Origin of the sequence: Rhodoferax sp. (assembly GCF_018063565.1) — a bacterium.
Classification (GTDB): Bacteria; Pseudomonadota; Gammaproteobacteria; order Burkholderiales; family Burkholderiaceae_C; genus Rhodoferax.
The window spans coordinates 1-42058 of record NZ_JAGPBB010000029.1; the positions used below are offsets into that span (position 1 = coordinate 1).

Annotated in this window: 42 protein-coding genes and 4 tRNA genes; 24 read left to right on the plus strand and 22 right to left on the minus strand. The window is 57.5% G+C overall.

The features are described 5' to 3' along the window. Nucleotides 1–42 precede the first annotated feature (42 nt). Nucleotides 43–118 (minus strand) — tRNA-Asn (locus KBF66_RS08725). Nucleotides 119–268: 150 nt separating this feature from the next. Between KBF66_RS08725 and KBF66_RS08730 the strand changes: the two genes are divergently transcribed. Continuing rightward, nucleotides 269–343 (plus strand) — tRNA-Val (locus KBF66_RS08730). A gap of 105 nt (nt 344–448) precedes the next feature. Here KBF66_RS08730 and KBF66_RS08735 read toward each other — a convergent pair. The 7 genes from KBF66_RS08735 to KBF66_RS08765 all read right to left on the minus strand — a co-directional run bounded on the left by KBF66_RS08735 (nt 449) and on the right by KBF66_RS08765 (nt 6993). Beyond that, a complete protein-coding gene (locus KBF66_RS08735) occupies nt 449–1330 on the minus strand; it encodes a lambda-exonuclease family protein (RefSeq protein ID WP_296655189.1) in 882 nt (293 codons plus the stop codon). Nucleotides 1331–1412: 82 nt separating this feature from the next. Then, nucleotides 1413–2072, minus strand: a complete 660-nt coding sequence (locus tag KBF66_RS08740) for a DUF1071 domain-containing protein (RefSeq protein WP_296655192.1) — start codon at nt 2070–2072, stop codon at nt 1413–1415. Nucleotides 2073–2216: 144 nt separating this feature from the next. Then, the gene (gene radC, locus KBF66_RS08745) at nt 2217–2663 is read right to left on the minus strand and encodes a DNA repair protein RadC (RefSeq protein ID WP_296655195.1); all 447 of its coding nucleotides are present in this window, start codon (nt 2661–2663) and stop codon (nt 2217–2219) included. Continuing rightward, nucleotides 2660–3349, minus strand: a complete 690-nt coding sequence (locus KBF66_RS08750) for a zincin-like metallopeptidase domain-containing protein (protein ID WP_296655199.1) — start codon at nt 3347–3349, stop codon at nt 2660–2662. Before KBF66_RS08750 ends, radC begins: the two co-directional genes overlap by 4 nt. 8 nt (nt 3350–3357) lie before the next feature. Further along, complete coding sequence (locus KBF66_RS19615) at nt 3358–4224, minus strand: hypothetical protein (RefSeq protein WP_365732534.1); 867 nt, start codon at nt 4222–4224, stop codon at nt 3358–3360. Beyond that, nucleotides 4214–5755, minus strand: a complete 1542-nt coding sequence (locus KBF66_RS08760; RefSeq protein ID WP_296655202.1) for an SAM-dependent methyltransferase — start codon at nt 5753–5755, stop codon at nt 4214–4216. Before KBF66_RS08760 ends, KBF66_RS19615 begins: the two co-directional genes overlap by 11 nt. Next, nucleotides 5752–6993, minus strand: a complete 1242-nt coding sequence (locus KBF66_RS08765) for a site-specific integrase (RefSeq protein ID WP_296655205.1) — start codon at nt 6991–6993, stop codon at nt 5752–5754. The genes KBF66_RS08760 and KBF66_RS08765 overlap by 4 nt, the downstream gene beginning before the upstream one ends. 194 nt (nt 6994–7187) lie before the next feature. Between KBF66_RS08765 and KBF66_RS08770 the strand changes: the two genes are divergently transcribed. Further along, nucleotides 7188–7262 (plus strand) — tRNA-Val (locus KBF66_RS08770). A 138-nt stretch (nt 7263–7400) separates the two neighbouring features. Here the strand turns inward: KBF66_RS08770 and KBF66_RS08775 are convergent. From KBF66_RS08775 to KBF66_RS08795, 5 genes are all read right to left on the minus strand, one after another. Next, a complete protein-coding gene (locus KBF66_RS08775; protein ID WP_296655208.1) occupies nt 7401–9335 on the minus strand; it encodes a SurA N-terminal domain-containing protein in 1935 nt (644 codons plus the stop codon). Between the two features lie 59 nt (nt 9336–9394). Beyond that, nucleotides 9395–9470 (minus strand) — tRNA-Val (locus tag KBF66_RS08780). Between the two features lie 16 nt (nt 9471–9486). Next, on the minus strand, nt 9487–9759 hold the full coding sequence (locus tag KBF66_RS08785) for an HU family DNA-binding protein (RefSeq protein ID WP_296655210.1): 273 nt from the start codon (nt 9757–9759) through the stop codon (nt 9487–9489). 203 nt (nt 9760–9962) lie between these two features. Beyond that, nucleotides 9963–10529 (minus strand): CDP-diacylglycerol--glycerol-3-phosphate 3-phosphatidyltransferase, encoded by a 567-nt coding sequence (gene pgsA, locus KBF66_RS08790; protein ID WP_296655213.1) that lies wholly within the window; start codon nt 10527–10529, stop codon nt 9963–9965. Between the two features lie 39 nt (nt 10530–10568). Further along, a complete protein-coding gene (locus KBF66_RS08795) occupies nt 10569–12671 on the minus strand; it encodes an excinuclease ABC subunit UvrC (RefSeq protein ID WP_296655216.1) in 2103 nt (700 codons plus the stop codon). Nucleotides 12672–12697: 26 nt separating this feature from the next. Here KBF66_RS08795 and earP point away from each other — a divergent pair, with 26 nt between their 5' ends. The 3 genes from earP to KBF66_RS08810 all read left to right on the plus strand — a co-directional run bounded on the left by earP (nt 12698) and on the right by KBF66_RS08810 (nt 15449). After that, the gene (gene earP, locus KBF66_RS08800; protein WP_296655219.1) at nt 12698–13849 is read left to right on the plus strand and encodes an elongation factor P maturation arginine rhamnosyltransferase EarP; all 1152 of its coding nucleotides are present in this window, start codon (nt 12698–12700) and stop codon (nt 13847–13849) included. 92 nt (nt 13850–13941) lie between these two features. Next, a complete protein-coding gene (efp, locus tag KBF66_RS08805; RefSeq protein ID WP_296655221.1) occupies nt 13942–14496 on the plus strand; it encodes an elongation factor P in 555 nt (184 codons plus the stop codon). A gap of 77 nt (nt 14497–14573) precedes the next feature. After that, on the plus strand, nt 14574–15449 hold the full coding sequence (locus tag KBF66_RS08810; protein WP_296655224.1) for a TIGR00730 family Rossman fold protein: 876 nt from the start codon (nt 14574–14576) through the stop codon (nt 15447–15449). Here the strand turns inward: KBF66_RS08810 and KBF66_RS08815 are convergent. The 4 genes from KBF66_RS08815 to KBF66_RS08830 form a co-directional block, all read right to left on the minus strand. Then, nucleotides 15437–16636, minus strand: a complete 1200-nt coding sequence (locus tag KBF66_RS08815) for an MFS transporter (RefSeq protein WP_296655227.1) — start codon at nt 16634–16636, stop codon at nt 15437–15439. The two genes, KBF66_RS08810 and KBF66_RS08815, sit on opposite strands and share 13 nt — an antisense overlap. Nucleotides 16637–16936: 300 nt before the next feature. Further along, nucleotides 16937–17911 (minus strand): D-glycerate dehydrogenase, encoded by a 975-nt coding sequence (locus KBF66_RS08820; RefSeq protein WP_296655229.1) that lies wholly within the window; start codon nt 17909–17911, stop codon nt 16937–16939. Nucleotides 17912–18010: 99 nt separating this feature from the next. Further along, nucleotides 18011–18214, minus strand: coding sequence for a hypothetical protein (locus KBF66_RS08825; RefSeq protein WP_296655232.1), 204 nt, complete (start codon nt 18212–18214; stop codon nt 18011–18013). A 163-nt stretch (nt 18215–18377) separates the two neighbouring features. Next, nucleotides 18378–19514 (minus strand): cupin domain-containing protein, encoded by a 1137-nt coding sequence (locus tag KBF66_RS08830; protein WP_296655234.1) that lies wholly within the window; start codon nt 19512–19514, stop codon nt 18378–18380. 83 nt (nt 19515–19597) lie between these two features. Between KBF66_RS08830 and KBF66_RS08835 the strand changes: the two genes are divergently transcribed. After that, nucleotides 19598–20116, plus strand: a complete 519-nt coding sequence (locus KBF66_RS08835; protein WP_296655236.1) for an FKBP-type peptidyl-prolyl cis-trans isomerase — start codon at nt 19598–19600, stop codon at nt 20114–20116. A gap of 56 nt (nt 20117–20172) precedes the next feature. On the opposite strand, the gene KBF66_RS08840 is transcribed toward KBF66_RS08835, so the two are convergent. Continuing rightward, the gene (locus KBF66_RS08840) at nt 20173–21165 is read right to left on the minus strand and encodes a cytochrome-c peroxidase (RefSeq protein WP_296655239.1); all 993 of its coding nucleotides are present in this window, start codon (nt 21163–21165) and stop codon (nt 20173–20175) included. A 178-nt stretch (nt 21166–21343) separates the two neighbouring features. Between KBF66_RS08840 and KBF66_RS08845 the strand changes: the two genes are divergently transcribed. The 16 genes from KBF66_RS08845 to KBF66_RS08920 all read left to right on the plus strand — a co-directional run bounded on the left by KBF66_RS08845 (nt 21344) and on the right by KBF66_RS08920 (nt 36455). Further along, nucleotides 21344–22249: a hydrogen peroxide-inducible genes activator gene (locus tag KBF66_RS08845; protein ID WP_296655241.1), complete on the plus strand. Its 906-nt coding sequence runs from the start codon at nt 21344–21346 to the stop codon at nt 22247–22249. 244 nt (nt 22250–22493) lie between these two features. After that, nucleotides 22494–22991 (plus strand): Na+/H+ antiporter subunit E, encoded by a 498-nt coding sequence (locus KBF66_RS08850; RefSeq protein WP_296655242.1) that lies wholly within the window; start codon nt 22494–22496, stop codon nt 22989–22991. Then, nucleotides 22984–23244, plus strand: a complete 261-nt coding sequence (locus tag KBF66_RS08855) for a monovalent cation/H+ antiporter complex subunit F (protein ID WP_296655243.1) — start codon at nt 22984–22986, stop codon at nt 23242–23244. Before KBF66_RS08850 ends, KBF66_RS08855 begins: the two co-directional genes overlap by 8 nt. Beyond that, nucleotides 23244–23582 carry a monovalent cation/H(+) antiporter subunit G gene (mnhG, locus tag KBF66_RS08860; protein WP_296655246.1) on the plus strand — a complete coding sequence of 113 codons (339 nt, stop codon included), beginning with the start codon at nt 23244–23246 and terminating at the stop codon, nt 23580–23582. Before KBF66_RS08855 ends, mnhG begins: the two co-directional genes overlap by 1 nt. After that, nucleotides 23579–23848, plus strand: a complete 270-nt coding sequence (locus tag KBF66_RS08865; RefSeq protein ID WP_296655249.1) for a hydrogenase subunit MbhD domain-containing protein — start codon at nt 23579–23581, stop codon at nt 23846–23848. Before mnhG ends, KBF66_RS08865 begins: the two co-directional genes overlap by 4 nt. Next, a complete protein-coding gene (gene mbhE / locus KBF66_RS08870; protein ID WP_296655252.1) occupies nt 23841–24539 on the plus strand; it encodes a hydrogen gas-evolving membrane-bound hydrogenase subunit E in 699 nt (232 codons plus the stop codon). Before KBF66_RS08865 ends, mbhE begins: the two co-directional genes overlap by 8 nt. After that, on the plus strand, nt 24539–24895 hold the full coding sequence (locus KBF66_RS08875) for a cation:proton antiporter subunit C (protein ID WP_296655254.1): 357 nt from the start codon (nt 24539–24541) through the stop codon (nt 24893–24895). Before mbhE ends, KBF66_RS08875 begins: the two co-directional genes overlap by 1 nt. Further along, nucleotides 24889–28017 (plus strand): proton-conducting transporter membrane subunit, encoded by a 3129-nt coding sequence (locus KBF66_RS08880; RefSeq protein ID WP_296655256.1) that lies wholly within the window; start codon nt 24889–24891, stop codon nt 28015–28017. The genes KBF66_RS08875 and KBF66_RS08880 overlap by 7 nt, the downstream gene beginning before the upstream one ends. Before the next feature lie 2 nt (nt 28018–28019). After that, a complete protein-coding gene (locus KBF66_RS08885; protein ID WP_296655258.1) occupies nt 28020–28928 on the plus strand; it encodes a complex I subunit 1 family protein in 909 nt (302 codons plus the stop codon). A gap of 1 nt (nt 28929) precedes the next feature. After that, nucleotides 28930–29571 carry an NADH-quinone oxidoreductase subunit B gene (locus KBF66_RS08890; RefSeq protein WP_296655260.1) on the plus strand — a complete coding sequence of 214 codons (642 nt, stop codon included), beginning with the start codon at nt 28930–28932 and terminating at the stop codon, nt 29569–29571. A gap of 9 nt (nt 29572–29580) precedes the next feature. Next, a complete protein-coding gene (locus KBF66_RS08895; protein WP_296655263.1) occupies nt 29581–30111 on the plus strand; it encodes an NADH-quinone oxidoreductase subunit C in 531 nt (176 codons plus the stop codon). A gap of 1 nt (nt 30112) precedes the next feature. Further along, nucleotides 30113–31291 (plus strand): hypothetical protein, encoded by a 1179-nt coding sequence (locus KBF66_RS08900; RefSeq protein WP_296655266.1) that lies wholly within the window; start codon nt 30113–30115, stop codon nt 31289–31291. A gap of 2 nt (nt 31292–31293) precedes the next feature. After that, a complete protein-coding gene (locus KBF66_RS08905) occupies nt 31294–33096 on the plus strand; it encodes an FAD-dependent oxidoreductase (protein WP_296655268.1) in 1803 nt (600 codons plus the stop codon). Further along, nucleotides 33093–33596: a ferritin family protein gene (locus tag KBF66_RS08910; protein ID WP_296655270.1), complete on the plus strand. Its 504-nt coding sequence runs from the start codon at nt 33093–33095 to the stop codon at nt 33594–33596. The genes KBF66_RS08905 and KBF66_RS08910 overlap by 4 nt, the downstream gene beginning before the upstream one ends. A 110-nt stretch (nt 33597–33706) precedes the next feature. After that, nucleotides 33707–35056: a glutamine synthetase family protein gene (locus tag KBF66_RS08915; RefSeq protein WP_296655272.1), complete on the plus strand. Its 1350-nt coding sequence runs from the start codon at nt 33707–33709 to the stop codon at nt 35054–35056. Nucleotides 35057–35102: 46 nt separating this feature from the next. Next, the gene (locus tag KBF66_RS08920; protein WP_296655274.1) at nt 35103–36455 is read left to right on the plus strand and encodes an aspartate aminotransferase family protein; all 1353 of its coding nucleotides are present in this window, start codon (nt 35103–35105) and stop codon (nt 36453–36455) included. A gap of 59 nt (nt 36456–36514) precedes the next feature. On the opposite strand, the gene KBF66_RS08925 is transcribed toward KBF66_RS08920, so the two are convergent. Together KBF66_RS08925 and KBF66_RS08930 are read right to left on the minus strand one after the other, a co-directional pair. Beyond that, on the minus strand, nt 36515–37435 hold the full coding sequence (locus KBF66_RS08925) for a pseudouridine-5'-phosphate glycosidase (RefSeq protein ID WP_296655277.1): 921 nt from the start codon (nt 37433–37435) through the stop codon (nt 36515–36517). Next, nucleotides 37432–38538 carry a PfkB family carbohydrate kinase gene (locus KBF66_RS08930; protein ID WP_296655279.1) on the minus strand — a complete coding sequence of 369 codons (1107 nt, stop codon included), beginning with the start codon at nt 38536–38538 and terminating at the stop codon, nt 37432–37434. Before KBF66_RS08930 ends, KBF66_RS08925 begins: the two co-directional genes overlap by 4 nt. 246 nt (nt 38539–38784) lie before the next feature. Between KBF66_RS08930 and KBF66_RS08935 the strand changes: the two genes are divergently transcribed. After that, nucleotides 38785–39357, plus strand: coding sequence for an isochorismatase family protein (locus KBF66_RS08935; RefSeq protein ID WP_296655281.1), 573 nt, complete (start codon nt 38785–38787; stop codon nt 39355–39357). Further along, nucleotides 39357–40403, plus strand: coding sequence for a helix-turn-helix domain-containing protein (locus KBF66_RS08940; RefSeq protein WP_296655284.1), 1047 nt, complete (start codon nt 39357–39359; stop codon nt 40401–40403). Before KBF66_RS08935 ends, KBF66_RS08940 begins: the two co-directional genes overlap by 1 nt. A 65-nt stretch (nt 40404–40468) precedes the next feature. Here KBF66_RS08940 and KBF66_RS08945 read toward each other — a convergent pair whose 3' ends face one another. Together KBF66_RS08945 and KBF66_RS08950 are read right to left on the minus strand one after the other, a co-directional pair. Beyond that, complete coding sequence (locus KBF66_RS08945) at nt 40469–41119, minus strand: N-acetylmuramoyl-L-alanine amidase (protein ID WP_296655287.1); 651 nt, start codon at nt 41117–41119, stop codon at nt 40469–40471. A 70-nt stretch (nt 41120–41189) separates the two neighbouring features. After that, nucleotides 41190–42058: amidohydrolase family protein (locus tag KBF66_RS08950; RefSeq protein WP_296655289.1), on the minus strand; the 869-nt coding region annotated here is incomplete at its 5' end.

Consider the following 42058-nt stretch of genomic DNA (forward strand, 5'->3'; position numbering starts at 1 on the left):
CCCCGACGATTTCTCGTAAGGGCTTGTTTTACTTGAGTTTTTTGGCTCCTCGACCTGGGCTCGAACCAGGGACCTACGGATTAACAGTCCGGCGCTCTACCGACTGAGCTATCGAGGAACAGCCTCAAATTATAAGATAGTTTTCCTATCAACAGCACTTGCGTCCAAGAAATTCAAGCCCTTCAGCGAATCAACTTTACGAATAGTGGCTCAAGAAAACCATGCCATAATACGCGAGTTAATTTGGGTCCGGTTGGGTTCGAATTTCGGGCGGTTAGCTCAGGGGTAGAGCACAGCATTCACACTGCTGGGGTCGGAGGTTCGAAGCCTCCACCGCCCACCACAAAGAATACCGTTCAAAATCAAGGACTTATGGTTAAACCTAAGTCCTTTTTTTATTACCGAATTTAGTCGCGGTTTAGTTCATGGACACACTATAAGCACAGTCCTACGAAGTCGTCACCCTCACCTCCTCCCGCAATCTCCCCCGATATTTCTCAAGGTTGACCCCCTTGAGCTCAGGCACCCGCTTGTAGTCCACGTTCCCAGCCTTCCAGAACCGTGTCACCGACACCCCAGCGCCTTGCTCCTTGGGGTGCTTAGCCAGCGCCACCAGCGCATCACGCGCTGTGGCAACCGCCTGATCTGCCAGATCAGCCGCACGCTTGGCATTGGCGAACGCCTCTGCAGCAGTTACCCAGTCAGCGTCTTCGCGGACGGCCGTGTCCGCCTCGGTCAACGGTGGCGGTGTGTCAGTATCCAGATAGACCTGAAACTGATCCCAGCCGTCTTGGATGCGTTGCGCCGCATGATCAATGGGCTCAATGGGCCTTAGCAGCCCTTGAACGCCATCAAACACGTACAGATGCGCCAGCCTAGCGCCCGACACCATCAGCTGGTGCTGAACCTGAGCGGCGTAATGGTCCGGAACGTGACCGGCCTTCACCTGTTTCCATAGTTCTGACTCCTGACCTTTGTACGGACACTTGATCTCCACGATCAGATCGCCCTCAAGCGTCATTCCATCCAGACTGGCTGAGTAACGGCCTCGCTGCAGAACCAGCGGTTGCATGATGTTGCCAGTCTCTGCTTCATACGCGGCTCGGGCAGTCGCCTCCATTTCGGTGCCATGCTGCATCGCAGCGGTTACCTTCGTCTCAGCCCGACCGATTTTCAGCAGCCACAGCTGATAGGGCGTCATCCAGGGGCTGACTCCCAGCACCGCAGCCGTTTCGCTGGCATTGCGCATACCGAGCCGATAGTCAAGCCACTCCCGACTACCTTGGGCAAGTTCGATGATGGTGGGTTGGGTTTGAATTGATTTGTTCATGATAATTTTCCTTTGGGTTTTTGTCGGTTTTTGTCAGTGGATGGCCCCCGTTCGTTTGACGAAAGGTGGGCCGGTGGATGGTTCAAGCCGCCTTGCGGTGCTTCTCAAGACTGCGGATGACGCGGTCAAAGTTGGCGGTGGTGATGTCGCTCAGGGTGTTGATGCAGAAGTACGACAGCACGCGCTCCAGCGAGATGCCGACCTCGACGGCCAGCTTGTGGATATATGTCTGCTGTTCCCTGCTGATGTACTCAGGTGCGGGTCGACGCGAAACCGGCGTCCGATCCGGTCGCAGGCGGCTCGGCGCAGGCCAGTCGTCGGCAGGAGGTGGCGGATCGTTGGCAGCGTCAGCCATCGGTTGCGGCAGGTCTTCACCAGCGTAGATGTACAAGCCAAGACCATGCAAAGCGATGGCCTTGACCAGACAGCGCTGGATACTGGTGTTGATATCAAACGCCGTCGGCTCGGGGATTGGACGGTTACGGCCGTCGAGCACCGGATGTATCTGGCTCAGGGTGACGCCCTGAACGGTGACCGCGACCTCAACAAACACCCCGGCCTCACACAGCAAGTAGGGCTTGCCGTCGAAGCGGCAGACATGCCAGGTGGCCGTTGGATCGGCCAGCCGAAGCTGTGCCACAGCGTACGGCCAGCTCAGGTACGAAAAACCTCCTTTCTTCTCGATGTGCTCAGACACGTTGATAGCGTTCAGGCGCGCGAAATAGTTGTCTTGATCAGACATGAAATCTCCAAGGGTTAGAAACGACAACGCCCAGGCAAGCAAGCTCGACCGGGCGTCAGGGGAAACGGACGTGTGAGAAATAACCGGTACCGCGCACGTCCACGAACGCGGGTACGGCACCGACAGAACCGACAAAAATCGGGGCTACAGCAACCCGGTCTCAGCGAAGCTCAGAACCTGACTGCGGGTCACGACCAGGTGATCCAGCACCCGCACGTCGACCAGCGCCAGCGCCTGTTTGAGCGTGCTGGTCAACAGCTCGTCGGCTCTGGACGGGGTCGCCGACCCAGACGGATGGTTGTGGGTGAGGATCACGGCACTTGCCTGACAGGCCAGCGCCTCGATCACCACCTCACGGGGATACACCGAGGTCTGCGTCAAGGTGCCGCGAAACATCTCCTGGTAGGCGATCACTCGGTTTTGCACGTCAAGGAACAGGACAGCAAACACCTCGTGCGGGCGATCAGCCAGGCGCAGGCGAACAAAGTCGCGTGCCGCCTCAGGCGAAGCCAGGGCATCAGCCTCTCGCACTTGGCAGGCCAGGATCGACAGCGCCTGCTCCACCACTGGGTCACGGCAATAGGCATTCATGCTGCCTCCAGCATCTGGGCAGCGGCAGGCTCCAGCGCCAGCGGTGCCAACAGGAAGTCAGCAGCCTTCTGCGCTTGAGACGCTGCAGTGAAGATCAGCCGCTTGTCGTTACGAAGGGCTTGCAGCCAGGATTCGATGTAGCTGGCGTGCTGTAGTTCGCCCGCCAGACCGCAGTAGTCGGTCAGGAAGGCAGAGCCCATCTCCGCCACCAGTTCCTCGAAGGCATATGCTTCAATATGCTGTCTTCCTAGCAGGGGGCGATCACACCGGCTGGGGTGTCCTGACCAGTGGGTCAGCTCATGCAGCGCGACCCGGCTGAAATCGGCAGAATTGCTGAAATCCCCCCGGCTGGGCAGCTGGATAAGGTCGCTAGACGGGTTATAGAAGGCCCTGGAGCCTCCGTATCGGATGGTGGCACCTGAGGTGGCCAGAATAGCCTCTGCGGCCTCACAAGCCTGCCATTCATAGACCGGTTTTTGGGCCGGAATCAGGGCTTCGGGCAGGCCATCAATCTGGGCTGCGTTAAATACTGTGAAACTGCGAATCAGCGGGATGACCCGGCGGTCAGACTCCGGCTGATCAGCGGAATCTGCACCAAATTCGTGCATTTTGAAGAAGACGACTTCGGTGCCCGACTCGCCCCGGCGGACCTGGGCACCCAGAGCTCTGGCTTGGGTGTAGGTCATCCAGCGGTTCAGCGGGTATCCACCACTGAAAACCAAGGAATCTCACCGCCCCAGAAATCAGGGTTCGATGTTTTCGGCGTGCCGCCGCCAATGATTTGGATCGTTTCACGAAACGACTGTACCCGCCACCCCCTCGGAACCAAACCCAGCTCCGACTCCTCCAGCCAATCAGGAAACAACGCCGCCGTGACCGCGTCCATGCCTTCGGGGATGCGGCCTTCCATCTTGGCGCGCACGGGGTCGAAATCGACAAACCACGACTTGAACAGCGCCTGGGCGATGGCTTCCAGCGTGGCGTTGGATTCGCGCAGCAGGGTGATGCGACTTGTCAACGCTTCTGAAACGCTAGAAACCCATTTGATCTCCGCAGCCGTTGGCAGTGGTATGGGCAGACTTCGTATGTCTTTCAGATTCAGAGTCTTCTGAACCGTTGTGTTCAAGACTGCATCAATCAGGTGTCGGCCCGCTGTGCTTTCAAGCACCGCCTTCAGGTACGTGCGAAGACTGGTGTCTTTCAGCCTGATGACAGCAATTGCCCGAGCTGGATTCCATCCTTTCATTTCAGGTGTAACCACGACGCATTCACCAGGATTGCCCACAAGTGTGATGAGCAACTCATCCCCGTTCAATTTCGTGCGTCTATGTTCTTCATCGGTCGCCGCCGATATGCAATAACTTGGTCTTGTCGCTGCACCGTCCTTGATATCGCCGACCTTTAGCAACGGCGTGCCCCCTGGCGTGTCTGGGCCCGGATACATGACACCAACAGCAATGCTCTTACTATCCCGAAAAAGTGATTCAAATGGCTCAATTGCCCATTCGGCAGGCAACTGACCGCCAGCGCTTTCCCAGAGTTTCCGAAGCTCAAAACTCATACCCCAGCCCCCCCAGCTTCTGCCGGATTAACTGGTCAAGCTCCGCGCCCTTTGCCATCTGCTCACCCAACTTCTCAGTAAGCTGTTGCATCTTGGTGGCGAAGTCTTCGTCGTTGTCTTCAACCTCTTCCGCACCAACATAGCGGCCAGGGGTCAAGACGTGGCCGTGCTGCGCGATCTCGGCCAGCTTGACGCTGCGGCAGAAGCCTGCGATGTCCTGGTACGCACCAGCGCCAGCTTCACCGCGCCAAGCCGATACGGTGTCAGCGATTCGGCTGATGACTTCATCGGTGAACTCGCATTGCACCCGGCTGATCATGCTGCCAAGCTTGCGCGCATCGACAAAAAGCACTTCGCCCTTGCGGACAGCCTTTTGCTTGGTCAGGAACCACAGGCAGGCCGGAATCTGCGTGTTGAAGAACAACTGGCCCGGCAGCGCGATCATCACCTCGACCACATCGGCTTCAACCATCGCAGCGCGAATCTCGCCTTCGCTGTTCTGGCTGGAACTCATGGAACCGTTCGCCAGCACGATACCGGCACGGCCCGTGGGCTTGAGGTGGAACAGCATATGCTGCAACCACGCATAGTTGGCGTTGCCAGCCGGTGGGTCGCCATAAACCCAGCGCGGGTCGCCGGTCAGGCTGCCGTGCCACCAGTCGCTGATATTGAACGGCGGGTTCGCCAGAATGAAGTCGGCGCGCAGGTCAGGATGCTGGTTGCGGGTGAATGTGTCGGCTGGTTCACGACCGAGGTTGGGTTCGATGCCCCGAATAGCGAGATTCATCGCCGCCAAGCGCCATGTGGTCGGGTTGGCCTCTTGCCCGTAGATCGACACGTCACCGATCTTGCCGCCATGCGCTTCAATGAACCGCTCGGACTGAACAAACATTCCGCCTGAACCGCAGCAGGGGTCATAAACCTTGCCGGTATGGGGATTGAGGACGGCCACCAGGGTCTTGACAATGCTGGCCGGGGTGTAGAACTGCCCGCCACGTTTGCCCTCGGCGCTGGCGAACATCCCAAGGAAAGACTCCAGGCGACGCAACAAACGCACAAGATCAAGCACAATCGGATCAATCGGTAGTGGACCTGACGCAGGTGCCAAGCGCCGACGCAACTGGTGTGCCGTCAGACCGCTCAAAGTCTCCTGCAACTCAGGGGATGTGAGGACTGCATCAAGGTCAAACAGAACTCTATGCCGCCCTGTCTTGGCAATGGCATCCGCAAACAAGATTTGACCAGCTGCCTTGTGTGTTTGAATCGTCTGCCAAGTCTTCCTAAGAACTTCAACTTTGGCACGAAAGTCGAGCAGCGCATCGATACTTGGCTGAACTGTCCGCATTAAACCCATCACGGTGGCGTAGTCGCCCCAGACTTCTTGAATCTTGTTCAGTTTCCAATTCAGTCCGTCCAAGGCAGTGGGGTCCACGACCTTGTAGTGCAAGGCTCTGATCGAAAGGTCAATTGCAGACCGGTGATCAATTGGCGCGGATGGATCGTCGTCGCTGACCAATAGATTGGTGATCATGATGATGCCCTTACCAGCTTCTCCACCGCTGTTGCCTTGTGCTCTGGCGCCAGGTGGGCATAGCGCAGTGTCATCTTTAGGTCAGCGTGCCCCAGCAACTCGCGCACAGTATTTAGGTCAACGCCCGCCATAACCAGTCGGCTGGCGAAGTCGTGACGCATATCGTGCCATCGGAATGACTCTATGCCAGCTTGCTTGAGCAGTTTCGCCCAGGCGGTCTTCACGTCGACGATTTTCTTACCTGTTGCGCCGGGAAACACCAGCACGTTGTTTTCAGGCGACTGCTGACGCCATTGCTTCAACGCGGTGAGCGCATCGGTGTTGAGCGGAATGTGGCGAGTCTTACCGCTTTTGGCATTGATGCCCTTGATGGAAAGCTGCTGTGCTGGCAGGTTGACATCCGTCCAGCTCAGAGACAACAACTCGCCTTGGCGCAGGCCGGTATTCAGGGAGACGATGACGGCGGGCTGCAGATGGTCGTAGAAAGCTTGGCCATCGAGGCTGGGCAGTTCGGGGTAGTCACGCGCGCGGCGCCAGCCGTTGGCGTTGGCGCGTTCGGCGCGCTTGGTGATTTCGCGCTGGTCCAACGCAGCGAACAGCGCTTGGCGCTCGGCATCACTCAAATAGCGCACGATGCCGTCAGTATCCACTTTCGTGGGTTTGACCTTGGACAACGGGTGCTGCTCCAGAAAGCCCCACTCCACCGCTTTGGAAAGAGCTGCCTTGAGGGCAGCCAGGTCGCGGTTGACCGTGGTTGACTTAGCTGGCCTGACAGGATGGTTCAAGCGCTGCTGTCGCCATTTTTCGATGGTCAGGGCGTTCAGTTCAGACAGGGGCCTGTCGAGTTGAAGATCAAAGTTTTTGCGAATCCGGGCGAGATTGGTGACGGCAGCCTTGCGGTGGGTGGTGACCCACGGTGCAAAATCATCCGTGATGAACTTGCCCAGCGTCTTGGCAACCTTGACCGGTTGGCGATCATCAAGTGGGTTGGTGCCCAAATTGATGCCGGCCAGCATGGACTTGGCAGCATCGCGAGCCTGTGCCGGGGTGAATTCAGTCGTTCGGCCTATCACCATGCGCGTTTGCTTGCCGCGCAGGCGGTAACGCACGTAATACGACATTACCCCGGAGGGCTGGACGCGTAAGCCGAAGCCTTTCAGGTCGGTGTCGTTGACTTCAAACGGTGCTGAAGTGGGCTTGATCGTGCCAAGCAACGTGTTGTTGATTTTCCCGTTCACGAAAGTGTGACCTTTGCATTAATGGAATCGTTAACTGCAATGTGTGAATTCATGGACACACTATAAGCACAAACTGAATCCACCGCAATGAACTCTAGTGAACGGTGTTGCTATTTCAAATCGGAAATTAGACTGTTGTTTTTATTAGATATTTTTCTAATTTTTGTTCATTCTGGTTCATTCTCATTCATTTCGGGCGGTTAGCTCAGGGGTAGAGCACAGCATTCACACTGCTGGGGTCGGAGGTTCGAAGCCTCCACCGCCCACCAACTTGGCTTCAAATGTAAGCGTTGCATATGGCAGCGCTTTTTTTTTCGCCAATGGCACTTTACGCTGTCAGCATGGAGTTGGCAAACGACCAAAATGTGCGTTCGTTCAACCACCGCCCGTTCAGTCGCTGCGCAAAGTTACTCTTTTTTGTTGGCTGGTGCGGACGTGGTGCTGGCCGGCACTGGAACGAGTACTTGCGCATCCATGCGCTCCTTCAATGCTCCGTAATAGGCTTGTGCTTCGGCGGCTGTCCACCATTGCGCGTATTGCTCACGGTCTTGTCGCGCTGACGCTTGTGCTGCCTCTTGCCGCGGCACCAGTTTGTTGATACGCACAACCGTGTAGCCTTTTCCACCTTGATCCACGCCAATCCAGGCAGGTAGGACGGTCGCGTTTGCGCGCAAAACGGCCGAGACGATCTGCTGCGATACACCTTGCGGTTGATCGCGCGACACCATCAGCGCCGGTGCCAACGCAGCCTTGGACGGGTCCGCCTTGAATTGCGCCAACTTTTCGGTGCCGTCTTTCTTGGCCATCTCGGCGGACTTCACGGCCACGACCCGGTCACGCACCAACGGGAGAATCTCGGTTAACGGCAAAGTTCGCGCCGGGCTGTGTTTGAGAACACGGCCAGCGGCCAGTTGACTCACACCAATCTCAATCGCTTCGGTATTTCGCTTTTTCTCAATACTGTCTGGGGAGAACACACCGCTCAAGAACTTCTCACTCGCCAGCACACCCGTCGAGCCAGGAGCAGGTTGACGCTGCAATTGGTTTGCCTGTTTGACCGTCAGTTGCAACTTTTCTGCGACTGGCTTGAGACTGTCAGACTGTTCATAAACCGTGTTGGTAAACAGTTCAGCCACCTCAGCGTACTTGCGCTGCGCCTGCTGGGTTTTCAGATCGTTTTCAATGCTGGCGCGCAACTCGTCGAAACTGCGCTGCTTGGGTGACTTGACGTCAGTCAATTTGATGATGTGAAAGCCAAAGTCTGATGCAACGACGTCACTGATATCACCCTTTTTCATGGAAAAAACCGCGTCCTCAAAGGGTTTCACCATCGCGCCGCGTTGAAAAAACTCCAAATCACCGCCTTTGCCTGCTGACCCAGTATCCTGGGACTCCAGCTTCGCAAGGTCGGCAAAGCTGTCAGGCGCTGCCCGCACCTTCTTCAGCAACTCTTCGGCTTTGGCTTTAGCACGATCACGATCCGCTGGTGGCGCGTCCTTGGGAGCATTGATCAGAATATGGCTCGCTCTGCGTTCTTCGTTACCGCTGAGGCGCGCAACATTCTGCTCATAATAAGATTTAAGGTCAGCCTCTGAAATCTGGATGCTCTTCTTCACGGTCTCAAGATCGAGCATCACGTACTCCAGGTCAACCTGTTCGGGTGCCTGGAACATACTCTGATTGGCTTTGTAAAAACTCTCGATCTCCGCCTCACTGGGGACGATCTTGCTCACATAGCTGGCACTGTCCAATTGCAGTAGCTGAATTTCGCGTTTCTCAAAGAAAGCCTCCAATGCCACATCGGCAACAGCCGGAGTGGCAAAACCCGACACCCTGACGGTTGCCTCTACCTGCTGTTTAGACAAGTCCTGCCGCACCGTGTTTTCAAACCCCTCTGGCGTCAGCCCCTGGCTGGCAGCCAGTTGACGGTAGCGCTCCAAATCCAATTTGCCATCTGGTTTGCGCAGCGCCGCAATGCCTGGGTCTTCCTGCAAGAACCTGGCCAAGCGTGCGTCACTCGTCAACAAACGGGACTTCAAAGCCGCTTGTGCCATGACCTGGTCACGCACCAACCTCTCCAAGGTCGCATAACGTGCCTCTGGAGAGTCCAACAACTTGGCGTCAACGTCGGGCATGGAAGCACGGACGCGATCAGCCTCGCCCTTGTGCGCACGATCCCACTGTTCCTGCGTGATATCAACACCGGCAACGCGGGCGACCGCAACGTTCGAATTGCCCATTCGGTTGTAGCCATCAATTCCGAACAGGACAAAGGAGGGAATGATCAGCAAAAACATCAAGGTCATCATGATCTTGGTGTGCTTACGGACGAAATCAAACATGCGTGACCTCTAATTGGGGGGAACAAAAAAGGCGAACCGAGCGTTCGCCTTTAGGTTTGTGGTGGGTGATGACGGGCTCGAACCGCCGACCTACGCCTTGTAAGGGCGCCGCTCTACCAACTGAGCTAATCACCCCACCGGTCTGCAAAAATCAATTCAACGCGTCTTTAAGTGCTTTGCCCGGGCGAAACTTCGGCACTTTGGCAGCCTTGATCTTAATGGACGCACCAGTTCTCGGGTTTCGACCAACACGTGCCGCCCGCTTTCCAACTGCAAAGGTACCAAACCCCACCAGAGAAACAGCATCACCTTTCTTCAGTGTGATCTGCACCGCCGTAATAGCCGCTTCAAGCGCACGCGCCGCTGTTGCCTTGGAAATGTCGGCGGTGTCAGCAATATGATCAATCAGTTCAGTTTTATTCACAAAAAGCCTCAGCAGAAAATTAGCTCAGCAGTCAAAAATCAATTCTGGATCACTGCCTCACCGCGTCGTCCAGGTTCATGCAGGCACCGTGTTTCTTGGGGGATGCGACTGCGAGCCGCGATTCTAAGCGCATTCGATCTGCCTGCCTTTGACTCCAATTAACTTTATTGCACCGCTTGACCTGGTGCAGATCGATATCCCGATCAACGCACCCGGGAGCGAATCTCGGGAAGCGCTCGCCGCAGATAGTAGACCATGGACCAAACCGTCATCACGGCAGATATCCATATCAGCCAGACACCCCAAAAATGCGTATCTACCCATCCGAACAACACGCCGTCAAACAGCAAGAAGCCAATCGCCACCATTTGCGCCGTGGTTTTGAGCTTGCCAATCATGTGCACCGCAACACTACCAGAAGCACCGATCTGTGCCATCCACTCGCGCAGTGCAGAAATGGCGATTTCACGCCCGATGATGATGAGCCCGACAAAAACATCAGCGCGCCCCAGATGCACCAGCACCAGGACGCAGGCGCACACCAAAAACTTGTCCGCAACCGGGTCAAGGAACGCACCGAAAGCCGACATCTGATTGAGTTTTCGTGCCAGGAAGCCATCAAGCCAATCGGTGGCAGCAAACACCACAAACATCACAGTCGCCATGAGGTTGCGCGTTGCAGGCTCAATGGGCAGATAAAAAACACCCACAATCAACGGGATCGCGACGATGCGCGTCCAGGTCATGATCGTGGGGATGGTCCAAAACATGCCAACATTGTGGCACGCCACCCTTGGCCAACTGCAGCTTCAATGCAGTGCGCGGTAAATTTCAAGCGCCAATTCGCGGGAAATTCCTTCCACCGTTGCAATGTCGTCCACCGATGCCAGCGACACCCCGCGCACACCACCAAAACGCTGCAACAAACGCGCCCTACGCTTGGGGCCGATACCGGCGATCTCCTGCAGTTTGCCGCCATCGACACGTACCTTGGCGCGCGCGGCGCGCATGCCGGTGATGGCAAATCGGTGGGCTTCGTCACGTATGTGGGCGACCAGCATCAGCGCTGCGGAATCTTTACCCAGGTAGACCTTGTCCCGGCCATCGGCGAAAACCAGCTCCTCCAGTCCCACCCGCCTGCCGTCGCCCTTTTCAACCCCCACAATCAGCGTCAGATCCAACCCCAATTGTACAAACACCTCGCGTGCCATCGACACCTGTCCACGGCCACCATCGACCAGCACCAGATCCGGCATACGTCCAGTGCCGGGCGGTGTCACGCCAGACTGCCTGGCCTCAGCCAGCGCCTCTGACAACTTGCTGTAGCGACGCAGCAACACCTGCCGCATGGCGGCGTAATCATCTCCGGGCGTGATATCGGTGATCTTGTAGCGCCGGTACTCGTTGTTTTGCATCCTGTGGTGGTGAAACACCACACACGATGCCTGTGTGCACTCACCCGCTGTGTGAGAGATGTCAAAACACTCGATGCGCAACTCATCCAGCGTGTCGCCTATCAGGTCAAGTGCCTCAGCCAACGCGCGGGTACGCGCCTGCTGGGACCCTTCTTCCGACAATAAACGTGCAAGCTGCAAATCAGCGTTGGTTTGTGCCATTTCCAGCCATACCCGACGCTGCTCGCGCGGGTTGTGTACCGCCGTCACCCTGATACCCGTTTGCGCCACCAGTGCTCGCAGCAGGCCTTTGTCGACCGGTGTGCTGACAACCAGAGACGCTGGCAATGGCACATTCAGGTAATGCTGGGCAATAAAGGCATTGAGCACCTGAGACTCAACCGAACAAGCGCTCGGCGGCGGATCTTCCGAGAGGCTCAAAGGGGCGCCACCGTCTTGCGTTGGCACATCATCTTCAATGGCGAGATTTGCACCATCCTGCACCTGAACCGGGAAATAGGGACGGTCACCCAGATGCCGTCCGCCGCGCACCATGGCCAAATTTACGCAGGCACGCCCACCCTGCACCTTGACGGCAAGGATGTCGACGTCGCGATCCGAGACGTTATCCATCGATTGCTGGTGCAGCACGCCAGAGAGTGCCGTGACCTGGTTACGCAACTCGGCCGCTTGTTCGAACTCCAGCTTCTCGGCATGGGCCATCATGCGTGACTCCAGCGCCGCCATTACCGCACGTGCATCCCCCTGCAAAAAACGCTCGGCATCCAGCACGTTCTGGGCGTATTGATCGGGGGTTATGTGCCCGACACACGGCCCAGAGCAGCGCTTGATCTGATACAAGAGGCATGGTCGGCTGCGGTTGCTGAATACCGGGTCTTCACAAGTGCGCAGCCGGAAAACCTTTTGCATCAGCAAAATCGCCTCCTTAACCGCCCAGGCGCTCGGATAGGGACCAAAGTAGCGATGCTGCTTCTCCACCGCGCCACGGTAATACGAGACCCGGGCGAAGCATTCACTGATGTATGAAGTGGTCGCAAACTTTTCGTCAAATATGCCTTCAGCGCTTCTTAATAAATGATTCTCTGCTATCTTTTTTTTATACTTTGAGGATCCTACCGCAGCGCTGATCTTCAGGTAAGGGTAGCTTTTGTCATCCCTGAACAAGATGTTGTATTTGGGATTGAGCGTTTTGATCAGATTGTTTTCCAGCAGCAGCGCCTCAGCCTCCGAGCGCACCACCGTGGTCTCCATGCGCACAATCTTGCTCACCATGTGTCCGATACGCGTACCACCATGGTTCTTCTGGAAATAGCTCGACACACGCTTCCTGAGATTGATCGCCTTGCCCACATACAGAACCTGTCCCTGCGCATCAAAGTAGCGATAAACGCCGGGTAGCGGTGGCAGGGCCGCCACTTCGCTGAGCAATTGCTCCGTGTGAATGGCTATCCCGCTCGGAGCAGGTGGCAGTGCGGTGTTCTCGGGCAGATCAGACATAGGGCGCTATTGTGGACAATTCGCCCATGCTTTACCCAACTGCCCCTCGCTTGCGATGGGAAATCTTTTGTCGGGTTGTTGACAACTTCGGTGATATTGGCGTGTGCTGGCGGCTGGCCACGCAACTGGCGCAGCGCGGCCAGACCGTGCGCCTTTGGGTTGACGACACCCAAGCCTTGAGTTGGATGGCACCACACGGTGCGCCCGGGGTAGAACTGCAAGCATGGTGTCCTGGAACTCAGGCAAAAGCCGAGCGCGTGGGTGGCATTTTGGTGGAAGCGTTTGGTTGCGAGATTGATCCTGAGTTTGTCGCTTCATTTGCAGATTGGATAAGATTTAACGACCAAGATTGTCATTGGATCAATCTGGAGTACCTGAGCGCCGAGACCTATGTGCAACGCTGCCATGCCCTGCCCTCACCGGTTATGCACGGCCCAGGTGCAGGCTTGGTCAAACACTTTTTTTATCCCGGTTTCACAACCGGCACGGGTGGGCTGCTACGCGAGGCCGATCTGCGGGAGCGGCAAGCCCGGTTTGATCGGAACGCCTGGCTGGCGCAGACAGGTGTCATGTTCCCAGCCCGACCAGACCCCGAGACGCCGGTCCAGCGCCCACGCTGCGTGTCGCTGTTCTGTTACGAGCCAGCGGCAATCGGGCCCCTGCTGGATGGACTGGCGCAGGACAGCACACCGACTCAACTGTTGGTGACAGCGGGTCGCTCGACGATTGCGGTACAACGCGAGATTTTGCAAAAGAATGCCTTCCAGCCCAATTGGAACATCAATAGAATGCTCACCATTTCATACCTGCCGTGGCTTTCACAGCAGGACTTTGATCACCTTCTATGGAGTTGTGACCTGAATTTTGTGCGCGGCGAAGACTCGCTGGTTCGCGCCATCTGGGCAGGTCGGGCGTTTGTCTGGCAGATCTACCCGCAGGACGATGCAGCCCATATCGACAAGCTCGCAGCATTTTTGGACTGGCTTGATGCCCCAGCCTCGCTGCGCCACTACACGCAAATCTGGAACGCACCGACATCCGTGTTGCCGTCCCCGGGCAGTATCCCCCTGAATGAGCTTCGGCCCTGGCAACAATGCAGCCAGGACGCGTGTGCACGGCTGTGGCCACAAAAAGATCTGGTCACCCAGCTGCTCGAATTCGTATCGAAAACCAACTAAAATAACGGGCTTTGCGGCGCGGGCTTGGATTGTCATTCAAGCCTCTGGCCGCCCTCGCCGCCTGATGCGCGGCCTACTTTCACCCTTTGATTATGAAAATCGCTCAAGAAATTCGCGCCGGCAATGTGATCATGAACGGCAAAGACCCCATGGTGGTCCTGAAAACCGAATACAGCCGTGGTGGCCGCAATTCAGCCACCGTGCGCATGAAGCTCAAAAGCCTGATTGCCAACTTCAATACTGAAATTGTGTTCAAGGCCGACGACAAGATCGACCAGATTGTTCTGGACAAGAAGGACTGCACCTACTCCTACTTTGCTGACCCGATGTATGTCTGTATGGACGCGGAATTCAACCAGTACGAAGTTGAGGCTGAGAACATGGGCGACTCGCTCAACTATCTCGAAGACGGCATGGAAGTTGAAGTGGTGTTCTACGAAGGCAAGGCGATCTCGGTCGAGTTGCCCACCAGCGTCGTACGGGAGATCACCTGGACTGAGCCCGCCGTGAAGGGCGACACCTCGGGCAAAGTGCTCAAGCCGGCCAAGATTGCCACTGGTTTTGAGATCGGCGTGCCAATTTTTGTAGCACAAGGTGACAAGGTCGAAATTGACACCCGCACCGGCGAATACCGCAAACGCGTCTGACCCTGGTCCACGGGTCTTGTCGCCCATCCATCCGAAGGCTTCCACTGGAAGCCTTTTTTTATTTCACAATCGGTACCATGGAACACACCCAAACCCTGCCTGACCACATCACGGAGAACCGCCTGGCTGATTCCTGGGCCGAGTTGCTCAAGCATCCAGCTGATGCCACTGTGGTGCACCCCAATGCCTACCGTCTGGCGTTTGCCGACCCTGAATTCATGTTGCGCCGCGACACCCGCGGTATTCGCATCCAGCTGGAGATGCTCAAACCCGACCTCGACCAGGCTGAGCAGGGCATCAACCACACCGTGGTGGTGTTTGGCAGTGCCCGTTTTCCATCCCCAGAAACGGCGCAGCAGGCCATGCGCCAGGCGCAAGCCGATGCCAATGCGCAGGCCATTGCTGTGGCACAACGGCTTTTGCACAATGCCGGCTATTACGATCAGGCACGCCAGTTCGCCCGGTTGGTGGCCCAATATGGTTTGACCATGGATGTCAAAGATCGACTCTACATCTGTACCGGTGGTGGCCCGGGCATTATGGAAGCAGCCAATCGAGGGGCGCATGATCTGGGTGCTCCCACGGTGGGGCTGAACATCACCCTGCCGCACGAACAATGCGCCAACCCGTATGTGACACCATCGCTAAGTTTCAAGTTTCACTACTTCGCCATACGGAAAATGCACTTCATGATGCGTGCCAAGGCATTGGTGGCTTTTCCAGGCGGGTTTGGCACGCTGGACGAATTGTTTGAGGTGATCACCCTGGTGCAAACCCGCAAATCAAAACCGGTCCCTATTGTGCTGTTTGGCAGCGATTACTGGAAACGCTTGTTCAATACCGAGGTGTTACTGGAAGAAGGTGTGATATCCCCTGAGGACCTGAATCTGCTGCTCTATGTGGACGACCCGCAGGCAGCTTGGGACGTGATCCAGCGTTTTTACGCCCTCTGAGTCGCTGTTTTGTCGGGCGGGCGCAGACGCCAGGCCGTGCGTGCGCCTGCGCCAACGGCAGCACCCACAGTCCAGAAAACCAACGACACGCCGACTGCCGCGCCCGCCGTGCCAAAGAGCATGGGCATCAGCACACTGGAGGCATTGATTGCCATCAGGCGAAAGCCCAGCGCTTCGCCATGACGTGCCTCCGGCGTGATCTGATGCAATGTGCTCATGATCATCGGTTGCACCGACCCCAGCGACAAGCCCAGCAGAACCGAACAACCTGCCATCGCCCAAGCCGTGTGCATCAGCGGGTAGATCGCAAAAATCGTCGCTGTCGCCAACATGGCAGCCGTCACCACCACCCATTCGCGCAGATGCGCCGCCACAAAAGGCAGAACCACGCGCACGCTGGTGGCAGCCAGCGCAAACCCCCCCAAAATGCCACCTATTGCCGACGCACTCAAACCGCGTTCGTGCCCCAGCACCGGCACCACAAAGGTGTGCACATCCCAGCACGACGACAACAGCCAGTTCACCAGCATCAGCCGACGCATCATCGGTTCACGCAACAAATCAAATGCCTGGCGCGAACTGGCACCGGGTTTGGTTGGCATGCGCGGCAACTCACGGGTGCGACGGACCCACAGCCAGGTCATCACTGGCAGACAGGCCAGTCCAAAAAATGCCACTCGGAATCCACCTTGGTCAATCAGCAAGCCGGCGGCCAATGGCCCAACAAAGTTCGCCAACGCCGGGCCAATGGAGAGCCAGCTGAACATGGTTTTGAGCTGTACCTGGTCTTGCGCCGAACGCCCGACATGGCGCTGCAGACTGATGGACGCCACACCGGTGGCGCCACCGGTCATCAGGGCACTGAGACACAACACTGGAAACAGGGGCAAAACAAACGCCAGTGTGCTACCCAAAGTAGCCGCCAAAACGCAAAAACCCACGGGTCGCTTGAATCCATGCCGATCCGCATAACGTCCGGCGGGCAAGGCCAAAAACACCTGGGTCAGGGCAAACAATGACAACAGCACACCGACCGCCAGGGCGCTGTACCCTTCGCGCAGCGCCAACAGAGGCGCAGCCAAGCGCAATCCCGACATACACGCGTGCAGACTGATATGCCCAGCGATCAGTCGCGCCAAAGCGGTAGACGTCAGCACCGGCACAAGCGTCGACCCGGTGTCACTCATGTAGCAAGTAGTGCATCCGCACCATCAAGGGCCTGTTCCACTGAAATCAACGACTGAGCCGGTGCTTCTGACAGGGCCGAATCCATTTTCGCAAGCCGTTTCAGCCATGTGTCTGTATCTCCTTCTGGCATCCATTGTGATTCAAAACACGCCTCGCATCCGCATGTGCAGTTAACCTCAAATTTCACAACAAATCACCGTCCAGCACAGGAACCGCAAGCTTTTATTGCTCCTTTTAAATGACCACTCAGGGTCACCTTTAGTTAACTTTTCCGCGGAAAACCGCCTGAGACCCTCGGTCTAGATCACTTCCGGATTGAGCGGCGTCAGTGCCTTGCCAGTGGTCAAGTAGCCAATCAAATTGTCGGCGGCCAGGTTCGCCATCGCCAGGCGGGTCTGCGTGGTTGCGCTGGCAATATGCGGAGTCAACACCACATTGGGCACCGCCAGCAAGTCCGGGTGGACTTTGGGTTCACCTTCAAACACATCCAACCCGGCCGCGGCGATCTGACCATTGCTCAGTGCCTTGGCCAGTGCCGCATCATCCACGATGCCACCGCGCGCAATGTTGACCAAGGTGGCAGTTTTTTTCATCTGTGCCAATTCGGCTTCACCAATGATATGGTGCACTTGCGGGCTATAGGGCAACACCAGCATCAGATGATCTGACCGAGCCAGAAGCTCCGATTGGCTGACCCAGGTGGCGCCACACGCCACCTCCAGACTCGCCGACAGCGGTGTACGGTTGTGATACAGCACCTTCATACCAAAACCATGCCATGCGCGTCGGGCAATGGCTTGACCAATTCGCCCCATACCCAGAATGCCCAGCGTACTGCCATGAACCTCAGCCCCGGCGAACATGTCATAACGCCAGCGATTCCAGTGACCGGCACGCAAAAAATGCTCCGATTCCGCCATGCGCCGTGCCGTCGCCATCAGCAGCGCAAAGCCAAAATCAGCCGTTGTCTCGGTCAGGACATCAGGGGTGTTGGTACCCAGCACGCCCGCTGCGGTCATGCCAGCGAGGTCAAAATTGTTAAACCCAACCGCCATATTGGCGCAGATGCGCAGTTGCGGACAAGCCGCCAGCAATGCCGCGTCGATGCGTTCGCTGCCAGTTGTCAAGGCGCCAACTTTGCCCTGCATCTGTTGACATAACTCTGCGGACGACCACAAGACATCATCTTGATTGGCAACAAGCTCGAACGACTGTGCCAATTTTTGCAGAACTTCAGGAAATATCGCACGCGCAACCAGGACGGCAGGTTTCATCGGTTTACTCGCAGGGCAATGGGGGCTTCACAAACAACAGCAAAAGTCCAACAAAAAAAAAGCCACCCGCAGGTGGCTTTTGGGGCTGGCTCGCAAGAATTACTTGGAAGCAGCAGAGGCAGCAGCTTCAGCTGCAGGAGCGGCAGATGCAGCAGGAGCAGCTTCAGAGGCGGCAGGTGCAGCAGCCGGCGCCGGAGCAGCAGCCGGTGCAGGTGCCGGAGCAGGAGCGGGTTCTTCCTTCTTGCCGCAAGCGGCCAGAGCAGCAGCAGCGATCACAGCGGCCAATACGAGAGTTTTGTTCATTTGTGTGTACCTGATAAAAAAAAACAATTTCCGGAAATTGTGTTTGCAGTCACCTGCAAGTTCAAAGCAATCACCGCTCACGCGATTTTTGCTTAGACCGTGATTATAGTTTTAGCTTTCATGGTTTTCACGCTTGACGGGGCCCTTTTGTTGTGCTTACGCATCACATTGGGTGCAACCAGCCATCGTTCGCCCAGGTTTGAACCAGCTCGGTCGCCTGCCGACTGACTCTCTTCAGATCTTTGACTGACAGAAAGCGCTGATTGGCGAGCGAGCGCATCAGCAATGCGTCACGTCCGGCCGCCCGAAAACTCTCGCCGTTTATAAAAACATGTTTGGCATCAAACATCATCCTGGTGCGGCGATCGAGTTGCACACCATGCACGCCCACCACCAACCCAGCTGACGGTGTGGCTTCAAACCAGACATTGGGTTTTGGCTCAGTCATGTATTCACCCAAACTACGCGACAGCGCCTGCGGATCTTTCATCGCATCGGCCACCGCCTGTTGTGCAAAAAGCCACATTTTCTCCGGGATTTCGGCTGGTTGGTCAACTGCTGCCTGGCCGGGATCGCGATAAAGCGCCACTCCCACCGCATCCTCAGCGTCCTCCGCCACGCGCTGCAGCAACTCCCGTGCCAACTCCGCTTTGTTGGGAATTCGAAAGCCAATCGAGTAGGTCATGCATTCACCCAACGCCACGCCATCGTGTGCGTAACCCGGCGGCAGGTACAACATGTCGCCCGGCTCCAGAACGTACTCTATTTCTGGAACAAAATGGGTCAGGATTTTGAGTGGCACGTCAGGCTGCAGGCTCAAGTCTTTCTGCCGACCAATCCGCCAGCGTCGTTGGCCATGGGCCTGGAGCAAAAAAACATCGTAACTGTCAAAGTGCGGTCCAACACCTCCACCGTCGCTCGCATAACTGATCATCAAGTCATCCAAACGTGCATCAGGAACAAAACGAAACATGTTCATCAGTTCATGCACAGACTGCACATGCAGATCGACACCTTGCACCAGGATCGTCCACCCCGGCTGCTTGAGCGGCGGCAGCGCTTTGCGTTGGAACGGCCCGGGTTTGAAGGCCCAACCTGGCTTCTTGCCCGGCTGTTGAATCACCATGCGGGTTTGAGCATCTTCGCTGGCCGCCAAGTCAAACAAGGCGCTGCGGCTCAATAGGGGCTGGAACCCAGGAATGGCCTGACGAACCAATAGCGGCTTTTTTTGCCAATGGCGCTTCATGAACTGGCTTGGGCTGATGCCACCGAGCAAGGGTAGCGGCTGGGTAATGTCCATGGGTTTCTCCGCGAGGGTTGGAGAAAAGCACTTCCACCTTGGCAAGATGGAACGAGCGCCTTTCAAACTGGCACAATTCTCGTATGAAAATTACTCAACAATGCGTGGCTGCTTTAAGCTGGACGCTCACTGACACTTTGGGCGAGGATCTGGACGAACTGGATCAGCCGGTCGAATTCCTGATTGGCGGCGATGACTTGCTGGCGGTGATCGAGTCAGCCCTGCAGGGCTGTAGTGCTGGCAGTTCGGTCAATCTGCAAATCGAACCGGAACAGGGATTTGGCGAATACAACGAACAGCTGGTGTTTCTAGAGTCAAGATCACTTTTTCCTGCTGATCTGGAGGAAGGCATGACTTTTGACGGCATGGCACTTCCCGCCGGCTGTAGCGCAGACTTGCCCCGTGAGCAGCTCTATACCGTGACCGACATTTACCCGGACCATGTGGTACTTGACGGCAATCACCCGCTAGCGGGTATTGCCCTGCGACTACAGATCAAAGTGCGTGCAGTACGCGAGGCGACGGTCGAAGAGATCGGCCACGGCACTGTCACCGGGGCCGGATTTTTCAAGGTGGTGGCGATGGGCGGTCTATCACCGTGACAGTTCGTTCTGAACATAAAAAAAGGAGCCGAGGCTCCTTTTTTGTACCCAAGTGCTTACTTGGCGAATGGCGTGGGACGCGGTGTCGCATCAGCCGACGGCGGCAGGATCGGCATCATGAAGCTGGGTTGATCGCCGGTCAGGGTCTTCAGGAATGCCACTACCTTGGCATTTTCGTCTTTGGTAAACACTTTGCCCAACTGCAGTTTGCCCATCACGTCGACGGCCTCAGCCAAAGTATTCACTGCACCGTCATGGAAGTACGGGTAGGTCATTTCAATGTTGCGCAGTGTTGGCACCTTGAAGTTGAAACGGTCAATTTCCTTGCCTGTTACGGCGCTACGGCCTTCGGCACCACCGGTTGACTTATACGGAGCCACGACACCCATCTTCTGGAAAGATGCGCCACCGACCGCAGGGCCGTTGTGGCACGCAACGCAACCGCTTTCTTTGAACAGTTTGTAGCCAGCCAGTTCATCTGCGCTTAGGGCATCTTGTTTGCCCAGCAGCCATTGGTCAAAACGGGAATTGGGAGTTACCAGAGTCTTCTCAAACTCAGCAATCGCGGTGGTGACCTGATCGATGTCGACCTTGTCGGTACCAAAAACTGTCTTGAATTCACGCACATATGCGGGAATGGAAGCCAGCACACCCACAGCCAGCGTGTGGGTAAAGCCCATTTCACCTGGATTGGCAATGGGACCACCCGCCTGTGCTTTCAGGTCAGCTGCGCGACCGTCCCAAAACTGGGCGACGTTCAAGCTCGAGTTCAACACGGTGGGGGCATTGATCGGGCCTTGCTGCCATTTGTCACCAATCGATGTCGGAATATTGTCAGTGCCGCCCATCGAAAGGTTGTGACATGAATTGCAGGAGATAAAACCCGACTTGGACAGACGCGGATCGAAATACAGTTTTTTGCCGAGTTCGACCATACCCAGATTGATCTGTGCTGGAGGTTTGATCGGTTGAATCAGTTCTTGGGCCGCTGAGATGGACGGCACCAGACTCAGGGCGAACAGTGATGCGGCAAGAATGCGTAGTTTCATTTTTGTTTCCTTGAAGGTTGAAAGTTGTGCTTGACATTCGATCGGGATCAAACGAACCAAAAATTCAGCACGAGCGAAACTTTACCCAACCCAAATCATCGTTCGTATGATGTAAGTCAATGATTAATAAAGTTTTTTTGGCTATATACTGCATAGATAACTTCTATATACAGAACCCATGAAACTGTCTGCCCTTCGTTACCTGGTCGCATTTTCCGAACATATGAGCTTTAGTCGGGCCGCCGAGCATTGCCATGTTTCACAGCCAACCCTTAGCGTCGCCATTCAGAATCTTGAAGAGGAATTGGGTGTCATCCTGATAGAGCGCAGCAAACACCGTTTGGGGCTGACGGCCATCGGAGAACGCGTGGTGGCACAAACACGCAAAAGCCTGGAGGAGGTTCAGCGCATTGAAACGGTGGCACAGACCGGCGTTGACCCCTTGCTTGGTACCTTTCGACTGGGTGTCATCCACACCATTGGGCCCTATTTGCTGCCGCAACTCATTGCGGCGCTGCGCCAGCAGGCACCGGCGCTGACGCTCTATATTGAAGAAAGCATGACAGCACTGTTGGCAGACAACCTCAAGTACGGAACCATTGATGCGGCCATCGTGGCCTTGCCCTTTGACGTGCCAGGCATCAACACCCACGCTCTTTACGACGAAGTGTTCGAGGTGGTGATTCCCAAAGGACACCACTGGGCCGGGCGACAGGCAATTCCCGCTGCTGAGATTGGCGGCGAAGATGTTCTGGTGCTGAAAGCGGGAAATTGCTTCCGGGAGCAGGTGCTTGACGCCTGCCCCGAGATCAGCCACGCCGATGGATCGTTGCGTCAAGGTCATTCCATCGAAACCATTCGTGCCATGGTGGCATCCGGCTATGGTATTTCAGTGCTGCCGAAGAGTGCACTGTCAAGTCTGTACAGCACCGAACTGGTCCAGGCGATTCCCTTCGAGACACCGGCACCCATGCGCCGGGTCGCACTGGCATGGCGACAAAACTATGCTCGACTGCCAGTCATCCAATCGTTGATCGCTGCTATCGACGCACTGGATCATTCAATCTACCAACCCGTTGCTTGAGTTACCCCCATACCCGGCGTGCAAGCTGTCGTTACCAATAAGGCGGACGGACGCCTTGCAAGGCGACCCCATCAAATCTTAAGAAAGCTTTAATATTCTCCGCTAAGTTGACCTGGGTCAAAGGGAAGCGCATTGCGATAACACAAAATATCAGCATGCACTTAAGTAATAACCCTAGGTCGTTGGGAATCACAGATTCAGCACTCGCGCTGACACACCACCAGACCACATTGAGGATGGGACGATGAACAAAGCCCGAAACTTCTCAGTGCTGTTTTCAACACTTTTCCTCTTCTGGATTTTGCTCAACGGCTCGGTTGCAACCGATGTCCTGTGGGTGGGTGTTGTAGCAGCGTTTCTCATCTCGCTGCTGTTTCGCGATGGAACGGCCTTTGTCTCGGAGTTGCGCCTCAACCCGAAGGCACTGTTTACTTCGGTGATTTACGTGTTTTTCTTCGTTAAGGAACTGGTCAAGTCCAACATCAACCTGGCCAAGATCGTCCTGTCACCCGAACTGCCTCTCAAACCCGGCATTGTCAAGGTCAGAACCCGGCTCAAGAGTCGCATGGGTCGTTTGCTGCTGACGAGTTCGATCACCTTGACACCTGGCACCTTGACCGTCGACCTGGTCGGCGAGTGGATTTATGTGCACTGGGTGACAGTGGACTCACCCGATATCGAGGGCGCCACAGCGGCCATCGTGAGTGGCTTTGAACAGTATCTGGAGGTCATGTATGGTTGATTCATTGGTTCAAGTCGCCGCCTTGCTGACCAGCCTGGCATTTTTTCTGGCATTGTACCGGTTTCTCAAGGGACCTTCGGTGGCAGACCGGGTGGTGGCGTTCGATGTACTGACGATTGTTGCAGTGACGGCGATCGTGCAGATTGCTTACGCCGAAGGGCGTGGCATTTATCTCGATGTAGCGCTGGTCTACGCGCTGCTGTCATTTCTGGGGGTGATCGTGGTCGCCCGGTATCTGGAACGGGGGCTTTGATGGAGAACTTACTGGCTATGGCGGGGGGCTTCCTGATGGTCGCCGGTGCTTCTTTTCTTTTGCTGGGAGGCCTTGGACTGGTGCGTATGCCTGACGTTTTCAATCGAATTCAGGCGGGCACCAAAGCCACAACGCTTGGAACACTCCTGAGCCTGGGTGGTGCAGCATGCATTCAACCAGACTGGGCACTCAAGTTGTTCTTGATAGGCTTGTTCATCTTGTTCACGAACCCGATTTCGTCGCAGGTGCTGGCGCGTTCAGCGCACCGCATCAGAGCACAAAAAACACCCATGACATCCGTTGACCGTTTGGCGGAAGACACCGGGGAGACAACATGAGCAGCATGATTTTCTTGATGACCATCGTCTTGTGCGCGGTCATGGTGGGTGGCGCCTATGTGGCAGTCAGTGGGCGCAGTCTGCCCATTGCCATATTGGCGGCCGGTCTGGTGAGCCTGGTCGCATCGGTGCTGTTCCTGATTCTGGCGTCACCCGATGTGGCGATGACGGAGGCCGCCATTGGCAGTGGATTGACAACATTTTTGTTCTTTTTCGTCTTGGGGCGCGTGCGCGGTGGCGAAAACGACGGAGACAAGCATGATTAAGCGTTTCATCGCCTTTGCCATGATGGCAGGCCTGGGGGTCATTTTCATGGCACTGCTGGCCGGATACGAGCCCGACGCCGCACTCAACCTCACCGCACTCTATTACGCCGAGAACACTGCGCGTGAAATCGGTGCAGCCAACATCGTGACCGCCATTGTGGTGACCTATCGGGGTCTTGACACCCTGGGCGAAGTCACGGTGCTGTTTTTGGCCTCCACCATCGTCGGGCTAGTTTTGTCGATGGGCAGAAAAACCCAAGCGGGTCACTCCAAGCTGGTGCCAGTGGGCGAGTTGCTGACCACGGGTAGCCGCTTTTTGGCGCCGCTGGTGATGCTGCTGGGCGTTTACATCTTCGTCAACGGTCACCTGACACCCGGTGGCGGCTTCCAGGGAGGCGCGGTGATTGCCTCCGGCGCGTTGCTGCTTCTTTTGGCAGATCCGCTCAAGCACCTCAGTCACACCTTGATCTCAGTGGTCGAGTCATTTGCCGGCGCGGCCTATGTGCTGATTGGCGTACTCGGGCTGATATTGGCCGGTGGGTTTCTCGATAACCGGTTTCTGCCGCTGGGTGACTTGGGTGTCCTGTTCTCTGCAGGTGCGATCCCCCTGATTTACTCGCTGATTGGCCTCAAGGTTGGCGCCGAGTTTGCATCGATTCTGGCCAATCTGTCCCAAACGGAGGAACTGTGATGTCACATATCGCAATGGCGACCGGCTTTCTGCTGATTTTGATCGGCTTTTATGGGGCACTGACCCAGCGCAACCTGATGCGAATGATTGTTGCGTTTACCGTGGCCGACTCAGGTGTCAATCTGGTCATCGTCAGCATCGGCTATATGCGTGGCCGCACCGCGCCTATCCTGGACTCAACACTCAGTGCCGTTGACGCGGCAGCACGAATCATCGACCCGGTTCCACAAGCCCTGGTACTGACAGCGATCGTGATTGGTGTTGGCGTGACCGCGCTGATGTTGGCCTATGTCTACAGGCTGTACGAGAAGAACCGCACGCTCGACATCGCGCACTACACGGAGTTGAAATGGTAAGCGCCATCTACATCATTGTGGCCGCACTGGCGGCGTCGTTCCTGCTGGGTCTGCTCAAAGAAAGCAACCGCGGGCTGGCTTTTTTGATCACACTGGCCACGCTAGGTTTTATGACCTGGGTTTCTGGAAGCTGGCTTGGGTTGTTTTTGTCGCAAGACGCCGCCTCGGTCGAAATCTTTACCGCTGGCACCAAGCCACCCTTTGCCATCAATCTGCGCATGGGCCTGCCTGAAGCGGCACTGACCTTGCTGGTCAATGCCACCGGCTTTCTGGCTGCGCTGCACCTCAAAGACGCGCTCTATCGCCTGGGCAACCGGTCGATGGCGGTGCTGATGGTGACCATCATGGCCTTGTGCGGCGTGATTCTCACGCGTGACATCTTTAACCTGTTTGTATTCTTTGAGCTGCTTGTCATCTCAACTGCCGGACTGGTGTTGCTATCGGAGGATGGTCGCGCCTTGGCAGCAGGTTTCAAGTACTTGATCGTTTCTCAGGTGATCTCGGTGTTACTGTTGATCGGCATCATCTTTGCTTACCATGCAACGGGTACGCTCAATATTGATGGCATGGCTCAGGCATCGCTCATTGAGCAGATGGGCGGCGCGATGGCTTTCTTTTTCATGTTCATTGCCATCCTGGCCGAAGTCAAACCCTTTCCAGCCAATGGCTGGGCACTTGACATCTACGAGTCGGCGCACCCCTCGTATTCGGCTGTTTTCTCGGCCGCATCAGGGACCGCGGCGCTGTTTGCGGTGGACAAACTCCTGCTCATTGGCGGCCCCACCTGGTACCCAATGGCCACCACGGTGGGCATCATCACCTTTGCGGCGGCCAATTTGTTTGCCCTCCCCCAAACCAATGACCGCAGGCTCCTGGGTTACTCGTCCATTGCACAGACTGGACTGGTCCTGGCGGTGCTGGGGCAACGCGATGTGTTGGGTGATCTGACCAACTATGTGGCATTTGGCTTGTTGCTCTCGCACGCCGTTGCCAAAGCCGGGCTTTACTGGCTATCGGGTTTGGTTCAGGGGCGTTTGCTCACGGACTGGACAGCGCTGCGCGAGCGTCCGCTGCTGATCTTTGCGTTTATTACGTTTGTTTGCATGCTCAGTGGCTTGCCGCCTTTCCCAGGCTTTTACGCGAAATGGGAACTGGTGCGGGTGCTTGCCGCGGAAGGCAGATTGCCGCTCCTGGCAATGATTTTGGTCGGTGCCCTGATTGAGGCAGGCTACCTGTTTCGCTGGTTTGGCTACATCATCAAACGCGACCCAGTGGCGCAGACGGTAAGTTGCGTCAGCCACAAGGCACTGCCGCTGTTTGTGGCGGTGATTGCCGGTTGGCTACTGGGTTATGTGTGGGGCGATCTATCCGGGCGCACCAACTTGCTGCTGACCATTCCACTGGCGTTTGCGCTGGCGTTCCTGGTGCTTGACTGGTTGCCTGCCTGGGCTAAAAACACCCTGGCCATCGCTGGCATGGTGGCATTTTTCTACCAAACCTATACCGAGTATGACCCGCTGCGTCTGATCTTTGCCGTGATCTTTTTGATTGGCGGCGCCGTGACTTTACTGGCCAGTTACGCCTCCCACGGCCGGCGCATCGGGTTTTACCCCGCTGCCATGCTGATGTACGCCGGCTTGGTGATGCTGATCCGTGCTACCGACACCTTTGACTTTTTCAGCGCATGGGAAATTTTGACCGTGGGCTCGTATTTCCTGATTCTGCGCGGCAAGCACTCCGAACCCCACGCCCTTTCCTACATCGCCTTTTCTTTGGGTGGTGCATTCCTCATCCTGACAGGTTTTGCTCTGGGCGCACAGGGCGCTGTTCAATTTGATGTTGCCGGCTTGAGCCAACTGGTTGCACCGTTGGCGCCTTGGGTATTTGCCCTGTTGGCGCTGGGGTTCATGACCAAGACCGCAGCCATTGGCCTGCATGTCTGGCTGCCGGGCGCCCATGCCGAAGCCGAAACCGATGTCTCACCCATGGTCTCAGGCATTTTGCTCAAAGCCGGGTTGTATGGCCTGATCATGCTGCTGATGACGATGGGCAAGCAACAACTCTTTGGCGTCGAACTCACCCATGTACTGATGTGGATTGCGGCCTTGACCGCCTTGCTGGGCAACCTGATGGCGATCTTTCAGGAAGACGCCAAGCGGCTGCTGGCCTACTCCTCGATCGGCCAAATGGGCTACGCCATGTTTGGTCTTGCCTTGATGAACCACCTGGGCTGGCTGATGGCGCTGATGTTCGTGATCAACCACTACATTTACAAGGCGATGCTGTTCCTGGCCGTGGGTGGCGTGGCCAAACGCACTGGCACCAAGGACATGTACCGCATGGGCGGCCTGATTACCCTCATGCCACTCTCGTTCATCGCGGTGCTGGTCGGCATCATTGCCGTCTCGGGCTTGCCACCGCTGTCGGGCTTTGGTGGGCGCTGGATTTTCTACAACGCCATCATCTCTGCGGAGTACCGGCTGCCCATGATCCTGATCTTCCTGGCCGGTCCGATTGCCTTTTTGTACCTGTTCCGTTTAATCTACGCGATTTTCCTGGGCCAACTCAAGGACGAGTTCCGCCGTGTCAAAGAGGCGCCGTTCTGGATCATCCTGCCGCAAATGATTTATGTCGTGCTACTGGTGGTCTTCGCGATCTTTCCCGGCATCGCCTTGCGTAGGGTGGATGCCTACCTGAACCAATTTTTCCCCGAGGGTGGATTGGGATGGACCACCGGCAACACCATTACCAGCAGTTACGGGTATTGGAATCCGATTGCCATCATGATCAGTGTGGTCGTGATCTTTGCAACGCTGTTTGCCTGGCTGCTTTTCGTTGATCGCAAGGCGCAGAAAGTCAAACAATTCAACATCGTGTTTTCAGCGGAGCGTCCGTTCCGCCCGGAAACCACCCATTTCGCCTGGAACTTCTTCGCGCCTTATCGTAAAGCGCTGGGATTCTTGGTGACACCTCTGGCCAGCCGCTTCTGGGATGGGCTGACCAACTTGCTCCATGCAGTGGCTGATTTTGCCCGGCGCCTCTACAACGGCAACGGACAGAGTTATGCATTTCACTTCCTGGCCTTTGTTCTACTCGCCTTTCTTCTCCGGATGGGAGCCTAGTCATGTCCTTCGACTGGATGAAAATCCCCTACGCCTTTTTGACGCTGTTCATCGTTGTCAATTTCGGCTTTCTGATGAACGCGTTCATCGCCAAAATTGCCGCCCGGGTTGGCCGTCGCCACGGTATTCCCATCTGGCAGTACTACGCTGACATGGTCAAAAACTATGGCCTGCGCTCGTCCATTACCCATGGCGTGATGTTTTACCTTGGCCCGGTGTTTCGTTTGTCAGGCGGCGTTGGTTTGCTGCTGTTCATGCCGGCGATTTATGGCTCGACCATGTTCTCCAACCTGTCGTTTGCTGGCGACCTGATTCTGGCTTTGTACTTCATCTTCTTCGGCACCTTGGGCATGGCACTAGGCGCAGGAGAAAGCGGTCATCCGCACGCGGCCATCGGGATCACGCGCGGCTTGTCGCAAGTCACCACCGCTGAGCTGCCGTTTGCGCTGGCCGTTTTTTCTGTGTCGCTCCAGTACCAGACACTCAATGTCACCGAAATCGTTGCTGCCCAACAGGGCGGCATGCTGAACTGGACGCTGTTTACCAATCCGCTGGCGGTCGCTGCGGCAATGCTGTCGTTCTTGGGCTCCATGATGCGCCCGCCGTTTGACATCGTGATTGCCCCGCAAGAAATTCCAATTGGTCCGCCCACCGAATACCACTCGTCGTATCTTGCGCTAATGCAGACCAATCGCGCCATCTTTCCTGTGGCCAAGATCGTGATCTACATGAATCTCTTTTTTGGTGGCGCCTCCGACTGGCCAACCTTCTTCTTCAAAGTGTTTCTGATCTATTTGTGGTCGGCCTTTGTAGGCGTCGTATTCCCGCGTTTTCGTGTCGAGCAGTCGATTCGCTGGTTCCTGGTCTGGGCTGTGCCGCTGGGCATCCTCTCTATCGTATGGGTGAACTGACATGAAAGAAGAACTAAAAATCCGCGTGGTCAAGGGTCCCGATGGCACCCAGTTTGAGGTCGACCCGCTACGCGACTACTTTTGCGAGGCCGCACCCAGTGTGCATCCGCCTGCTTACCTGAAGATTGTCGAGGACCTGTTCAATTGGGCACGGGCCGAGTCGATCTGGATTCTGGGTTTTGGCACCGGTTGCGGCGCCATCGAGATGCGCCCGCTGATGACACCGCGCTTTGATGCGTATCGATTTGGCGTTCAATGGCGCCCCACGCCACGCCAGGCCAATCTGTTCATCATCTCGGGTTACCTATCGGTCAAGACGCTCAAACGCGTCGTGCGCGCCTACGAGCAGATGCAAAACCCGAAATACGTGATTGGTTTGGGTTCCTGCACCATCAACGGTGGCATGTATTGGGACTCCTACAACACCATCAAGCGCCTGGATGACTATCTGCCGGTTGATCTTTACATCGCAGGCTGCATGCCCAGGCCAGAAGCGCTCATCGCTGGCTTCATGGACTTAAAAAAACTCATTCGTGCCGGCAAGGCCGAAGGTGCCAACCAGTACGCCGAAAATTTCGCCTGGTACAAGGCTAACCAAAAGCATGTCATCCACGACTGGGACATGCCTGACTACAACTGGTAAGGATCCAAAATGCGAGAACTCCATACCAGCCTCAAAGCGCTCTTCCCCATGGGCGAACTGACCGAGCAACGCCCCAATCTGGCGTTTGTTACCGTTCCCAAAGAGTACCTGCGGCCCATCGCCACTCATCTGCGCGACCTAGAAGGCTATACGCATCTGGTGCTGTTGACAGCAGTCGACTGGCTGGAAGACGAGGTGTTTCAACTCACCTACCTGTTGCACAACCGCCAGAAGGCGCGTGATATTGGCCTTCGCGTGAAATTGCCGCGACTGTCCGCCTCGATGGAAAGCATTCACGAACTTTGGCCCACGGCAGCCACCTACCAGCGCGAGCTGCGCGAAATGTTCGGCATCGACTTCCCAGGCAGTCCGCGTCTGGAAGAAGAATTCATCCTTGAAGGGTGGAACGACATACCGCCCTATCGGCGCGACTTTGACACCAAGAAGTACGCCGCGGAGAGCTACAGGCAGCGACCGGGCCGCGAAACCCACGACCCGGCGAAACATATGAAGCAGCAACTATATCCAGGCGGGCTTTGAAATGAGTATTTTCACCCCTGACCGCTCGCAGTACCCCAGCGCCCGGGCTGACGGCACGCTCGACATCGATCTCACCTCGGGCAAGTACCTCAAACTTTGGCAAGGCCCCAACCACCCTGGCATCACCGGCAACATGTCGGTGGAACTCACCGTTTGCGGTGATGAGGTCGTCGAGGGTAAGACCCATGTCGGCTACCTGCACCGCGGGTTCGAAAAATTGATGGAGCGGCGCACTTTCATCCAGTGCTTTCCAATCGTCTGCCGTATTTGCGTGCCCGAACCAGACTTTAATGAATACTGCTACGCCGCCGCCGTGGAAGAGCTCGCGGGCATTGAGTCACCCGAGCGCGCCAACTGGATTCGTGCCCTGATCCTGGAGATGGGGCGCATCAACAGCTACCTGATGTACCTCGGCGGGCAGGCTGGAGCGTTGGGCCTGGGTGTCATTGGCCAGTGGACCACCTATGCCCGCGACCTCATGCTTGACCGCTTTGAAGAGCTGACTGGTGCGCGGATTTACCACATGTTCATCATCCCAGGTGGCGTGCGAGACGTGCTTCCGGATGGTTTTGACCAGCGCATGGAAGACACGCTGCGGGAGATCGAAAAAGTCATGCGCGATGTCTGGGACGTGATGTTCTGCAACGCCGTGTTCAAAAAACGCACCGTGGGTATGGGCGTGATTGACCCGAGTTGGCTCGACACCTATGGCGTCACCGGCCCGAACGCCCGCGCAGCGGGTGTCGCCAAAGATGTTCGCAAAGATGACCCGTACCTGGTGTATTCGCAGATCGATTTTGAGCCTGTGATCGGCCACAACTCCGACATCTACACCCGCTCAGACGTGCGCCGGCGTGACCTGCTGATGTCGGTTGACATCGTGCGTCAATTGCTGGCCAAGATGCCACGCACCGGCCCCGTGACCGTGCCCACACCCAACGTACTGCACTGGAAGATTGCGCGCGGCGAAACCTATGTGCGCGGCGAATGTTCACGCGGCGAATACGGTTATTACCTGGTCACCGATGGCAGTGGCTACCCGAGGCGTGTCAATGTGCGCGGCCCGTCATACACCCATGCCATGAGCTTGCTCGAGCGCATGATTGTGAACGTCAACATTTCCGATGTCGCCTCACTGATGGTGTCGCTGCATACCTATCCGCCAGAGATTGAGAGATAACCATGACAGTTCGTGACGTCCTCTCGCCCTTCACCGCGTGGAAAAATGTTTTCCTCGATCCGGTGACGATCCGCGATCCGCTCAATGACCGTCCCGGCGCACCACGCTACCGTGGCTTTCACCAGAACGACATCGTCAAATGCATAGGCTGCGGCACCTGCGAGACCATCTGCCAGAACGGCGCCATCGACATGATTCCAGTCGACGGTGTCCAAACCAAGCAAGGTGACTCCGGCCTGCGCCCACGCATCGACTACGGCCGCTGCTGCTGGTGCGCGCTGTGTGTGGATGTGTGCATGACCGGCTCACTCACCATGTCCAACGCCTACACCTGGGTCGACGGCAATCCTGATGCATATCTGTACACGCCTGGCATCGACAAAAAGCATTGGGATAACGCCGAGCTGGGTTACCACCGCCCACAAGACCATCAGTTGACCAGTCGTGTGCGCGAACACATGCACGAGCTTGAGCCCGATGTACGCATCTGCTCATTTGCCGAAATCGTCGACGGTTACTCGGTCGAGCAGGCCAAGGCCGAGGCTGACCGCTGTGTCTCGTGTGGCCTGTGTATTGCCACCTGCCCCACCCACATGTCGATCCCCGACTACATTGCCGCGGTGCGGGATGGCAACTACGAACGCGGCGTGGAACTGTTGTATGAGACCAATCCGTTCTCTGGTGTGTGTGGTCGGGTGTGCACGCACAAGTGCGAAACCACCTGCGCTGCGCGCCATGAAGGCGACCCGATCGCCATTCGCTGGCTCAAACGCCACATCATGGACCAGGTGCCATTTGAGCGGCGCAAAGAGCTGATCGTCGGCAGCTTGCCTGCTTCGAGCGGCAAAAAGGTGGCGGTGGTCGGTGCCGGCCCGGCCGGTTTGACCGCCGCATTTGACCTGGCCAAACAAGGCCACAGTGTGACTGTGTACGAGGCGCTCGACAAGCCGGGTGGCATGACGCGCTGGGGTATCCCGGAATACCGGCTTCCTTACGACATCATCGATGAAGATGTGGACCTGATTCGTGCGGTGGGTGTGGACTTGCGTTGCAATACCGCGATTGGCAAGGACATCAGCCTGACCGAGCTGCGCGACGCCCATGACGCTGTGCTGCTGGGCCTGGGCCTGCAACTGGGCCGCGGTACCCGCATTCCCGGCAGCGATCACGCCGATGTGCGCAAAGCGGTCGACCTGCTGCGCCAGGCCACCGCAGGTGAAGACTTTGGCACCCCGCGCCAGGCGGTGGTGATTGGTGGCGGCAACGTGGCCATGGACATTGCACGCACACTGGCACGGCTACAAAAAGCCAGCTTCGGCGAAGTCAAGGTGATATTGACGGCACTCGAAGACAAGGCACATTTTCTGGCGGACCCCGAGGAGATCAAGGAAGCCGGCGAAGAAGGTGTCGTGATCATCGACGCACGTGGACCACAACACGTGGTGATCGAAGACGGCAAGGTTGCCGGGTTGAAGACCTGGCGCGTCAAGGCCATTTTTGATGAGCAGGGGCGCTTTGCACCCAGCTACGACCAGACTGACGAGCAGTTTCACCCGGGCAGCATGGTGGTCGAGGCGATTGGTCAAATGACCGATACCGCTTTGCTGGGCGATGCCTTGACTGAACAGTTGGCCTGGCAACGCGGCCGCCTGCAGGTGGATGCTGGCGGCAGAACCAGCGAGCCGTGGTTATGGTCGGCTGGCGACATGGTACGTGGCCCCGACGTCGTGACCGCAGTTGCCGATGGGCATCGGGTAGCGGCCAGTATTCACGCCATGATCACAGCAGATGGAGGAGCAAAATGAGCGCAGGTGCACGCAGAATCGACGTCCTTCGTGGGACAACCAGCCTCCAGGAGGTGCTCGACGTGGCCAACAGTTTTGAAGCCAGCGCACGCGATTTCTACACCGGTCTGATTCCCAAAGTCAGCAAACGCATCCGCTACCTGGTGGAAGAACTGGCCGAAGAAGAGCAAAAACACTTTGACCTGCTGGCCGAGTTGTCCAAACGCAGCGACCTGGTGGAACAGGTCAAGATCAGAATCGAAAAAACTGCCAGTGACAGCAAGTTTTCCGATTGCTTGCATTTGCCCAACCTGGGTGACCACCCCGATGACCAAGCGGTGTTGCAGTACGCCATGGGGCGTGAACACACGGCCATGAGCCACTATCGGGAACTGTCGCTGTCAGCACCCGAAGGCCCGATTCGTGACCTGTTCACGTTTCTAGCCGGTGAGGAAACCTCGCACAAGCTGGAACTCGAAAAACTCTACTACGAGACCGTCCATCGCGGCGGGGGCGTTTAGGGACGCGTACTGCCGCTCGCCCCGGTGGCCTTTGGCGCATTGGCCAAAGTGGCACTGTCAACGCAGACCAAGCGCTCTATCATGGGTCATTCCACTACTGGTCTGAACCCATGCGCGACGCCACTTCTGACACCATCTCCGCCTTTCTGACGGAGCATCGGATCCACGAGGTCGAGTGTGTCATCCCCGACATGACCGGCATTGCCCGGGGCAAGATTCTGCCCAGGGATCTGTTTCTTGCGGCGGGCGAGATGCGTCTGCCCAAAAGTGTGTTGCTCAACACCGTCAACGGCCAGCAGCCCGACAACGGCCCCCATGTGGGTGAGACCGACCCCGACATGGTATGCCTGCCCGACGTGAGCACAGCGCGTGTGGTGCCTTGGGCGGCGGAACCGGTGGCGGTGGTGATTCATGACTGCCATGAAGACGATGGCTCACTGGTGCAGCTGGCACCCCGCAGTGTGTTGCGCCATGTGGTGTCGCTGTATGAGAAACAGGGCTGGAAGCCAATCGTCGCCCCGGAGATGGAGTTTTACCTGGTGGCACGGCAGAAAAATCCGCACGAACCTCTGCAACCGCCGTTGGGACGCACCGGTAAGTCCGAGGCAGGCCGGCAGTCGTACTCGATCGACGCGGTCAACGACTTTGATCCGTTCTTTATGGAGCTGTCGCAGTTTTGCAGCGTGCACCGGCTCGGCGTGGAAACGCTGATTCACGAGGCCGGCGCGGGTCAGATGGAAATCAACTTCAGCCACGGCGACCCGATGGATCTGGCCGACCGGGTGTTTTTGTTCAAACGTACGGTGCGCGAAACGGCGCTACGCCACGGCATTTTTGCCACCTTCATGGCCAAGCCGATGGAGATGGAACCCGGCAGCGCCATGCACATCCATCAGAGCATTCTGGACGCCGACACCGGCCGCAACATCTTTTCCAATGCCGATGGTTCGGCCAGCGTACATTTCAGGCATTACATCGGTGGCTTGCAAAAGTATGTACCGCAGGTCATGCCGATGCTGGCCCCCTACGTCAACTCCTACCGGCGCCTGTCGCGCTTCATGTCGGCACCCATCAACGTGCAATGGGGTCTGGACAACCGGACCTGCGGCATTCGGGTACCCAAGTCCAACCCGCAAAACCGCCGGGTGGAGAACCGCGTGCCCGGGGTGGATGTCAACCCTTACCTGGCCACCGCTGCCACGCTGGCCTGCGGTTACCTGGGCATGATGGCGCAGCTTCAGCCCACTGACCCAATGACCAGCAGCGCCTGGGACCGCGACTACGAGTTGCCGCGCCACCTGGAAGACGCCATCACCAGAATGCGTGCCTGCGAACCCCTGGCCGAGGTGTTGTGGCCGTCGTTTGTGCAAGCCTTTTGCGCCGTGAAAGAGCTGGAGTACGCCACCTACAGCCGTGTCATCAGCTCGTGGGAGCGTGAGCACCTGCTTCTACTAGTCTAATAAAGATAGCAATCAAAGGACGTCCAAATTGCGCTAGAGGCCAAAAATGCATGAAATTTCCGCCGACACACGCAACTCTCTGGTCCACATCGAGCGGGCGCGTTTCGTCGCCTCTCACCCCAAATCACAGGCGTTGGCGGCACAAGCCGCACCCCACTGGCTGTTTGGCGTGCCGCTGCACTGGATGAGTGACTGGTCCACTCCGTTTGCACTTCAGGTGGCCAGCGCCAGGGGAGCCTGCGTCACCGATGTCGACGGTCACGACTACGCCGACTTTTGCCTGGGCGATACCGGCGCCATGTTTGGCCACGCCCCACCTGCCGTGGTCAGCGTGGTGCAGCAGCAGGTGGCCCTGGGTTGCACCGCGATGTTGCCGGGTGCTGACGCCGCCTGGGTCGGCATCGAATTGGCGCGGCGTTTTGGTCTTCCGGTGTGGCAAAGCGCCCTTTCAGCCAGCGACGCCAACCGCTTTCTGTTGCGCTGGGTACGTGCAGCCACCGGACGCCAAAAATTACTGGTATTCAACGGCTGTTACCACGGCACGGTGGACGACGTGTTTGTTGATCTGGTTGACGGCCAGCCGCGCCAAAGGAGCAGTCTGCTGGGGCAGGTGTTTGACCTGACCGCCCACACACGGGTGCTTGAGTTCAACGACCTGCCGGCGCTGGCAGCCGCGTTGCAGGCGGGCGATGTGGCGTGTGTTCTGGCCGAGCCGGTGATGACCAACGTTGGCATGGTGTTGCCACAGCCTGACTTTTGGCCACGGGCCCAGGCACTGATCCACCAACATGGCGCGTTGTTGATTCTGGATGAAACCCACACCTTCAGTAGCGGCCCGGGCGGCTATGCAAAAGCCCATGGTCTGCAGCCCGATGCGCTGGTATTGGGTAAACCGATTGCCGGCGGACTGCCCTGCGCGGTCTATGGCATGACGGCCGAACTGGCCCGGCGCGCCACCCAGGCCAAGCGCGACGCACCCGCCGGGCATTCAGGCATCGGCACCACTCTCAGCGCAAATCTGCTGACCATGGCCGCCATGCGCGCCACACTCAGTGAGGTGGCAACGCCGGCGGCCTTCGCGCAGATGATCGCGTGCGCCAGCACCGTCAGCGAGGGATTGCGGGCCAGCCTTGCGCGCCACCACTTGAGCTGGTGCGTGACACAAGTGGGCGCGCGTTGCGAGTTTCAGTTTGGCCCGCTGCCACCCTTGAATGGCAGCCAGGCGCAACAGCTGTTCGACCCGGAACTGGAGCACCTGATCCACCTGGCATTGCTCAATCGCGGCGTGCTGATCACACCGTTTCACAACATGCTGCTGTGCAGTCCGGCCACCCGTGCGGCCGACGTCACCCGGTTGTTGGATGCATTTGACGATGTGCTGGCAGAACTGACGCGGTGAGCGTTTTGCACCCAAAGCCAACAAGCGCCGTGCGGATTGCCAACACCCTCTGCATGCGCCTATAGCAAAACCAGGTGATCCCGCGCGATGGCCGCAGCCAAGCGTGCGTTGTTCAACACCAGCTGAATGTTGGCGGCCAGGCTGTCGCCACCGGTCAATTCACACACCCGCGCCAGCAAAAACGGGGTGGACTCCTTGCCAGTGATGTGTTGCTGTTGTGCCTCTTGCAGGGCTTGTTCCACTGCCGCATCAATGGCTGCGCGCGGCATGGCAAAGGCCTCGGGGATCGGGTTGGCCACCACCAGCCCACCGCTCAGGTTCATGGCCCACTTGGCGTGCATCACCTGGGCAATGGCCTGGGCGCTGTCGAGCTGGTAGTCCACTCTGTACTGGCTGTCGCGGGTATAGAACGCCGGTAACCACGGGGTCTGGTACCCAATCACCGGCACGCCATGGGTTTCCAGGTATTCCAGCGTCAAGCCCAGGTCAAGGATGGACTTGGCACCAGCGCACACCACCGCCACCGGGGTCTGCGCCAGTTCCTGCAAGTCAGCCGACACGTCAAAGCTCTGCTGCGCCCCCCGGTGTACGCCACCAATGCCGCCGGTGGCAAACACGCGAATGCCGGCCATGGCGGCAATCACCATGGTCGCTGCGACCGTGGTGGCACCGGTCGCACTGGCGGCCACGATGAACGGGATGTCGCGACGGCTGACCTTGACCACTCTGCGCCCACTCTGGCCCAGGACTTCAATCTCTGCCACCGTCAGACCGGCCTTGAGCCGTCCGTTGATGATGGCAATGGTGGCCGGCACTGCACCATGGGCACGTACTTCGGCTTCAACCTGCAGAGCCGTGGCCACGTTCTGCGGATACGGCATGCCGTGCGAAATGATGGTGGACTCCAGCGCCACCACCGGGCGGCGCTCGGTGATGGCTTGTGCCACATCGGGATGGATATCCAGGTAGGAATGGGTCATGGTGCCATGCTCAGGGTGACATTGCGCAACAACTGCGCAACGGAAACAACAGACAAACTGGGGTGATTGGACTGCTCGGCGCTCACCGTCAAAGCCGCACATGCCAGCGCAAACGGTATGGTTTCAGCCAGGCTTTGGCGGCTCACAAACCCGTGCACCAGGCCAGCCATCAGCGCATCACCACCACCGGTGACATTGACCACCTCGGCAGGTACCGTGCCCTGCCAGCCGTGTGCTGCCCCCATGTCGCTCCAGTACACGCCGCGTGCGCCCAGGCTCAGCACCACCTGCTGTACGCCTTCGGTATGCAGCCATTGCGCGGCACGCTCTATCTCGGCATCACTTTGCACCGCCCAGCCGCATAGCGCCTGCGCCTCCTGCCGGTTGACCTTGAGTGTGTGCACCTGGTCCAACCACGGCACGAGGCGCGGGCATTTGAATGCCGACACAGTGTCCACAAACACCGGTGTGTTGCCCCGATTGGCAAACACCCAGGCCAAGGCATCCGCCGTCAGGTTGCAGTCCAGCACCAGGGCGGCGGCGTGGCGCACCCGGTCAGCCTGTGGGGCCAGCTTTTCAGGTGTGATGCAGTCCAGTATGCGCATGTCATTCACAGCAACTGCCAGGTCCCCAGCGGGGCCATGCAAGGACACGTAGGTGGACGTGGTCTGGCCATTGAGCACCCAGCAGCCCTGCACGTCGACGCCCGCTTTCTGCGTGGCCTCCAACAGGCTGCGGCCAAACGGATCGTCACCGACGGCGGCCAGCAAGCGGGTATCAACCCCCAGTCGCGCCAGGTTTTCTGCTGCGTTGCGCGCCACACCGCCTGGGGCACAGCGTACCAAGCCGGGGTTGGAGTCTGCGGGCACCAGCGTGCGCTCAGTGGTGGCCGAGATATCCATGTTGGCCCCGCCCAGCACCAGCACAAAACGCGGGTCGGCCAGCACATAGCCTTTGCCCAGAATGTGCCCTTTCTGCGTCAGGTTCATGATGTGGCCTGCCACTGCTGAGCGGCTGATGCTCAGTCGATCCGCCAGGGTTTGCTGGGCAATCAGCGGTTCATCACGCAGGATGGCCAGGATTTGTTGCTCACGCTCTGTCATAAACAAAAGTTTATCATACAAACTTTTGTTTGCCCGTCAATGATTCAAACCTGCGGTGCTGATCGCTGGACCAAGGCAGGCGTGCGATGCAGATCCCAACAGACTTTGTCACCGAGGAACAACAAGGCGGGCGGCACTGAAAACGTTCACATGAATGTCTTATCTTGATCGATACTTGTCCTGCATGAATTGGCTTTGTGCAGTTAAAACATGCACCATGAAGCCTTTCAACTTGCAGGAAAATTCATGAAATCATGTCTTGTTTTGATTGATTCACAAGAGTCGTTCCGCCAGCGCAGCTACTTCACCGCCACCGACTTGCCTTCTTATCTGGCCGCTCAAAACGCCTTGATTGATGGCTGCGTGGCCAGCAGCGTCCCCATCGTTCGGGTCTTTCATGTGGATGGACCTAAAGTGGCGAGCAACCCGTTTTCTATCGAATCCGGTTTTGTGCGGCCGCTGGCTGAACTGCATGCGTTTGAGCCCAGTGCCACTTTTTTCAAGAGCCGCCACAGCGCACTGGTGGGCACGGGGTTGGACGTATGGCTGACACAGCACGGCATACAAAAACTGATCATCAGCGGTATCCGCACCGAGCAATGCTGCGAAACCACCACACGCCACGCCTCCGATCTGGGCTGGCAGGTGGACTACTGCCTGGAGGCCACGCTGACCTGGGACATGCAGCAGATCGACGGCAGCACCTTGCGTGCAGTCGACATCAAGGCACGCACCGCCACGGTGCTGAAAGATCGCTTTGCCACCATCTGCAACGTGGCGCAGGCGCTGGAACGCACAGTGCACCCAGCAAAAGCTTGATGAAAATCGCGTCGCACACGCCGATCCAAGTCTTGTTTGTACTGCAGCCAGGCAGCCTGCTGCTGGACTGGGCCGGGCCGGCCGAAGCCCTGCGTCTGGCTAACCAATGCCTGCAGGCACAGGGCCAGGCTGCGCGTTTTGTTTTGCAGTTTGTTGGCACGCAGCCGGTGGCGCCAACCTCGGTCGGCTGCGCCGTCACCGGGCTGCTGCCGCTGCCCTCACCCTTGCTCGCCAACCCGGCAATGCCCACCTGGATCGTGCTGGTGGGACAGCCTGGTCAGGTCATCGACATCAACCAGGCGTCAACGCAAACCCTGTTGCATTGGTTGCGTGGCCTGCGGCTGCAAACCCAACAGCTGGAACTGGTGACGGTGTGTGCCGGCGCCGTGCTGGCAGCCCATGCAGGCTTGCTCAGTGGCAAACATGTGACCACGCACCACCAGCATCTGGTTGAATTGCAAACAGCCGAGCCCACCTGCCATGTGGGTGAAAACCGGGTGTTTGTGGAGGACGCGCCGGTGTACAGCAGCGCAGGCGTGACGACCGGCATCGATTTGACGCTGCACCGTATTGCGCAAATTTGCGGCGAAGCCATCGCCGCTCAGGTGGCACAAATCATGGTGGTCGCCATGCGCCGCGGTCCGCAAGACCCCGAGCTATCGCCATTTCTGGCTTACCGCAACCACTTGCACCCGGCACTGCACCGGGTGCAAGATGCCATTGGCAGCCAGCCTGCGTTGGATTGGCATCTGGCCGCTATGGCGGCGGTGGCGTGCACATCACCCCGGCACCTGACACGCTTGTTCATGCTGCACACCGACATTGCGCCACTGCAATACCTGCGCCGGATTCGCCTGGCCATGGCACAAACGGCACTGAAGTCCGGTCGCAACGTGACACAAGCCGCGGCTCTGGCAGGCTTCAGCTCCGACACCCAGTTGCGCCGCGCCTGGCGCAACCTGGGCGAAACCGGCACACCCACCCAAATGAAATCAACAAAGAAACCCGAACCCAAAAGTCGCCCGCAACGCGGCGCTGGTATGTGAGACCACCGCCATGAAACTCGGCACAACCCACGATCGAGGCGCAGTATTGGATCGGCAGCAACTGGTTACCTTGACGAAACCGACAAACACGCCGCGGTGGCACTGGCCAGTGCATCGGCCATACGCGCCTGACGCGTTGGATTCTTCAACTGCAACTCTTCGTCCCGGTGGCGGATCACCCCGGCCTCCAGCAACACAGCTGGTACGGTGGTTGAGCCCAGCACCAGCAGGGTGTCGTAATACCAGACCCCATTGTCAGCATCAGCCGCCTTGTGCTTGCGCGCGTGCCAGGGTGTGGGCACAAAGCCGGCCCGACGCAACAAGCGTCCCATCAGAACGGCGCAGCGCAGACTGGTCGCAAGGTCAGGATTGCGGCTGGAGACAAACAGCCCAAAACCCCGCTTGACCACAGTGTGGGTGGCAGTTCGCCCACGCCATGTCCAGGGCAGCAAGAATTCGGGGTCGATCGAGTCGTGGTGCACCGACACAAACAGGTCGCTGCCCAGCCCCGCCAATGGGCGCTGCGTCAGGCTGCTGATCTGACCATCAAAATTGACTTCACGCACCCGCAGCTCGCGGCTGCGCAAGGCTTTGGCCAGATGCACCGCGAGGTCGCGGTTGAAGTCGAATTCAGCGCGGCCACGGGCACTGAGCGCGCCACTGTCTTGCAAGCCGTGGCCCACATCCACGCTGACCACGGCTGCATGGGCAGCCATCGGGCGGGTTGCATGCAGCAGGAAAAGAAGCAGAAAAAACAGGTGACGCCAGTTCGACATCGACAAATTATCAGCGCCCAACCAACCCTTCACCCTTGTCCAGCCCCAGCAGCCGCACCGCGTTGTCTTTCAGAATACCTGGCATCACTTCCGGCTTGAAGCCGGCGTCTTCAAAGTCCTTCATCCAGCGATCCGGGGTGATCAGTGGGTAGTCACTGCCAAACAGAATGCGGTCTTTCAGCAGCGTGTTGGCGTATTGCACCAGTTGCTTGGGGAAATACTTGGGGCTCCAGCCGCTGAGATCAATCCACACATTGGGCTTGTGGGTGGCCACACTCAACGCCTCGTCCTGCCACGGAAAGCTCGGGTGCGCCATGACGATCTGCATGTCCGGGAAATCGACCGCCACGTCGTCGAGGTGCATCGGGTTGCTCAAAGCCAGCCGCAGGCCACCGCCGCAGCGCATGCCGCTGCCAATGCCGCTGTGCCCGGTGTGAAAGATGGCGGGCATTTTGTACTCGGCAATCACCTCGTAAATCGGCCAGGCCATCTTGTCGTAAGGGTGGTAACCCTGCACCGTGGGGTGAAACTTGAAGCCCTTGATGCCTTGTTCCTCGATCAGCTTGCGCGCCTCGCGTGCGCCCATCTTGCCCTTGTGCGGGTCGATGCTGGCAAAGGCAATCATCATGTCGGAATTAGCTTTGGCGGCTTCGGCCACCTCCTCGTTGGGCACGCGGCGGCGGCCCATCTGGGCTTCAGCATCGACGGTGAACATCACCAAGCCGATTTTTCGCTCGCGGTAGTAGGCCACTGTTTCGGCAATGGTCGGGCGGCGGCTGTTGCGAAAGTACTTGTCGGCAGCGCGGTCGTACTCCTCGCCGTAGTTGTCAAACGGGTTCCAGCAGCTCACCTCGGCGTGGGTGTGGATGTCGATGGCCA

Coding starts and splice junctions, on each gene's coding strand:
- KBF66_RS08735 (WP_296655189.1), bottom strand. CDS start 1,330: ATGAACAAATCAATTCAAACCCAACCCACCATCATCGAACTTGCCCAA.
- KBF66_RS08740 (WP_296655192.1), bottom strand. CDS start 2,072: ATGTCTGATCAAGACAACTATTTCGCGCGCCTGAACGCTATCAACGTG.
- radC (WP_296655195.1), bottom strand. CDS start 2,663: ATGAATGCCTATTGCCGTGACCCAGTGGTGGAGCAGGCGCTGTCGATC.
- KBF66_RS08750 (WP_296655199.1), bottom strand. CDS start 3,349: ATGACCTACACCCAAGCCAGAGCTCTGGGTGCCCAGGTCCGCCGGGGC.
- KBF66_RS19615 (WP_365732534.1), bottom strand. CDS start 4,224: ATGAGTTTTGAGCTTCGGAAACTCTGGGAAAGCGCTGGCGGTCAGTTG.
- KBF66_RS08760 (WP_296655202.1), bottom strand. CDS start 5,755: ATGATCACCAATCTATTGGTCAGCGACGACGATCCATCCGCGCCAATT.
- KBF66_RS08775 (WP_296655208.1), bottom strand. CDS start 9,335: ATGTTTGATTTCGTCCGTAAGCACACCAAGATCATGATGACCTTGATG.
- pgsA (WP_296655213.1), bottom strand. CDS start 10,529: ATGTTTTGGACCATCCCCACGATCATGACCTGGACGCGCATCGTCGCG.
- KBF66_RS08795 (WP_296655216.1), bottom strand. CDS start 12,671: ATGTCTGATCTGCCCGAGAACACCGCACTGCCACCTGCTCCGAGCGGG.
- earP (WP_296655219.1), top strand. CDS start 12,698: ATGCTTTACCCAACTGCCCCTCGCTTGCGATGGGAAATCTTTTGTCGG.
- efp (WP_296655221.1), top strand. CDS start 13,942: ATGAAAATCGCTCAAGAAATTCGCGCCGGCAATGTGATCATGAACGGC.
- KBF66_RS08810 (WP_296655224.1), top strand. CDS start 14,574: ATGGAACACACCCAAACCCTGCCTGACCACATCACGGAGAACCGCCTG.
- KBF66_RS08815 (WP_296655227.1), bottom strand. CDS start 16,636: ATGAGTGACACCGGGTCGACGCTTGTGCCGGTGCTGACGTCTACCGCT.
- KBF66_RS08820 (WP_296655229.1), bottom strand. CDS start 17,911: ATGAAACCTGCCGTCCTGGTTGCGCGTGCGATATTTCCTGAAGTTCTG.
- KBF66_RS08825 (WP_296655232.1), bottom strand. CDS start 18,214: ATGAACAAAACTCTCGTATTGGCCGCTGTGATCGCTGCTGCTGCTCTG.
- KBF66_RS08830 (WP_296655234.1), bottom strand. CDS start 19,514: ATGGACATTACCCAGCCGCTACCCTTGCTCGGTGGCATCAGCCCAAGC.
- KBF66_RS08835 (WP_296655236.1), top strand. CDS start 19,598: ATGAAAATTACTCAACAATGCGTGGCTGCTTTAAGCTGGACGCTCACT.
- KBF66_RS08840 (WP_296655239.1), bottom strand. CDS start 21,165: ATGAAACTACGCATTCTTGCCGCATCACTGTTCGCCCTGAGTCTGGTG.
- KBF66_RS08845 (WP_296655241.1), top strand. CDS start 21,344: ATGAAACTGTCTGCCCTTCGTTACCTGGTCGCATTTTCCGAACATATG.
- KBF66_RS08850 (WP_296655242.1), top strand. CDS start 22,494: ATGAACAAAGCCCGAAACTTCTCAGTGCTGTTTTCAACACTTTTCCTC.
- KBF66_RS08855 (WP_296655243.1), top strand. CDS start 22,984: ATGGTTGATTCATTGGTTCAAGTCGCCGCCTTGCTGACCAGCCTGGCA.
- mnhG (WP_296655246.1), top strand. CDS start 23,244: ATGGAGAACTTACTGGCTATGGCGGGGGGCTTCCTGATGGTCGCCGGT.
- KBF66_RS08865 (WP_296655249.1), top strand. CDS start 23,579: ATGAGCAGCATGATTTTCTTGATGACCATCGTCTTGTGCGCGGTCATG.
- mbhE (WP_296655252.1), top strand. CDS start 23,841: ATGATTAAGCGTTTCATCGCCTTTGCCATGATGGCAGGCCTGGGGGTC.
- KBF66_RS08875 (WP_296655254.1), top strand. CDS start 24,539: ATGTCACATATCGCAATGGCGACCGGCTTTCTGCTGATTTTGATCGGC.
- KBF66_RS08880 (WP_296655256.1), top strand. CDS start 24,889: ATGGTAAGCGCCATCTACATCATTGTGGCCGCACTGGCGGCGTCGTTC.
- KBF66_RS08885 (WP_296655258.1), top strand. CDS start 28,020: ATGTCCTTCGACTGGATGAAAATCCCCTACGCCTTTTTGACGCTGTTC.
- KBF66_RS08890 (WP_296655260.1), top strand. CDS start 28,930: ATGAAAGAAGAACTAAAAATCCGCGTGGTCAAGGGTCCCGATGGCACC.
- KBF66_RS08895 (WP_296655263.1), top strand. CDS start 29,581: ATGCGAGAACTCCATACCAGCCTCAAAGCGCTCTTCCCCATGGGCGAA.
- KBF66_RS08900 (WP_296655266.1), top strand. CDS start 30,113: ATGAGTATTTTCACCCCTGACCGCTCGCAGTACCCCAGCGCCCGGGCT.
- KBF66_RS08905 (WP_296655268.1), top strand. CDS start 31,294: ATGACAGTTCGTGACGTCCTCTCGCCCTTCACCGCGTGGAAAAATGTT.
- KBF66_RS08910 (WP_296655270.1), top strand. CDS start 33,093: ATGAGCGCAGGTGCACGCAGAATCGACGTCCTTCGTGGGACAACCAGC.
- KBF66_RS08915 (WP_296655272.1), top strand. CDS start 33,707: ATGCGCGACGCCACTTCTGACACCATCTCCGCCTTTCTGACGGAGCAT.
- KBF66_RS08920 (WP_296655274.1), top strand. CDS start 35,103: ATGCATGAAATTTCCGCCGACACACGCAACTCTCTGGTCCACATCGAG.
- KBF66_RS08925 (WP_296655277.1), bottom strand. CDS start 37,435: ATGACCCATTCCTACCTGGATATCCATCCCGATGTGGCACAAGCCATC.
- KBF66_RS08930 (WP_296655279.1), bottom strand. CDS start 38,538: ATGACAGAGCGTGAGCAACAAATCCTGGCCATCCTGCGTGATGAACCG.
- KBF66_RS08935 (WP_296655281.1), top strand. CDS start 38,785: ATGAAATCATGTCTTGTTTTGATTGATTCACAAGAGTCGTTCCGCCAG.
- KBF66_RS08940 (WP_296655284.1), top strand. CDS start 39,357: ATGAAAATCGCGTCGCACACGCCGATCCAAGTCTTGTTTGTACTGCAG.
- KBF66_RS08945 (WP_296655287.1), bottom strand. CDS start 41,119: ATGGCTGCCCATGCAGCCGTGGTCAGCGTGGATGTGGGCCACGGCTTG.